General features: G+C 61.6%; 48 protein-coding genes (1 of these 48 running past the window's edge). 23 read left to right on the forward strand and 25 right to left on the reverse strand.

Features of this window, described 5'->3' with window-relative positions:
- Both M5J09_RS13190 and M5J09_RS05040 read left to right on the forward strand, forming a co-directional pair.
- Nucleotides 1–2,792: VaFE repeat-containing surface-anchored protein (locus M5J09_RS13190; RefSeq protein WP_306558077.1), on the forward strand; the 2,792-nt coding region annotated here is incomplete at its 5' end.
- 160 nt (nucleotides 2,793–2,952) lie between these two features.
- Nucleotides 2,953–3,948: a class F sortase gene (locus M5J09_RS05040; RefSeq protein ID WP_257157179.1), complete on the forward strand. Its 996-nt coding sequence runs from the start codon at nucleotides 2,953–2,955 to the stop codon at nucleotides 3,946–3,948.
- 48 nt (nucleotides 3,949–3,996) lie between these two features.
- Here the strand turns inward: M5J09_RS05040 and M5J09_RS05045 are convergent, their stop codons facing one another.
- Together M5J09_RS05045 and M5J09_RS05050 are read right to left on the reverse strand one after the other, a co-directional pair.
- Complete coding sequence (locus tag M5J09_RS05045) at nucleotides 3,997–4,824, reverse strand: PRD domain-containing protein (protein ID WP_257157180.1); 828 nt, start codon at nucleotides 4,822–4,824, stop codon at nucleotides 3,997–3,999.
- 142 nt (nucleotides 4,825–4,966) lie between these two features.
- Nucleotides 4,967–7,096: a glucose PTS transporter subunit IIA gene (locus M5J09_RS05050; protein WP_257157181.1), complete on the reverse strand. Its 2,130-nt coding sequence runs from the start codon at nucleotides 7,094–7,096 to the stop codon at nucleotides 4,967–4,969.
- A gap of 352 nt (nucleotides 7,097–7,448) precedes the next feature.
- Here M5J09_RS05050 and pta point away from each other — a divergent pair, with 352 nt between their 5' ends.
- On the forward strand, nucleotides 7,449–8,804 hold the full coding sequence (gene pta, locus M5J09_RS05055; protein ID WP_257157182.1) for a phosphate acetyltransferase: 1,356 nt from the start codon (nucleotides 7,449–7,451) through the stop codon (nucleotides 8,802–8,804).
- Nucleotides 8,805–10,025: an acetate kinase gene (locus tag M5J09_RS05060; protein ID WP_042532452.1), complete on the forward strand. Its 1,221-nt coding sequence runs from the start codon at nucleotides 8,805–8,807 to the stop codon at nucleotides 10,023–10,025. It begins immediately after the preceding gene.
- A gap of 125 nt (nucleotides 10,026–10,150) precedes the next feature.
- Here M5J09_RS05060 and M5J09_RS05065 read toward each other — a convergent pair whose 3' ends face one another.
- From M5J09_RS05065 to M5J09_RS05075, 3 genes are read right to left on the reverse strand one after another with little or no spacing between them, the layout of a single operon-like run.
- Entirely contained in the window at nucleotides 10,151–12,883 is a 2,733-nt protein-coding gene (locus tag M5J09_RS05065) for a serine/threonine protein kinase (protein ID WP_257157183.1), read from the reverse strand.
- Nucleotides 12,880–13,983, reverse strand: coding sequence for a glutamate ABC transporter substrate-binding protein (locus M5J09_RS05070; RefSeq protein WP_257157184.1), 1,104 nt, complete (start codon nucleotides 13,981–13,983; stop codon nucleotides 12,880–12,882). Before M5J09_RS05070 ends, M5J09_RS05065 begins: the two co-directional genes overlap by 4 nt.
- A complete protein-coding gene (locus M5J09_RS05075) occupies nucleotides 13,983–15,407 on the reverse strand; it encodes a hypothetical protein (protein ID WP_257157185.1) in 1,425 nt (474 codons plus the stop codon). The genes M5J09_RS05070 and M5J09_RS05075 overlap by 1 nt, the downstream gene beginning before the upstream one ends.
- Before the next feature lie 48 nt (nucleotides 15,408–15,455).
- On the opposite strand from M5J09_RS05075, the gene M5J09_RS05080 reads away from it, so the two are divergent.
- The 6 genes from M5J09_RS05080 to M5J09_RS05105 all read left to right on the forward strand — a co-directional run bounded on the left by M5J09_RS05080 (nucleotide 15,456) and on the right by M5J09_RS05105 (nucleotide 20,823).
- A complete protein-coding gene (locus tag M5J09_RS05080) occupies nucleotides 15,456–15,944 on the forward strand; it encodes an NUDIX domain-containing protein (RefSeq protein ID WP_257157186.1) in 489 nt (162 codons plus the stop codon).
- Between the two features lie 39 nt (nucleotides 15,945–15,983).
- Nucleotides 15,984–16,961, forward strand: a complete 978-nt coding sequence (locus tag M5J09_RS05085) for an ABC transporter ATP-binding protein (protein ID WP_144794239.1) — start codon at nucleotides 15,984–15,986, stop codon at nucleotides 16,959–16,961.
- On the forward strand, nucleotides 16,961–17,725 hold the full coding sequence (locus tag M5J09_RS05090) for an ABC transporter permease (protein WP_042532442.1): 765 nt from the start codon (nucleotides 16,961–16,963) through the stop codon (nucleotides 17,723–17,725). Before M5J09_RS05085 ends, M5J09_RS05090 begins: the two co-directional genes overlap by 1 nt.
- On the forward strand, nucleotides 17,722–18,903 hold the full coding sequence (locus tag M5J09_RS05095) for a multidrug effflux MFS transporter (protein ID WP_257157187.1): 1,182 nt from the start codon (nucleotides 17,722–17,724) through the stop codon (nucleotides 18,901–18,903). Before M5J09_RS05090 ends, M5J09_RS05095 begins: the two co-directional genes overlap by 4 nt.
- A 109-nt stretch (nucleotides 18,904–19,012) precedes the next feature.
- Complete coding sequence (locus M5J09_RS05100; RefSeq protein ID WP_257157188.1) at nucleotides 19,013–20,362, forward strand: AAA family ATPase; 1,350 nt, start codon at nucleotides 19,013–19,015, stop codon at nucleotides 20,360–20,362.
- Complete coding sequence (locus M5J09_RS05105; protein WP_257157189.1) at nucleotides 20,362–20,823, forward strand: hypothetical protein; 462 nt, start codon at nucleotides 20,362–20,364, stop codon at nucleotides 20,821–20,823. The genes M5J09_RS05100 and M5J09_RS05105 overlap by 1 nt, the downstream gene beginning before the upstream one ends.
- A gap of 35 nt (nucleotides 20,824–20,858) precedes the next feature.
- Here the strand turns inward: M5J09_RS05105 and cls are convergent, their stop codons facing one another.
- From cls to M5J09_RS05125, 4 genes are read right to left on the reverse strand one after another with little or no spacing between them, the layout of a single operon-like run.
- Complete coding sequence (gene cls / locus M5J09_RS05110; RefSeq protein ID WP_257157190.1) at nucleotides 20,859–22,322, reverse strand: cardiolipin synthase; 1,464 nt, start codon at nucleotides 22,320–22,322, stop codon at nucleotides 20,859–20,861.
- Between the two features lie 6 nt (nucleotides 22,323–22,328).
- Entirely contained in the window at nucleotides 22,329–23,138 is an 810-nt protein-coding gene (locus M5J09_RS05115) for an exodeoxyribonuclease III (protein WP_257157191.1), read from the reverse strand.
- A 5-nt stretch (nucleotides 23,139–23,143) separates the two neighbouring features.
- Nucleotides 23,144–24,142, reverse strand: a complete 999-nt coding sequence (locus M5J09_RS05120; protein WP_257157192.1) for a GNAT family N-acetyltransferase — start codon at nucleotides 24,140–24,142, stop codon at nucleotides 23,144–23,146.
- The gene (locus M5J09_RS05125) at nucleotides 24,142–24,756 is read right to left on the reverse strand and encodes a peptide deformylase (protein ID WP_042533452.1); all 615 of its coding nucleotides are present in this window, start codon (nucleotides 24,754–24,756) and stop codon (nucleotides 24,142–24,144) included. The genes M5J09_RS05120 and M5J09_RS05125 overlap by 1 nt, the downstream gene beginning before the upstream one ends.
- Nucleotides 24,757–24,772: 16 nt before the next feature.
- Between M5J09_RS05125 and M5J09_RS05130 the strand changes: the two genes are divergently transcribed.
- From M5J09_RS05130 to M5J09_RS05140, 3 genes are read left to right on the forward strand one after another with little or no spacing between them, the layout of a single operon-like run.
- Nucleotides 24,773–25,015, forward strand: coding sequence for a DUF3263 domain-containing protein (locus M5J09_RS05130; protein WP_257157193.1), 243 nt, complete (start codon nucleotides 24,773–24,775; stop codon nucleotides 25,013–25,015).
- Between the two features lie 42 nt (nucleotides 25,016–25,057).
- Nucleotides 25,058–25,990, forward strand: a complete 933-nt coding sequence (locus M5J09_RS05135; protein WP_257157194.1) for a LytR C-terminal domain-containing protein — start codon at nucleotides 25,058–25,060, stop codon at nucleotides 25,988–25,990.
- Nucleotides 25,991–26,038: 48 nt separating this feature from the next.
- On the forward strand, nucleotides 26,039–27,175 hold the full coding sequence (locus M5J09_RS05140; RefSeq protein WP_257157195.1) for a glutamate--cysteine ligase: 1,137 nt from the start codon (nucleotides 26,039–26,041) through the stop codon (nucleotides 27,173–27,175).
- A gap of 32 nt (nucleotides 27,176–27,207) precedes the next feature.
- On the opposite strand, the gene M5J09_RS05145 is transcribed toward M5J09_RS05140, so the two are convergent.
- From M5J09_RS05145 to M5J09_RS05180, 8 genes are all read right to left on the reverse strand, one after another.
- Nucleotides 27,208–28,446 carry a glycosyltransferase 87 family protein gene (locus tag M5J09_RS05145; RefSeq protein ID WP_257157196.1) on the reverse strand — a complete coding sequence of 413 codons (1,239 nt, stop codon included), beginning with the start codon at nucleotides 28,444–28,446 and terminating at the stop codon, nucleotides 27,208–27,210.
- An 83-nt stretch (nucleotides 28,447–28,529) separates the two neighbouring features.
- Nucleotides 28,530–28,910 (reverse strand): monovalent cation/H(+) antiporter subunit G, encoded by a 381-nt coding sequence (locus tag M5J09_RS05150; protein WP_257157197.1) that lies wholly within the window; start codon nucleotides 28,908–28,910, stop codon nucleotides 28,530–28,532.
- On the reverse strand, nucleotides 28,907–29,179 hold the full coding sequence (locus tag M5J09_RS05155) for a monovalent cation/H+ antiporter complex subunit F (protein ID WP_239180956.1): 273 nt from the start codon (nucleotides 29,177–29,179) through the stop codon (nucleotides 28,907–28,909). Before M5J09_RS05155 ends, M5J09_RS05150 begins: the two co-directional genes overlap by 4 nt.
- On the reverse strand, nucleotides 29,179–29,697 hold the full coding sequence (locus tag M5J09_RS05160) for a Na+/H+ antiporter subunit E (protein WP_257157198.1): 519 nt from the start codon (nucleotides 29,695–29,697) through the stop codon (nucleotides 29,179–29,181). The genes M5J09_RS05155 and M5J09_RS05160 overlap by 1 nt, the downstream gene beginning before the upstream one ends.
- Nucleotides 29,694–31,490: a Na+/H+ antiporter subunit D gene (locus tag M5J09_RS05165; RefSeq protein WP_042532415.1), complete on the reverse strand. Its 1,797-nt coding sequence runs from the start codon at nucleotides 31,488–31,490 to the stop codon at nucleotides 29,694–29,696. Before M5J09_RS05165 ends, M5J09_RS05160 begins: the two co-directional genes overlap by 4 nt.
- Nucleotides 31,483–31,983 carry a Na(+)/H(+) antiporter subunit C gene (locus tag M5J09_RS05170; protein WP_042532413.1) on the reverse strand — a complete coding sequence of 167 codons (501 nt, stop codon included), beginning with the start codon at nucleotides 31,981–31,983 and terminating at the stop codon, nucleotides 31,483–31,485. The genes M5J09_RS05165 and M5J09_RS05170 overlap by 8 nt, the downstream gene beginning before the upstream one ends.
- Nucleotides 31,983–34,898 carry a Na+/H+ antiporter subunit A gene (locus tag M5J09_RS05175; protein ID WP_042532411.1) on the reverse strand — a complete coding sequence of 972 codons (2,916 nt, stop codon included), beginning with the start codon at nucleotides 34,896–34,898 and terminating at the stop codon, nucleotides 31,983–31,985. The genes M5J09_RS05170 and M5J09_RS05175 overlap by 1 nt, the downstream gene beginning before the upstream one ends.
- Before the next feature lie 227 nt (nucleotides 34,899–35,125).
- A complete protein-coding gene (locus M5J09_RS05180; protein WP_042532409.1) occupies nucleotides 35,126–36,493 on the reverse strand; it encodes a dipeptidase in 1,368 nt (455 codons plus the stop codon).
- Between the two features lie 114 nt (nucleotides 36,494–36,607).
- On the opposite strand from M5J09_RS05180, the gene M5J09_RS05185 reads away from it, so the two are divergent.
- The 5 genes from M5J09_RS05185 to M5J09_RS05210 all read left to right on the forward strand — a co-directional run bounded on the left by M5J09_RS05185 (nucleotide 36,608) and on the right by M5J09_RS05210 (nucleotide 44,466).
- Nucleotides 36,608–38,587 carry an OPT family oligopeptide transporter gene (locus tag M5J09_RS05185; protein ID WP_042532407.1) on the forward strand — a complete coding sequence of 660 codons (1,980 nt, stop codon included), beginning with the start codon at nucleotides 36,608–36,610 and terminating at the stop codon, nucleotides 38,585–38,587.
- Between the two features lie 306 nt (nucleotides 38,588–38,893).
- Nucleotides 38,894–40,543, forward strand: a complete 1,650-nt coding sequence (gene groL / locus M5J09_RS05190; protein ID WP_257157199.1) for a chaperonin GroEL — start codon at nucleotides 38,894–38,896, stop codon at nucleotides 40,541–40,543.
- Nucleotides 40,544–41,028: 485 nt separating this feature from the next.
- Entirely contained in the window at nucleotides 41,029–41,208 is a 180-nt protein-coding gene (locus M5J09_RS05195) for a PorH family porin (protein WP_042532403.1), read from the forward strand.
- Nucleotides 41,209–41,735: 527 nt separating this feature from the next.
- Nucleotides 41,736–42,635, forward strand: coding sequence for a polyphosphate kinase 2 (gene ppk2 / locus M5J09_RS05205; protein WP_257157200.1), 900 nt, complete (start codon nucleotides 41,736–41,738; stop codon nucleotides 42,633–42,635).
- 172 nt (nucleotides 42,636–42,807) lie between these two features.
- Entirely contained in the window at nucleotides 42,808–44,466 is a 1,659-nt protein-coding gene (locus M5J09_RS05210) for a metallophosphoesterase (protein WP_257157201.1), read from the forward strand.
- Nucleotides 44,467–44,473: 7 nt separating this feature from the next.
- On the opposite strand, the gene M5J09_RS05215 is transcribed toward M5J09_RS05210, so the two are convergent.
- From M5J09_RS05215 to M5J09_RS05235, 4 genes are all read right to left on the reverse strand, one after another.
- Nucleotides 44,474–48,421, reverse strand: a complete 3,948-nt coding sequence (locus tag M5J09_RS05215; protein WP_257157202.1) for a Pls/PosA family non-ribosomal peptide synthetase — start codon at nucleotides 48,419–48,421, stop codon at nucleotides 44,474–44,476.
- On the reverse strand, nucleotides 48,422–48,898 hold the full coding sequence (locus tag M5J09_RS05220; RefSeq protein WP_070537357.1) for a MarR family winged helix-turn-helix transcriptional regulator: 477 nt from the start codon (nucleotides 48,896–48,898) through the stop codon (nucleotides 48,422–48,424).
- 61 nt (nucleotides 48,899–48,959) lie between these two features.
- On the reverse strand, nucleotides 48,960–49,289 hold the full coding sequence (locus tag M5J09_RS05225) for a type II toxin-antitoxin system HicB family antitoxin (RefSeq protein ID WP_257157203.1): 330 nt from the start codon (nucleotides 49,287–49,289) through the stop codon (nucleotides 48,960–48,962).
- Between the two features lie 297 nt (nucleotides 49,290–49,586).
- Nucleotides 49,587–49,889, reverse strand: a complete 303-nt coding sequence (locus M5J09_RS05235; protein WP_257157204.1) for a rhodanese-like domain-containing protein — start codon at nucleotides 49,887–49,889, stop codon at nucleotides 49,587–49,589.
- Between the two features lie 94 nt (nucleotides 49,890–49,983).
- Here M5J09_RS05235 and M5J09_RS05240 point away from each other — a divergent pair, with 94 nt between their 5' ends.
- Nucleotides 49,984–50,796 (forward strand): endonuclease domain-containing protein, encoded by an 813-nt coding sequence (locus tag M5J09_RS05240; protein WP_257157205.1) that lies wholly within the window; start codon nucleotides 49,984–49,986, stop codon nucleotides 50,794–50,796.
- Nucleotides 50,797–50,937: 141 nt separating this feature from the next.
- Here M5J09_RS05240 and M5J09_RS05245 read toward each other — a convergent pair whose 3' ends face one another.
- Nucleotides 50,938–51,594, reverse strand: a complete 657-nt coding sequence (locus M5J09_RS05245; RefSeq protein ID WP_257157206.1) for a response regulator transcription factor — start codon at nucleotides 51,592–51,594, stop codon at nucleotides 50,938–50,940.
- The gene (locus M5J09_RS05250) at nucleotides 51,591–52,301 is read right to left on the reverse strand and encodes a sensor histidine kinase (RefSeq protein ID WP_257157207.1); all 711 of its coding nucleotides are present in this window, start codon (nucleotides 52,299–52,301) and stop codon (nucleotides 51,591–51,593) included. Before M5J09_RS05250 ends, M5J09_RS05245 begins: the two co-directional genes overlap by 4 nt.
- 98 nt (nucleotides 52,302–52,399) lie before the next feature.
- Here M5J09_RS05250 and M5J09_RS05255 point away from each other — a divergent pair, with 98 nt between their 5' ends.
- Genes M5J09_RS05255 through M5J09_RS05265 form a run of 3 tightly spaced genes read left to right on the forward strand, consistent with a single transcriptional unit; the run spans nucleotide 52,400 to nucleotide 55,412 of the window.
- Entirely contained in the window at nucleotides 52,400–53,086 is a 687-nt protein-coding gene (locus M5J09_RS05255) for an ABC transporter ATP-binding protein (RefSeq protein WP_144014570.1), read from the forward strand.
- Nucleotides 53,083–54,483 (forward strand): FtsX-like permease family protein, encoded by a 1,401-nt coding sequence (locus tag M5J09_RS05260; protein WP_257157208.1) that lies wholly within the window; start codon nucleotides 53,083–53,085, stop codon nucleotides 54,481–54,483. The genes M5J09_RS05255 and M5J09_RS05260 overlap by 4 nt, the downstream gene beginning before the upstream one ends.
- Entirely contained in the window at nucleotides 54,480–55,412 is a 933-nt protein-coding gene (locus M5J09_RS05265; protein ID WP_257157209.1) for a S41 family peptidase, read from the forward strand. Before M5J09_RS05260 ends, M5J09_RS05265 begins: the two co-directional genes overlap by 4 nt.
- Before the next feature lie 11 nt (nucleotides 55,413–55,423).
- Here the strand turns inward: M5J09_RS05265 and M5J09_RS05270 are convergent, their stop codons facing one another.
- Both M5J09_RS05270 and M5J09_RS05275 read right to left on the reverse strand, forming a co-directional pair.
- On the reverse strand, nucleotides 55,424–56,260 hold the full coding sequence (locus M5J09_RS05270) for an endonuclease domain-containing protein (protein ID WP_257157210.1): 837 nt from the start codon (nucleotides 56,258–56,260) through the stop codon (nucleotides 55,424–55,426).
- A gap of 199 nt (nucleotides 56,261–56,459) precedes the next feature.
- Nucleotides 56,460–56,933, reverse strand: a complete 474-nt coding sequence (locus tag M5J09_RS05275; protein ID WP_257157211.1) for an inorganic diphosphatase — start codon at nucleotides 56,931–56,933, stop codon at nucleotides 56,460–56,462.
- A gap of 69 nt (nucleotides 56,934–57,002) precedes the next feature.
- Between M5J09_RS05275 and dacB the strand changes: the two genes are divergently transcribed.
- A protein-coding gene (gene dacB / locus M5J09_RS05280) for a D-alanyl-D-alanine carboxypeptidase/D-alanyl-D-alanine-endopeptidase (protein ID WP_257157212.1) crosses the window boundary here: on the forward strand, nucleotides 57,003–57,671 show its 5' portion. The gene runs 618 nt beyond the window's last position; the window shows 669 of its 1,287 coding nt (coding positions 1–669); its start codon is at nucleotides 57,003–57,005; the stop codon falls past the right edge of the window.

Consider the following 57,671-nt stretch of genomic DNA (forward strand, 5'->3'; position numbering starts at 1 on the left):
CGTCGATTAAGACTGAGGCTAAGTTTGCTGAGGGTTCGACTCGTGTTGTTAATGGTGCGGTTGTTACTGACACTGTGACCTATGAGGGTCTGGTTGATGGTAAGAATTACCACCTGGATGCGAAATTGATGTCTAAGGACGGCAAGACTGTTCTGGGTACCGGTTCTGCTGATTTTGAGGCGGATTCTTCTAAGGGCTTCACCACGGTTGATATCAAGGTTGATAATGCTGAGCAGCCGGTTGATGCTGCTGTTGCGTTTGAGGAGTTGACCTCTGTGGAGGTTAAGGCCAATGGTGATGAGACTCCGGGTAATGAGACTCCGAATAAGATTGCGGAGCACAAGGATCTCAAGGATCAGGCTCAGACTGTTACCTCTAAGGACGGGGAGACCACGACTCCGACGGAGCCGACTAACCCGACTGAGCCGACTGAGCCGACTGAGCCGACTAACCCGACTGAGCCGACGGAGCCGACTGAGCCGACTAACCCGACTGAGCCGACGAACCCGACTAACCCGACTGAGCCGACTAACCCGACGGAGCCGACTGAGCCGACGAACCCGACTGAGCCGACGGAGCCGACTAAGCCTGAGGTTCCGTCTTCTGAGACGACGACTACTACTGTGACGACGTCGAAGGTTGATGAGCCTCGTGAGCCGAAGATTTCGACGAATGCTGACTTTGCTAACGGCGCAACTGAGGTTGTTGCTGGTGCGCAGGTCAATGACAAGGTGACTTATGAGGGCTTGGTCCCGGGTAAGGAATACACCTTGAAGGCTGAGTTGATTTCCAAGGCTGACGGTGAGTCTGTGCTGGGTGAAGGTGAGAAGACTTTCACGCCTGAGGCTGCTGATGGTGAGGTTGTTGTTGAGATTACGGTCTTCGACAAGGTGAAGGAGCCGGTTGAGGCTGCGGTTGCTTTTGAGAAGCTGTTCTCTAAGCAGGTCAATGAAAATGGCGAGGATGCTCCGAATGAGGAGGGTGACGGTAACCTGATCACCACTCACGAGGACATCAACGACAAGGATCAGACGGTTCCGAAGGATAAGAAGACCACGACTCCGACTGAGCCGACGGAGCCGACTAACCCGACTGAGCCGACGGAGCCGACTGAGCCGACTAACCCGACTGAGCCGACGGAGCCGACTGAGCCGACTAACCCGACTGAGCCGACTAACCCGACTGAGCCGACTAACCCGACTGAGCCGACGGAGCCGACTGAGCCGACTAACCCGACTGAGCCGACGAACCCGACTGAGCCGACTAACCCGACGGAGCCGACGGAGCCGACGAACCCGACTGAGCCGACGGAGCCGACTAAGCCTGAGGTTCCGTCTTCTGAGACGACGACTACTACTGTGACGACGTCGAAGGTTGATGAGCCTCGTGAGCCGAAGATTTCGACGAATGCTGACTTTGCTAACGGCGCAACTGAGGTTGTTGCTGGTGCGCAGGTCAATGACAAGGTGACTTATGAGGGCTTGGTCCCGGGTAAGGAATACACCTTGAAGGCTGAGTTGATTTCCAAGGCTGACGGTGAGTCTGTGCTGGGTGAAGGTGAGAAGACTTTCACGCCTGAGGCTGCTGATGGTGAGGTTGTTGTTGAGATTACGGTCTTCGACAAGGTGAAGGAGCCGGTTGAGGCTGCGGTTGCTTTTGAGAAGCTGTTCTCTAAGCAGGTCAATGAAAATGGCGAGGATGCTCCGAATGAGGAGGGTGACGGTAACCTGATCACCACTCACGAGGACATCAACGACAAGGATCAGACGGTTCCGAAGGATAAGAAGACCACGACTCCGACGGAGCCGACTGAGCCGACTAACCCGACTGAGCCGACGGAGCCGACTGAGCCGACGAACCCGACTGAGCCGACGAACCCGACTGAGCCGACTAACCCGACTGAGCCGACTAACCCGACTGAGCCGACGGAGCCGACTGAGCCGACGGAGCCGACTGAGCCGGGTGAGGAGACCACTCCGAACAAGCCGGGCGATGAGACCACTCCGAACAAGCCGGGCGATGAGCCGGGCGATGAGACCACTCCGAACAAGCCGGGCGATGAGACCACTCCGAACAAGCCGGGTGATGAGCCTGGTGAGGAGACGACCCCGAACAAGCCGGGTGATGAGCCGGGTGAGGAGACGACCCCGAACAAGCCGGGTGATGAGCCGGGTGAGGAGACGACCCCGAATAAGCCGGGTGATGAGCCTGGTGAGGAGACGACCCCGAACAAGCCGGGTGATGAGCCGGGTGAGGAGACCACTCCGAATAAGCCGGGTGATGAGCCTGGTGAGGAGACGACCCCGAACAAGCCGGGTGATGAGCCTGGTGAGGAGACGACCCCGAACAAGCCGGGTGATGAGCCGGGTGAGGAGACCACTCCGAACAAGCCAGGCGATGAGCCTGGTGATGAGGATGGCAGCTCGAAGAAATCTGACCTGCCGTGGTGGTTGCTGCTCATCCCGGGTCTGGGCCTCATCAAGCTCATTATCGATGGTGGTAACGGTGGTAACGGTGGTGACCACGATGGTGGTAAGGGCACCTCTGAGGTCATCGAGGACAACGACCGCGGCGATAACCGCGGCGAGTCCACCGGTGACAACGCTGGTGAGCCGTCCGAGGAGACTGGTGAAAACACTGGTCGCGATGACCGTGAGGTTGTCGTCCTGGACGCTACCCCGCCGGAGGACGCTGGCATGCCGCTGCCGTCCAACGCTGAGCGTGTCGAGATCAAGCACGTACCGTCCGGTGCGACCAAGCTTGAGCCTGGCATGAAGGACTTCATCAAGTAGTCCGCCCACCACGCCGCCCCAGCCCATAATGGGCCGGGGTAGGCTGGGGCCAAACTTGAGATAAGGGAATCCCCTCCAGGGTCAAAACGCTGGAGGGGATTTTTCGTCTATCGTTTAAGAAGAAAAATAAACAACATCTAGTTATTTAGGAGTAGGCGCCATGGCAGGCGAAGAGGATAGGAACGTACACCCGGAAGATCCGGACAGAGTAGGTGACGCGGCAGCGGGACAGCCGGTTGAGCACACGCCGAAGCATCGTGCTGAGGATTCTGCTGAGCCCTCTGTCGAGGCAACTGGCGAGGCTTCCGACGAGAAGCCAGCCGCGCAGCCTGCCGGAGCAAGTACCCCAGTGGGCGGAGATGAGAAGCAGGGCGGCAACAAGAAGCTCCTCATCGCCGCCGTCGCAGCGCTGGCGGTCCTGGTGATCCTGATCCAGCTCATCGTGGGGCTAGGCGGCAAGGATGACGCGGAAGAAGAAGAGGCGGCCGAGGAGACGTCGGTAAGCGCAGAGGCGTCGCCGACGACGACCAACTCTGACCCGTTCGTGGATGACTCCGGTGAGCAGAACCAAGAGATTGATGCTGCCCCGGGTGAATTCCGTGACTTCGGTGCGATGTCGCTGGGCATCAACGAGGAGATCGCAGCGGTTGACCCAATTCAGGTCACTGAGAACGGAATGTTGATTCCGCCGCGTGATGTGTCGCGTTTGGGCTGGTACTCGGCGTCGGCAGTTCCCGGCGAGGCAGGCCCGGTGGGCTCCAGCGTGATTACTGGCCACATCAATTACCAGGGCCAGGGCACCGGCTTTGCCGAGAAATTCACCACCTTGGAACAGGGGCAGGAGTTCACGGTTTACATTGATGGCGAGGAGCGCATGTTCCGAGTGACGGAGGCGCCGTATCGTTTGCCGAAGGGCGCAGGATTCCCAGACGTTGTCAATGACACAGAGGGCGAGAATCGCCTGGTGCTCATTACGTGTGGCGGAAAGTTCGTCGGTGGCCAGCTGGGCTACGAGGACAACATCATTACCGTGGCGGAGCCGGTGGCGCCTGTCGAAGGGGCAGGCGAAGTGCCGGCAGAGGCTCCTGCTGAAGCCCCGGCTGAGGCTCCTGCTGAAGCCCCGGCTGAGGTACCGGCTGAGGTACCGGCGGCCTAATATCGGATCCAGTGCTGTCTAGTTGCGTCTGTGGGGGGCTGACTGCAGCTAGACAGAGGCCTCCTGCAGGCGTGCGATGTGCAGTGTTAGGTAGGAGATCTCATCGGGGGTGAGCGCGTCATCGAGGCGCAGCTCAATGAGATTGGAAACAATCTGGGCCGTCTCGCCCGCCTCGGGGTAGCGGGCCGAAATGGCAGTGGCTACTTGGCGGTCATCGGAATCGAGTTGCTTATGCTCCGCCATGCGCACGAAGAGGTAGCGCAGGTGCGTGATGAAACGGGCGACGGAGATGTCCTCGCTGTTGAGCTCCGTGTCATTGTGGGAACCAATCACGGCCAAAATCTGCTGGATGAGGCCCGTCATGCGGTAGGTGCCCGACAAATCACCGACGGCGAAGCCAGCGTTGACAAGGTGCAAGGTAATAGCCACAGCCTCATCCTGGGCTAGGGGCTTCTGAAGGCCATCGTTAATGGCGGCCAGAAGATGCTGCGCGAGGGCAAAGTCCTCAGCGTAAAGATGGCGGACCTCAGCCTCCAAGGGGTAAGCGATTGCGGTACCCCGAGAGACCGCGCCGTGGATGTGATCCGCAACTGCCACGACGAGCGTGAGCTTGCTGCGCAGGGCCTCCGACATGTCCACGCTGTGCATGGCATCAATGACCAGCTGCACGTACTCGCCGGGGATACCGGCAATCATGGCGGCGAGGTGATCGGGATCGCGGCCAGAATCGGGGACGAAAACCTTGGCCACCTTGTCCGGATCTACTGGTGATCCGGGGTGGGCTTGGAAGCCGATACCGCGGCCAGTGACGATGACCTCCTCCTCACCGCGCCGTGCGAGAACGACGTTGTTGTTAAACACACGCAACAGTTGCACGAGGCACCTTTCTCTTGTGGGAGGACTCTTCTTGTGAAGAAAGGCCGACTGGGCCTGGGGTGGGCCCGAGGATAAGGTTCGATCCGCATATGACAAAGCTGGCCACGATGGCGGAACATCGAGCCAGCTTAGTCGGAGGTTGTTAACGGGTGGTGGTGATAACCGTGTCGCCCGCAGATGCGTGCTTCAGACCAGCCGGGGACACGGCAGCCAAAGCCTTGGTGTTGGTTACAGCTAGGACGATGGTGGTGTCGTAGCCGGCCGCGCGGACCTTGTCGAAGTCAACGGTGGCTAGGAGCTCACCCTTCTTCACGGTGTCGCCCTTCTTGACGGCCGGGGTGAAACCCTCGCCCTTCATCTTTACGGTGTTGATACCGATGTGGACGAGGACCTCCACGCCGTCTGAAGTCTTGATGCCGTAGGCGTGGCCGGATTTCATGGCGCTGACCACGGTGCCGGACACGGGGGAGTAGACGTCATTGTTTTCAGGGACGATGCCCACACCATCACCGAGCGTGCCGGCGGAGAAGACCGGGTCATCGATGTCGGCCATGGCTACAACCTCACCGGCAGCCGGGGAGGCGATGTCGGTGGTCGTACCCGCAGCAGGCTCAGCGGCTTTGGCCGGGGCGTCGCTCTTGGTGGCGGTAGCGGTTGCAGCACCCGCAGCACCAGCACCGGTAGCGCCGGCGGTTTCGGTGGTGGTAGGGGAGGCGTCGGCAAGCGCGGCGTCACTGGCGTCGCCGGCATTGTCGGTGTTAGCTTCACCGCGCTCGGCGGCCTCACGTGCGGCCTTGGCCTCAGCGCGCTCCTCCGGGGTGCGGTAGTCGGTGAAGAAGATGAGCAGGAAGGCCACGACGAACGCCACGGCGATGGAGATGGCGTACTTGGCCATCGGGGTGAAGACCGAAATGGTCAGCAGGGAGGTGAAGACGAAGGCGTCGGTCGTAATGCCGTTCGTGCCCAGGGTCAGCAGAGCCACGGTCAGGCCACCAGCGAAGCAGCCGACCAGCATGCGCGGGTAAATCCTCTTGTAGCGCAGGTGGATACCGTAGAGGGAAGGTTCGGAAACACCGCCGAGCAGGCCCGCCAGGAGGGCCGAGCCAGAGGTCTGGCGCATCACGGTGTCGTGGTCACGGATGGAAATGGCCAGGACACCAGCGGTGGCGCCGAAGCAAGCGAAGTTCCATGCGCCCATCGGGCCCTGGATGAAGTCATAGCCCAAGGTCTGGATGTTGACCAGCATGAGGGCGTTGAGCGGCCAGTGCAGGCCCAGCGGGACCAAGAATGGGTAGAGCATTGGGATGGCCAGGGCGAAGACGAACGGAGCGTTGTCATTCATCCAGGACAGACCGGCGCCAATGCCGTTACCGGCCCACACGCCGAACGGGCCAATGATAAAAGCGGTCAACGGGATGACGAAGAGCAGGGTCAGGAACGGGACGAAGACCATGTGAACTGCGGACGGGATGATCTTCTGGAAACCCTTGTAGAACAGCGCCGCCACGGCCGCCATGATGAGCGGCACGAAGACGTTGCCGCCGTACTCCGGCAGCTGCATGGTCATACCGAAGATGGGGATGGAGCACTGCTCAGCACCCAGAGTGTCGTTGGTGACGCACTGGACCGCAGGGTTGCTCGAAAGGTCCAGGAACTCCGGAGTAAACAGTGCGGCCATGATGGTGGCCGGGACCCACGGGTCGATGCGCAGCTTCTTACCAGCGTTGTAGGCCACCATCACCGGCAGGAAGTAGAACACGGAGCGCCACATGGCATCCACGAAGAACCAAGAGGCCGGCTTGTCCGGGGAGCGGAAGTCCACGACTTCGAAGGCATCCAGCACTGATGCGAAGGCGATAACCAGGGAGGCGCCCAGTAGCACACCCAGGATGGGGCGGAAGGAATCCGAGAGGTACTCGAAGAAGGCGTCGAGCCACGGCACCTTGCCCTTGGACTTGGCGCGGGCGGCGGCCTTGACATCATCGTTGGAGCGGCCGGTGTGCTCACCGCCTTCCTTCATCTGGGGAAGGGCCATGATCTGGTCGTAGACCGTGGCGACGTCGCCGCCGATGACCACCTGGTAGTTGCGGCCGCCCTGGGGCACGGCACCCATGACCTTGGGGATGGCCTCGAGTGCCTCTTTGTCCGCCTTGGAGGAATCGGCGAGCTCGAAGCGGAGGCGCGTGGCACAGTGCGTGAGCGAGGTGATGTTCTCCGCCCCGCCGATGCCATCGAGGATGGCCTCGGCTGCCGAGCGAGTCTGAGTCGACATGAGAGTCCTTTCGTGGGTAAGCGGGCGGGGCCTGAAAACCACAAAAGACCTAGGCCACTATGGTTCATGTCGAACCATCCCCACGCGGCAATGAGTGGGGAGCCTAGGTCTTGCCCGAAGTAACAATCCTGCTTAGGAGCCTACTCCGCACGCATCACGTTAAACAAGTCTGTGTGTAATAGGGCACTTCCTTGTGCGGCAGGGGCGTGTGTGCAGGGAAGATGGTGTGGGGCCGGAAACGTCGGTGCGACGTAACGCGGCATGTTCCCGTACTGTGAAGGTGTCACTGTGTGCCCTGTGTGTGAGCGGGGCTACACGCCTTCCCATGAGAGAAAGGTTGTTCATGCCCACAATGTCCTCACGTAATTCCGCATTCATCAGCGTCATCGGACGCGGCTTCGACGGCTTGGGGGTTGAGGCTGTTGCGCAGGAGCTCGGCGCCACCTTCGCCAAGGTTGATGACCTTGGCACGGAACTGAGCCAGGTCCTCGACAACGTCCCGGAGGGCAACGTAGTCCTTCAGGGCACGGGTGTCATGGACTTTGATGCCAAGGCCGCAGCGGCCTTGGGTCTGCCGTTCGTGCTCATCTCCAACGCGCCTGCCCGCACCGCGGAGCTTGCCCTCGATCACGCACGCTCCGTGGGAGCGACTGTGGTGGACGCGCTGACCGATGTCTCCTCGGTTCCCGGCGCTCTCGCTGCGCTGGAGGAGATTGAACCCCGCATGTGCGCGGAGCTCTTCCAGAAGCAGCTTCTGGACCAAGCCCGCGAGGTGGGCGCGCACATCGTCCTGCCGGAGGGCGAGGATGACCGCATCCTGGAAGCGGCCGGTGAGCTCATCAAGGGCAAGGTGGCGAAGTTGACGATTCTGGGCGATGGGAACGTCGAGAAGCGCGCCCAGGAACTGGGGATCGACCTGTCCGGCGTGGAGATCATCAACCACCTCGAATCCCAGCTGGCGGAAGAATTTGCCGCGGACTTCGCTGAGCTGCGCAAGAAGAAGGGCGTGACCCTGGAGCAGGCGCGCGAGACCATGAAGGACGTGTCCTACTTCGCCACCATGATGGTCCACAAGGGCCTGGCTGATGGCATGGTCTCCGGTGCCGCGCACACCACGGCGCACACCATCAAGCCGTCCTTCCAGATCATTAAGACCAAGCCGGAAGCCTCCGTGGTCTCCTCCATCTTCCTCATGGTCATGCCGGGCCGCCTGTGGGCCTTTGGTGACTGCGCTGTGAACCCGAACCCGACTCCGGAGCAGCTTGGTGAGATCGCCATCGTCTCGGCTCAGACTGCCGCGCAGTTTGGCCTGGACCCGCGCGTGGCCCTGCTGTCCTACTCCACCGGTACCTCCGGTGCTGGCCCAGACGTGGAAAAAGTTACGGCAGCCGTGGAAGCCGCCAAGAACATCGATTCCTCCGTGGCGGTGGACGGTCCGCTGCAGTTCGACGCTGCGTGCGACCCGGGCGTGGCCGCCAAGAAGGCACCGGAGTCCCCGGTCGCTGGTCAGGCTTCCGTCTTCGTCTTCCCGGACCTGGAGGCCGGCAACATCGGCTACAAGACCGCGCAGCGCACCGGCGGCGCCCTAGCAGTCGGCCCAATCTTGCAGGGCCTCAACAAGCCAGTCAACGACCTCTCCCGCGGTGCGACCGTCCCGGACATCATCAACACTGTGGCGATCACCGCTATCCAGGCAGGAGTGAAGTAAATGGCGTACGTACTCGTTCTGAACTCAGGCTCCTCTTCAGTTAAGTTCCAGCTGGTCGATCCGGAAAGCTCCGCTACCGATACCCCGCTGGTCTCCGGCTTGGTGGAGCAGGTTGGTGAGCCGCAGGGTGCGGTGACCGTCAAGACCGGCGGTGAGGAATACAAGGAAGAACTGGAGATTCCCTCCCACTCCTTCGGCCTCGACCGTGCATTTAGCATCATGCACGAGCACGGCGTGGGCCCGACGGATGTCGAGGTCATCGCGGTAGGCCACCGTGTTGTGCACGGCGGCCGCCTGTTCAGTGAGCCGCAGCTCATCGTGGACCAGATTGAGTCCATGATTGAGGACCTCATCCCGCTGGCTCCGCTGCACAACCCGGCCAACCTCGACGGCATTCGTGTGGCCCGCAAGCTGCTGCCGGACATCCCGCACGTCGCGGTTTTTGATACCGCGTTTTTCAACCAGATGCCTCCGGCAGCTGCGCTCTACGCCATCAACAATGAGGTGGCCTCGAAGTATGACGTTCGTCGTTATGGCTTCCACGGAACCTCCCACGAATTTGTTTCGCAGCAGGTTCCAGGCTTGCTGGGGCGCGACCCTGAGCACACGCACCAAATCACCCTCCACCTGGGCAATGGTGCCTCTGCGGCCGCTATCCGCAACGGCCGCCCGATTGACACCTCGATGGGCCTCACCCCGCTGGCTGGTCTGGCCATGGGTACCCGTTCCGGTGACATCGATCCGGGCATCATCTTCCATCTGTCGCGTCAGGCGGGCATGTCGATCGATGAGATTGACAACCTGCTCAACAAGCAGTCTGGTGTGAAGGGCATTGCGGGTGTCAACGACTTCCGCGTGCTGCGTGAGCGCATCAACAACGAGGACCAGGATGCTTGGCTGGCGTACAACATCTACATCCACCAGCTGCGTCGCTTCATCGGTTCCTACATGATTGCGCTGGGCCGCGTGGATGCCATCACCTTCACCGCCGGTGTGGGTGAGAATGACACCGAGGTCCGCCAGGATTCCTTGTACAACCTGGATATGTACGGCATTGACTTTGATAAGGAAGCCAACCTGGTGCGCTCCAAGGAACCGCGCATGATTTCGACCGCCGAGTCCCAGGTCAAGGTTTTCGTCGTGCCGACCAACGAGGAGTTGGCAATTGCGCAGAAGTCTGCGGTCATCGCAGACATGGCACGTGAGGCGGGCCTTTACTAGGTCTTAGCCTGTCCGTGCTTCATCTTTTCAACTGTTCAACACGTTGATTCCGGGCAGACCCCTGAGAGTGGTGTTCTTCTCTCGGGGGTTTCGGCGTGCGTAGGGGAGCTAGAATGCCGTGGGAGCTAGAAAAGGGTGACCGGGCGGACCTTGTTGGCCAGGTCTACGAGGGCGTAGCGGTGGCGCGAGAAGGGCGCCTGGCGGGCAAGAGCCCGCAGAGTATCGGCCAGGCCATAGCGCAGGCCGCGCTGGGTAAAGGGAAACTCGAAAAGGTCGTTGGGGGAAGCCGAAGCGTCAAGGTCGGCATCGCGCAAGAAAGTTAAGGCGGCCGAGATGACGGCAATCTTGATCTGGAGGAACCGCGGTTCGTTCTGCGGAATCTCCTCAAGGCGGCGGGCAGCGCGGCGAATGCGCGACTCGGAGAGATCATGGACAATGAGCTGCAGAATCGTGGTCAGGCGCGCCATGCGGTGATGGCGCGAGGCATTCGGGACCTTGTCCAAGGTGGTCACGGCCAGTTCCACTTGGTGTTCCGCGCGTAGCTGGCGGGCCAAGCCGAAGGCGGAGGAAACCGTCGATGGGTTCGTGGCCCACACGATTCCGTAAAGTCGCATCGAGTTGAAACGCAGGTGCGCTGGCTCCTCGGTGACGTGGTCCCAGATTCCCGGCTGTTCCTCGAAAACCTCGTTGGGTAGATCCGCAAGCGAGGTGGTGAGGTTGGCGCAGGCGCGGGCCACGGAGGCGTCGATAAGCGCTGCTTCTGAGAACCCCAACTGTTGGAGAATCAGTTCATTGACCGCGCCAATGGCCAACTTAGGGGCAGCTTCACCAGGTAAAATGTCGAGGACATGGGCGAAGTGAGCCTGGGCCTCGCGGTACTTGTCCAGCAGCAGCTCCGCCACGCCGGAATACCAGTGGAAACGCCAGTCATTGCCCAGGCGGTCCTTGATGGAGGTCAGCCATTCGCGGGCCTGACCGATATATCCCAGGTCAATCATCGCGCGCACCACGCCGAGGGGAATCTCCGCGGACTCTTCATACTCGGGAGTCTGCATGGCCTGGCGGAGTGTCTCCAGAGCTTCCTGTGGCTCCGTGTAGGAGGAGCCCTGGAGCAGCGAGGCGCCCACATCGGAACGCATGATGAGCGGGGCCGGAAGGGCGGAAACGACCTCGGGGGCGGTGATGCGGACGGTGCGATCGATGCCGTCAATGAGCTGGTCCGTGCGGAAGACCAGGTGCTTGGTGCCGAAGGTTGTACGCTGCGGAGAGAACACCGAGTGCTGGGCCGGGTGCTGGATGCCATCGCGGATGGCGATGACCTCACGGAGCACGCCAAAGAGCTGATTGCGCAGCTCAGACACGGAGTGGAAGCGCTTGTCCGGATCCGAATCCGTAGCGCGCAGCAGGAGGCGGTAGAAGGAGAGATAGCGGCGCAGCAGCGGCTCCTCGGCCGGGGTGGGCAGGCCAGGTTTGTACACGCCGTCCTCGACCGGCAGCTTGAGCACCATGCAGGCCAAGGTGCGGCCGATGGTGTAGATGTCGCTGGCAATGGAGGGCCCCTTGGTGGCGATTTCCGGGGCCTGGAAACCTTGGGTGCCATAGATGTGGCCGAAAGCACCGATGCCGGAGACCGCGCCGAGATCAATGAGCTTGACTTGGTCTTCAGTGACGATGATGTTGGACGGTTTCAAGTCGTTGTAGACCACGCCGCGTGCGTGGAGGTAATCCAAAGCGGGGAGGATCTCCAGGATGTACGCAATCGCAGTATCGACCGGGAAGACGTCATTCTCCTGGTGGTTGCGGCGGTTCTTGAGTGAGGGGCCACCGACGTATTCCATAACGATGAAGCCGCCGGGCACGCGGGCGTCATCGATGAAGTTGAAAATCTTGACGATGTTCGGGTGTGTAATATCCGCCAAGAACTCGCGCTCCGATTCAGCAGTGGCGGTTTGTTCGGCGGAGTTTTCTGACTGCATGCCTTTAAGCACGACGATGCGCCCGGAAACGAAGTGGTCATTGGCCAGGTAAATCCATCCCAGGCCACCGTGGGCAAGGACGCCGAGAATCTCGTACTGCTCCGCCACTATGTCACCGGGCTTAAGCTGCGGCGGGGCAACGCGTGGCGAATCCTCCGGATCAATGAGCGCCTCGCGCGGGTTGCTGGGAACAACGAAGGGCAAGGTGGTCATGCCGTCGGCCACCTCGCGGTCGGTGCGCTTGGTGGTGCGCCGCTGACGGAAGGTGTCGATGGCGCGGCGGCGTGAGGCCTGGGAAGGATCCTCAGTCTTGCGGCGATCACGCAGCTGGCCCAGTTCCTCAATTAGCGCAGCGATGTTGTCGGAATCGACGTAGTCACCGTCGCCGGATGTACCAGAGCGTGGTGCTCGACCAGTGGCCTTACCGCCCGCGCCGGGGTGGGCGGGTGTAGGCAGGACGACGCCGTCTGCATTGCCGTCATCGCCATCGTCCTCATCGTCGGCAAAAGGATCGAAGGGAACGGCCGCGGTGTGGTCGAAAGCTTCGGCAGGGTCTGATGCCCCGGCAGAGCCACCGGCGTCGGCTGCTCCCTGGGCGCTGGATGGGCGGACGGCGGCGACGGTGGCATCTGAGGCTTCTTCTGCAGCCGCAGGGGTGTTGCCTTTGCTAGTCCCTTCACTGTCGACGTCGCTGTCGACGTCGTTGTCGACCTCGTAGTCGTCGTCGGCGAAGGGGTCGAAAGGAACGGCCTCGGTGGCGTCGTTGGTGTCGTCGTAGCGCGAGGCATCACTGGGGGCGGGGTGTGCTGAGGACGCAGCGTCCGGCTCGTGGTCCTCGGGCGTGAGGTGATCGAGCTCGTCTTCGCTGAAGCGGTGCGTCACGGTTGTCCCTCCTTCGTCGTGTCGGCCTTGTTATCGCCCTTGGTGGCGTGGCCCTCACCAGAAGACTCTTCCGAGGAGGTGGACTTTGTGGCAGGCGGTGTCTCGTTGAGATACTTCGGCGCGGGAAGCGAGGGGCGATCCATGTAATCTCCCAACCATGTGTTGAAGAGCCTCAGCCACGTGCCATCGGAGCGGATGCGCTCCAAGGTGGAGTTCACCTGCCGGATGAGGGGGCGGGAGTCATAGGAGGCATCCGGCTTGCGCACGGCCACGCCGTAGCGTTGGGTTTCCAGGGCATCGCCGACGATCTCGGTGTAGGAATCCTGAGCCAGCATGCCTGACAGCAGCGCATCATCGACCACAATGCCATCGGTCTGCCCCAGCTGCAGGGCCATGAGGCAATCGCCCCACGCGTGGGTCTCCAGAATGTCGGAGGACGGGGAATGCTTGCGAATGGCATCCACCATGGTTGAGCCTTTCGCCGCGCAGAGCGTCAGCCCCGCGGCGTCCTCAATGGAATGAATGCCGGAGTTCTTGAGCACGAGCAAGCGGGCATCCGTCTTCATGTACGGGATGGAAAAAGCCACCTCGCGCTGGCGTTCCGGACTAATCGTCATGGTGCGAATGACCATGTCCACCGTGCGATCATTGAGGGCCTTGGCGCGGTCGGAGGCCTCCACGAAGCGGAAATCCACCTTGGACGAGTCACCGAAGATATCGTGGGCGATTTCGCGGGCAATGTCCACTTCAAAGCCGCGCACCTCACCGGTGACGGTATCGCGGTAGCTCAACAGGTTATTGGAGCGATCCACACCCACGATGAGGCGGCCGCGCTTGATAATGTCCGGCACGCGCTCTTCCGGAGTCTTGTCATCCGGACGGTAGGAACCATAGGGCTCCGCATCGTTCGGCTTGGCTGCTTCGCCCACACCGGCCGGTTCGATGATGGCATCCTCCGGCAGCGGTGGGCCGGGGGTGGAATGGATATCCGCGCTCGTGGACAGGACGGGATCTGGCGCCGTGGTGTGGGTAGTCTCGCAGGCGCTCAGCATGAGGGAGAAGGTGGCCAGGAGGGACGCTGACAAGCACAGGCGTTTCATTAGAGGTACTCCTGCAGACGCGGACGAATGCCCAACCACACCGCGATGATGGCGCCGAACGTCGCCAGCGAAACACCCGTGGACACCAGGGTCATGGCGTTAAGGCCCTGCATCAAGTACTGGCGCATGGACTCGCGGGCCTCATCGATGAGGGCGGCCAGTGAATTGTCCACCGCATTGAAAGCGCTGGCGGCGGTAGGGGCGCCATCCGGATCGATGGCGGTGGCTTGGTACACCGCGGCGTCGTAGTCGCCCGTGGAAAGGTCCTCCATGAAGGCCTCGTGCGTGGTGCTCCAATCCTCCACTGCCTGCGTGGCCTGGGGGATGAGGGTGGGATCGGAGCTCTCGTCCAGAGCCTCTTCATAATTCCGCAGGGCCTGGTTGACGGAGTAGACCGTGGAGTTGAAGTGCACGGACATGTCTTGCTGGGAGGATCGTAGGACCAGCGCGAGGGTCTCGGAGGTACGCATCTGCTGGGCCTCAATACGGGACGCAGTGAGCGAGTCCCAGGGGCGCGAAACCGTTTCGAAGCCCTGGTGGCCCGAGGCCCATGTGGCAAAGTTCGCGGCGGAGGCCCATGCCAAGGCGATAAAGAGCAAGCCCGTTGCTACGACGAATCCGCGGTTGAGGCGGCGGCGGGTGAGGCGCCACAGCCACCATTGAGCCAAGCCCAAAAAGATGAGCGCCGCCACCAGTCCGGAGAGCGGGACCCACTGCGGGCGGGTAAGGCGTTGTTGCTGCTGGGTGACCTTTTCCGAAGTCAAGGTGAACAGCTCCGCCGCGGCCGGAAGAATGCGGGTGCGCATCAGCGCAGAGGCATTCGACATGTAGGAATTTGCCACCGCATTGCCCGCGCGGTGGTTGACGCGGGCCTTTTCCACCAGAGCGGTATAGACGGGCAGCTCGCGCTGGATAAACGTGACGAGTTCGCGCACGCGTTCATCCTCGGCAGAAGAGCCCACGACGGACTGTGTGGCGGCGACGGCAGCGGCGTCGATGGCTTCGTTATAGCGCTTGCGGTTGCCCTCCGGCTCCACACCTGCTTGGACAAAGCCGGTGGTGGCAACCGTGTCTGCGAGCGAGAGGTTGGTGTAAAGATGGTGCGCCGCATTCGACATCGGCTCGGTTGAGGTCAACAGCGCGTCGAGGTCGTCATGGCGGGCGGCTGAGGATGAAGACATGGAAAAACCCGCCGCAGCGAGGGCCGCGGTGAGGATGAGCGTGACGGTAAAAAGCTTGCCTGGGGTGGTGGCGGCGAAGCTGTAGAGACGCCTCACCACGCGCGCCGGGCCAGCAAAAGAACTCATGGCTAGCTGCGTGGGACGGCTAAACGCTGGTGCGGCGGGCTCGGTGACGTCATTGAGCCAGTGATCGCCCCACGATTCGGGGGAGTGCTCGCGCAGTTCGGTGGCCGGGCCGGTCATTCCCTTAGGATAGCGCTCTTCACCCGTAAGTGGGTATAGATTGGAGGTATGTGTGCGCGTGTAAACCCAGAACTGTCCGGCGATGGATGGGCCCAAGGTCCGAACGGGGTGCCTGTGTGGGGCAAGTTCGGTGCGGCGGGGCTCTTCCTCGTAGCTGGGGATGAGGTGCTGCTTCAGCACCGTGCCGCGTGGACTAATAATGGCGGGACGTGGGGAATTCCGGGCGGGGCGCGCGATAAGCCGGAAACTCCGGAGCAGGCTGCGCTGCGAGAGACCGAGGAAGAAACCGGCATCGCCGTGGCAGATGTGGAGGTCCTCGAGTCCATCGTGACCTCTGGGCCGTTTGATGGCGGCTGGACCTACACCACGGTGCTGGCGCGAACAGTAACGGGCCAGCGCTTGGAAACGACTCCTAACGAGGAATCCGCTGAACTGCGCTGGGTGCCGTTTGCACAGGTAGACCAGTTGGATCTCATTCCACCTTTTCGGGAGGCATTGCCCGGGCTGGTGGAGCGTTGTGGGGAGCTGAACCGCTAATACAGGCACATGGCAGGAAGCTGTGGCACGCTGTAGTGCATGATTGAAGTAGCCGGACTGACAAAACAGTATAAGTCTGTCCGCGCCGTTGATGACCTCACCTTTCAGGTACAGCCGGGACAGGTGACCGGCTTCTTGGGGCCCAACGGCGCGGGAAAGTCAACGACAATGCGGATGATCCTGGGCCTCGACCGGCCCACGGCGGGCACAGCCTTGGTGCATGGCAAGCCCTACCGAGAGCTCAAGCACCCGCTGCGGGAAGTGGGCGCGCTTCTTGACGCTAAAGCGGTCCACGCCAACCGCTCCGCCGCCAACCACCTCAAGTGGATGGCACAGTCCAACGGTATCCCTACCTCGCGCGTTGATGAGGTGCTGGGGCTCGTGGGGCTTTCCGACGTCGCCGGAAAGAAGGCCGGCGGCTTCTCTCTGGGTATGGGCCAGCGCCTCGGCTTGGCAGCGGCACTCCTGGGTGACCCAGGCGTGCTGATTCTGGATGAGCCGGTCAATGGCTTGGACCCCGAAGGTATCCGCTGGGTGCGCTCGCTCGTGCGCGCGCTTGCTGCAGAGGGACGCACGGTGCTCATTTCTTCCCACCTCCTTTCGGAGATGGCACAGACCGCTGACCACCTCGTGGTGATCGGTCGTGGCCGCCTCATGGCCAACCAGCGCACCTATGACTTTGTCAAGGAAAACTCGACTGCCTCCGTCATCGTTCGCTCAGAACACCTGCGCGAGTTCGGCTCCGTCCTGCGGGAGGCCGGGGTGTTCTTCACCACGTCTGTGGATGAGGAAAACCGACCCACACTGGTTATTCCAGAGCAAACCACGGACTACATTGGCCAGCTGGCCTATTCTACCGGCGTGCCCCTGACGGAGCTCTCGCTGCACAGAGCCTCCCTTGAGGAGGCCTTCATGGCGATGACCAATGATGTGGTGCAGTACCAGGCACAGCCTGGTGGGGCGCAGACAGCCGCGGGTAGCGGTGCCGGCATCAACGCAGAAGGAGCTCAGCACTAATGTTTCTCAACATGCTCAATGCGGAGTGGACCAAACTGCGCACCACTAAATCATTCTTCTGGACCACCGGCCTGATCTTGGTCATTGCGACAGGTTGGACGCTGATTAACTCGCTTAACGCGGGCGAGCCCGTCCTGGGCATAAGCCCCCTACAACCCAATTCTCTTGTAGCTGTGCTGCTGCTTTTGGGCGTACCGATCCTCATGATCCAGGGTGCCATGGTGGTGACCACGGAATACCGCCACAAGACGCAATCGGTGACGTACATGGCCAACCCCAACCGGTGGTTAGTGGCCGTTGCGAAGTTAGTGCTCTATGGCTTCATTGCTGCGCTCATCATGTTTTTCAGTGAGGTGTACATCTTTGTCCTCGCCGATATGACGACCAATCCTGCCGCCGCGGAAGCGTTCCACCCCTTCTCAGAGGACAGCGCTCAGCGCCTGCTGTGGACGGCGCCGCTGGCCGCCTTTGGTGCGGTGATGTTTGTCCAAGGATTGGGCCTTTTGCTGCGGCAGACCGCCGGCACCGTGGCGATTGCCCTCATCCTCTACATGGGCCTGGAAAACGTGGTGCGCATCCTTCCTGTGGTGGGGGATGACATTATCCACTTCATGCCGTTTACCGCCTTCACCAACTGGACCATGGACATGGTGGAGGACAGCGCCCCCTGGGATTCAGTAGGCATGGGCGGAGTGGTCTTCTTCGCTTGGGCCATCATCCTGTGGGGTATCGGCGTGCTGGTTCTGGAGAAACGCGACGCGTGATCCCCTTCCCCCTAGTGGCATCTTTGGCGCTGTTGTCCGCAACGGCGCCTTTTGCAACTGACATGTACCTGCCGGTCATGCCAGCCATCGTCGCTGACCTCGACACCACTCGCTCGATGGTGCAGTTGACCATCTCCGGTTTCTTTATCGGTATGGGTGCCGGCCAGTTGCTGGTGGGTCCGCTCTCTGACGCTTTAGGCCGCAAACCCCTTCTCCTCACCGGGGCCACTGTTGCTCTTGCTGCCTCCGTCGTCTCGGCCATGGCACCGAGCGCTACCGTCCTTGTCGCGGCCCGTGTTTTCCAAGGTCTTGGCGGCGGGGCTTGCGTGGTGCTCGCACGTGCCATTGTCCCGGACCTTGTCCATGGCGCTGCCGCCGCGAAAGCCTATTCGCTGCTCATGGCCTTGCAGGGCATTGCCCCGGCCGTTGCCCCGGTCTTGGGAGGGGTGTTGGCGGAGCCACTGGGATGGCGGGGTATCTTCTGGGGGCTTGCCGGCTTGCATGCTCTACAACTGATTCTGGCCTGGTTCATCGTTCCAGAGACCGTCAGCGCGCGTTGTGGCCCAGAGTCATCTCGGGTGAGCTTGGCTCGCACTGTTGCCGGTAATTATTGGGCTGTCATCACGAATGCCCGGGTATGGGGCTATCTCATCACCATGGCCTTCGGCTTCTGCTCGATGTTTTGCTACATCTGCGCTTCCGCCTTCGTTTTTCAAAACCAATGGGGCTTTTCGCCCTTGGGCTACTCGCTCATCTTCGGCATGAATTCCGTCGGCCTTTTCGCTGCCACTCTGGTGAATTCGCGGGCGATGGACTTGGTGTCACCCGCTGTCATGCTGCGCATTGGTGTCGCTGGCAGTGTGGTGTCCACGCTGCTTCTGCTGCTCACCGTTGTCGTAGGCGCGCCGATCTGGCTGTCCCTCCTGGTGCTGTTTGTCTGCATTGCGCCCACCGGTTTCATCATGGGCAATGCCACCGCCTTGGCCACGGGGCTTATGCGATCGCGTGCTGGTAGCGTGTCTGCCATTATGGGGTTTGGTCAATCCCTGCTGGCCAGCGTGGTCAGCCCGTTCATGGGTCTCGGCTCCAACCCGGCACTGACCATGGCGCTGGGCATGGTGGCGTGCAGCCTTGTGGCTTTATGCGGGCTTTGCATTTCGAGCCGACTCGCTCGTTGATTCTTTGGCTTCGCACAACTGATTCTGGAGGCGAAGAGTTTCTGCGCGCGCAGTACGAGAATCCTTTCGAGGACCATGGTTGCCTGCGCAAATGTGTATCATGAGCGGCATGTCCACTCCCCGCCTTGCCGAGCTGCGACTGCGCAGGTTTAAATCGTTTCACGATGCCGTACTCACACTACATCCGGTGACTTTTCTTACAGGCCTAAACAGCTCCGGTAAGTCGAATGCACTAGACGGCCTCGAGGTTTTGTCGCGGTTATCTTCGGGGACGGAGCTCGTCGATGCTCTTGATGGACGTATGACGCAGGCAGGGCCAATCAGGGGAGGCTCCCGTGGATGTGCACCACATGGCGAAGATAGTTTTGAACTGGGCTGCACTGTCGAAGCCGGAGAAGACATCTTTCGCTATGACGTTGAAATACAGGTGCTTCCGGAACTGCGAGTGCTAAGGGAAAGCCTGGTGGGGCCAGGGTACTCCGTAAAAAATGGGGTTAGAACTGTAGAAGCAGAACTTTTTAAGACCCAACCTGCGGCAGAGAACCTTGCTGGTATCAATACAGAGATTTTCAATGGAAAGCGTGGCGCAAACCCAGCAACACTTATGCGAGACTCCCGCCTAATTCTCGGGCAGATAAAGGCAGTTCTTGCAGGGAAAAACCGCGCGGAGAATTCGGTGTTGAAGGGCGCATCGATTGTGAGTACCACACTTCGGTCTGTGTTTCACCTCGACCCAGTTCCGAGTCTTATGCGCAATTACGTTGCGAAGAAGAACGCTCAGCTCAAACGTAGTGGCGAAAATCTGTCGGCGGTACTGTGGCAATTACGCAGAGATTCGCCTGAGACCTTCCACGATTTAGGGCAGTTGGCGGCACACGTTACCGGCGTGGACTCTACTTTGGATTTCATTGACACTCAGCTGGATGAAGTGATGCTAACTCTCGTCGAGCACTTTGCGGATGGAAGGCACGAAAGCACACCCGCGCGTGAGATGAGTGATGGGCTTCTTCGATTTCTGGCGATTGCAACGGCATTAAAAACAGCTCCTAGGGATTTGGACATCGAACAGCCCCTTTCACGCGGGAATGATGTGGAAAGTGCAGTAGCGCAAATCGTCGTCGAGGAAATGGAAAACGGTCTACACCCATCACAGGCACAACGAGTGATGAATATGCTTGACGAATCAGCACACAAGCATGACTCTCAAGTACTTGTAACAACTCATAGCCCAGCGATTTTGGATCAGATCTCTGGTGAAACTAATGGGCAGGTTGCGGTGTGTTACCGGGATGAGACAACCGGAAATAGTGAACTTACGCCATTGGTGGAACTACCAGATTTCGTGGAGTCCATTTCGAAACACAGTCTGGGCGCTGCTGTGACTGCCGGTGAATTAGTCGATGACACCGACACAAAGGCGAGCTTCGATAACCTGAATAAGCTTTTTGGGATTGGCTGATGCGCGTTTACTTCATCGACACCTCTGTTCTGGATAATCTGCTCGAGATCCCGAAAAAGAGCCAGGATCGAGAACAAGCGAAACACGACTTTGCGAAACGGCAGTCCGAAAACGCTTGGTTCATCTTGCCTATCACCGCTGTCATCGAAACTGGAAATCATATTGCGCAGCTTTCGGATGGTCGGGTAAGACGCGATATTGCGGAAAAGTTTTCGCAGATGCTCGAGCTGACAGCGCAACAGCAAGCCCCGTGGATACTTCATGACTTTCAGTGGAACAAGGAATTTATTTCTGAGCTAATTTCACAACATCGAGCTGGCCAAACGATGGTGGAATTGATGATGCAGCAGGTCGGTGGTGGGGACCTTTGCATTTTGACGGAACGGGAGCTGTACAGGCGCGCTACCGGAATAACCGCAGAGGTGTGGACATATGACACCATGCTCGCCAGTAACACCTAACGCGAGAGTATGAGCACTGGGGACGTGATCGCGCGCTATTGCAGTGCCGAGGTCAGGCGCATGACGTTGTCCACGTAGCGGCGCAGCAACCCGCGCTCATTCCACTCCTCGAGGGTCAACTCGTGGCAGACCTTCTCATAGTTGGTAGCCAGCCGGGTGAAGTCATTGATGAGGTCGCCCTTGGCCACAAGCATGGTGGATTCGTAGTTAAGACCAAAGGAGCGCATGTCCATGTTGGAGGAGCCAAACATGCATAGGGGGTCGCGGTTCGGCAGGTTCGGGTCCGCCAAGATGAACTTGGAGTGCAGCACGAAAGGTTCCGGGAACTGGAAAATACGCACCCCTGCCTCTAGAAGCGCTTGATAGTAGGAGGATTGGGCGTGGTTGACCATGAACTGGTCAGCTTTCTTCGAGACCAGGAGATGGACCTCCACGTCGCGGTAGCAGGCGGTGGTGACGGCTTCGAGCAGGGACTCGTCCGGGATGAAGTACGGTGAGCACATCACCAGCTTTTCCTTGGCATGGTGTACCACAGAGTTGAACATGCGCAGGTTCGGCTCAGTGGTGTAACCGGGTCCGGAGGGGACAAGCTGGAGGTGGTTGGCATCGGGCGTCACGGCATCGTCATAAGGCTGCATGTCCAGGGAAAGCTGTTCCTCGGACTCCAAGTACCAGTCCACCGCGAAGACGGCGGCCAAGGAGGTGACCGCTGGGCCGGTGATTTCCACCATGTAGTCAATCCACGCGCGGTCCTTGGTCTTGTACTGGCGTTTGATCATGTTCATCGAGCCGAGGAAACCCGTGTGACCATCAATGACCACGATCTTGCGGTGGTTGCGCAGATCGGGGCGGCGGAAACGGCCCTTGTGTAGCTGTAGCGGCAGCATGAGGTGCCATTCCACGCCAATCTCCGTCAAGCGCTTGCCCAGGGAAAAGTAGCCCTTGTACTTGTAGCTTCCAATCTGGTCCAGCAACAGCTTGACCTCCACGCCGCGCTCGCGGGCGCGCTTGAGGGACTGGAAGAAGACATCCGTGACCTCGTCCCAGGACTGGATGTAGATCTCAACGAGCACGTATTTCTCGGCGCGATCCACAGCCCGTGCCATGGCCATGATGGCCTCGTTATAGGAAGCATGAAGCCCCTTGTTGTGTCCAATGAGTGCCGGGTGCCCGGTGAGGTTGCGGTTGAGCTGGATAAGTGACTCGATTTCTGGGGACAACCTGCCCTTCGGGTGGTTCGGTGTGGAGGCGGTGACGTCAGCTATCAGCGCGTTGGCCTCTTGCTGGATGCGGTGACGCCGCCGATTGATGTAGGGCGAGCCCATGAGCAAGAACAGGGGCAGGCCCACGATCGGGAGCACAAGAATGGCGAGTAGCCACGCGGTGGAGCTCGACGGGCGGCGGCCTTCGGGGACGACGCCGATGGCGACAATCTTGATGCCATAGTCAAGGATGAGCAACGCCAACTGCCATGCAGAGAGATCGATATTCAGGCTCATATTTATCTACCGCACCGAGTCGAAATCAGGAACGTCGAAATCAGCAATGAGTGGCACATGGTCTGAGGTTTTATCACCCGCACGTTCCACCAGATCCACCTGGGCGCCCTGCACGAGCTCGGCCAAGGGGGCAGAGGCCAGCTGGAAGTCAATCCGCATGCCTTCGTTCTTCTGGAAGCGCATGGATTTGTAATCAAAGTAGGTCCAGCGTTCTTCTTCCGTAAAGCGGCGCGTGACCTCCTCCAGCCCTGCTTCCTCGAGCATCTGGAAGGCCGCGCGCTCCGGTTCAGTGACATGAGTCTTGCCGCGGAAAAGGCTCATGTCCCACACGTCTTCATCGCGTGGGGCAATGTTGAAATCGCCCGTGAGCAGCAGCTTCGACTGTGCGCGGGTCTCCACATAGCGCGCGAGCGCGTAGAGGAACTGCAGCTTGTAGTCGTAGTGCGGGTCAGTAATTTCGCGCCCATTTGGGATGTAGAGCGACCAGATTTCGATCCCGCGGATGCGCGCGGATACCGCTCGGGCCTCGCGCTTTTGTTCCTGTGCCGGGTCCTTGTGAAACCCGGGCTGGCCGGGGAAGAAGGTCTGGACCTCGTCCGGCTCGTCCTTGGACACAATGGCTACGCCATTCCACTGGTTCAGACCGTGGCTGGTGACGTGGTAGCCGGCCTCCTCGAAGGGCGCGCGGGGAAACTTCTCATCCGACACCTTGGTTTCCTGAAGACAGAGCACGTCGATATCGTGCTTGGCCAGCAGATCCACCGCGCGGCCGACGCGGGTGCGGACGGAGTTGATGTTCCACGAAGCGATGCGCATGTGAATCAGGGTACTTGAGCAACGCGGCAGGCGTAACGGTGGCGGTGCTGCTCCAGGAAGCCGAGCTTCTCGTAGAGACCAATCCCGGCTACGTTGTGCGCCACGACCTGCAAGTAGGCCTTCTGTGCGCCGTGCTCCTTGCCCCACGCCAGCATGTGCGCGCCGAGCGCTGTTCCCAGCCCCTTGCGCCGCCAGCCTTCAGCCACCTCAACGGCCGAGTAGCCTAACCACAGCGTGCCATCGCCGGATTCGGTGAGCGTGCCGCGCGTAATGGCAATTGTTTCGCCCGCGTCGGACAGCAGGCGGCCAAAGCCCATCGTGCCGTCAATGTGGCTGCGCAGATACTCCAACGCCAGTGGTGGGAGTGACTGACCGCGGAAATGGTAAAGGCTGAGCCACTCGGGGTCGGGTTGCTTGTCGACGACAAAGTGGACGTCGCTAAGCTCCGGCAACTCCCCGAGCTCCCGCACCATGACCAGGATCTCCGGCTCCAAGGACCATGCCTCGGGCGAAGCCGCGATGAGCTTCTCGGCAGGATTGCCAATGCGTTCCGGGACCGCCAAACGCGTGGGCAGGTCATGGCGGGCATAGAAAGCGTCGATCTCCTCGATGGGCACCGGCATAAAGCCCGCCGACGGCCCCAGGGGAATGGCCGAGTTGGAACGTCCCGTCACACCGTCACCAGCGCGCATGAGCCACTGGCCATCGGCGGTCCACGTGTGCTCCTTGCCAGGGAAGGCGGCGGCGGTGGCGACCTCGACGGCGCGGATATCGGAATTGCGCACCGTGCGCGGCGAGAGGCGCTTAATAATCTTGAGCTGCTCCGGCGGAATCTCCACCGCCTCCAACGAGGACGGGTAGCCACCCATCTCCTGAGGGCGGATGACCAGCGGATCCACGCTCACCACGTGGCCAATGACATCGCTATGCACCCCGCCAAAATCGCGCCGGGCCACAACGCGCTCGCCCACGGAGACGGCGTCGGAGCGGAAAATGCGGGACATTAGTCGTCGTGCCCGAAAGGATCCTCGTCCTCGCCTGGAACCCAGGTCAGGCCCGCTTCGGTCCACCCGTTGCGCTTGATGGTCTTCTTGGCCTGGCGCTTGTAGCGGCCGGTGAGAACGTCGGTGTAGACGAAACCATCGAGGTGGCCGGTCTCGTGCTGCAGCATGCGCGCGAAGAAACCGTAGCCCTCGATGGAGATGTCTTCGCCTTTTTCATTCTTGCCGGTCACGCGCGCCCAGTCGGCACGGCCGGTGGGGAAGCCCTCGCCAGGAACGGAGAGGCAGCCTTCGTCCTCGGTGCCATCATCGGCCGGCATGGTTTCTGGGATTTCGGAGGTCTCCAGAACGGGGTTGATGACGCAGCCGCGGCGCATGCCACCTTCAGGCAGCTCGGTGCCGTCGGGCCCGTCGGTGTCGGGGCAGTGATAGACAAAGAGGCGCTTGTTTACGCCAACTTGGTTGGCGGCCAAACCAACGCCGTGTGCGGCGTCCATGGTTTCGTGCATGTCCGCGATGAGCTCCTGCAACTCGGGGGAGTCAATGGCTTCGGTCACGGGCTCGGTCGGATTGTGGAGGACCGGGTCGCCGTGGATAACGATGGGGCGAATAGTCATGACATACAGTTTAAGCATGCCGTCCCTGTCAGACCTAGACGCCGCCATTTTGGAGTTCGAGTCCCACGCTCCGCGTGATATCAGTGCCAAGGAGGAGGCCATCCGCGCGCAGTTGGATATGTCACCGGTGCGTTATCACCAGCGCCTCAATGTGCTTCTCGACGCCCCAGCGGCCCACGCGTCTCACCCTCTCCTCGTCACGCGCCTTCGCCGGCTTCGGGATGCCCGCGAAGACGTCCGCCGCGCCGCGCCGCGCTAAGCAATCCACGCTACGCGCGTTGCAGATACTAGAGTTTCCTGTGTGACTAATGTGAATCCGGAAAACTCTGCTTCGTCCGTTAACGGCGCGCGCCCCGCCGCCGATTCCACCGACCCCGCTGCAGCTGGCGTCAACCCTGATGCTCGCGCTGGAGACCCAGTTGCCGCACCGGCTACTGCATCGGCTGCCGCGCCAGCTGAGGCACCATCCGCCGAGCCTGTCGCTGCGGGTACTGATGCCGGCGCTGCCGCAGCACCCGCCACTAAGCTGCCCGTCCGTGGCCTCGCCATGGTGCTCATCGCCGTGGCCGTGATGTTGGGCATGTGGGCCCTCTATGCCATGACCTCGGATAACTCCGAGAACGTTGCCGAGGATGGCGGCAATAACGATTCCGCCGTTTCAGGTCCCGCCAACGGCGGCGCCGAAGGCGAGGGGCAGGGCGGCCAGGCGGGCGCCGGCAACAAGGATGCCGACGCGGCGGGCGGCGCGGCTGGCGCCGATGCTGATAAGGACGGCAACGCAGCAGGCAGCGACGCCAAGAAAGACTCCGGCAAGGATGCTGATGCGGCCGGCGGTGACGCCGATGCCGGTCAGGATGCTGCTGCCGAAGGTGACGACGCCGCTGAGCACGACGGTGCCGCGGCAGACCGCGAACAGGCCGATATCCCGGTCAACGTCTACAACAACTCCGGCCGCGCCAACTTTGCCGCCGATGAAGCCGAGCGCCTGAAGTCCCAGAACTTCAAGGTTTCCGAGGTAGGCAACCTGAGCGGCGAGGTTCTCGTTGCACCGCAGACCACCGTCTACTACCCGGAGGGTGACGCCGCCGCGGAGAACCTGGCCAAGGAGCTTGCTGCCCAGTACTACGGCGGTAGCGTCCCAGGCGGTGCCATCGCGCCCTACCCGGCCGAGCTGATCGGTGATTACACCAAGGGTGACGCCGTCGTCGTGGTCCTCGCCGTGCCGCAGGCTTAAGGAATAAAATCTTATTAAATTCATCCGCTCGACAGATAAGATGAATGGGTGAATATTCCGGAAGAGAACTTCGTCCGCTCCCCCGAGCCAACACTTGGGGTTGAGTGGGAGGTAGCCCTCGTAGATCCAGTGACCTGGGATCTCGTGCCGCGTGGCGCGGAGCTCATCGACTCCGTCCGTGCCGCCCACCCTGATATCCACTTGGAGAAAGAGTTTCTCCAGAACACCGTGGAACTGGTCACTGGGGTCTGTCGGACCGTGCCGGAGGCGATGGGGGACTTGGGGGCGTCGCTCAGCGCAGTGCGTGAGGCGGCCACCGCTATGGACGTGCGTCTGTGGGCCTCCGGCGGGCACCCCTTCACCGATTTTCGGAAGAACCCCGTCTCCAACAAGGCAAGCTACTCCGAAATCATCAACCGCACCCAGTACTGGGGGCAGCAGATGCTGCTGTGGGGCACGCACGTGCACGTGGGCATTCGCCACGAAGACCGCGTGTGGCCCATCATCAACGCGTTGATGACGAAGTACCCGCACCTGCTGGCCATCTCTGCGTGCTCCCCGGCATGGGAGGGCCTCGATACCGGCTATGCCTCCAATCGCACGATGCTGTACCAGCAGCTGCCCACTGCCGGCATGCCCTATCAGTTTGAGAACTGGACACAGTGGCAGTCCTACATGCGTGACCAGGCCATTTCGGGTGTTATCAACCACACGGGCTCGATGCATTTCGATATCCGCCCGGCCTCCAAATGGGGCACGATTGAGGTGCGCATCTCTGACGCCACCTCCAACCTGCGCGAGCTCTCCGCCATCGTGGCGCTGACTCACTGTCTGGTGGTGCACTATGACCGCATGCTGGATGCCGGCGACACGCTGCCGACACTCCAGCCATGGCACGTGGCAGAAAACAAGTGGCGCGGCGCGCGCTATGGCATGGACGCGCTGGTCATCACGTCGCGCGAGACCGACGAGCGGTGGGTCAAGGACGAGCTGGCGGATATGCTGGAGGAGCTCGCGCCGCTATCCCAGGAGCTGGGCTGTGCCCGCGAGCTGCAGCTGGTCCAAGAAATCATCGACTCGGGTGCGGGCTACCAGCGGCAGCGCCGCCTTTACGAGGAGACCGGCAGCTGGCAGAAGGTGGTCAAGGCCACCGCAGATGAGATGGAGCAGCTGCTGCCACTTTAAGCCTGAGGTGGACGATATGGGTATCGATATCGCTACTGCTTCGACGCCGGAACTGCCGTTCCAGCCTTGTAGCGCGGGGCGATGAAGCCCCACAGGGCGTAGGCAGCGATGAAGAGCACGCAGGACAGAGTCCACAGCGACGTTGCCCACGGCTGGAAGGACTCGAGGGTGTCGAGGTTCGCGGAGGACATGGTAAACCACACCGGCACCGACATGAACGGCAGCGACACCACGACAAGCGCTGCCAGCGCTGCCAGGCCGGCGAGCTGCTCACCGAACTTGCCGGACACACGCGCGCCCACCGCCTGATTCACCGTCACGAAGACCAAGACCGCAAAGGGGATGGTCCACACGAAGTGGTGGTACCAAGAAAACGGGGACACCAAGCAGGTGCTCAGGCCCGTCAGAGCGAAGGCTGCGGTACGGTTGCCCCGCTTGTAGGCCGTGCGCAGCGCCAGGCAGGTGAGCACGAAAACGGCGAGGACGGCCAGGAGCCACCACATACCACCGTCGATGCCCAGAACGCGGAACATCAGCGAGCGCAGCGACTTCGCACCGGGATTGGCATGCTCGCCCACGCGGGAGGAGTTAAACATGGCATCGGTCCAGAAGTCCAGAGCATCCGGAACGAAGATGAAGCCCAGCACCACCGTCACCAGGAAGGTGACGATGGAGCCGACCGCAGCCCACCAGCGCTTTTCAAAGAGCAGCGCCAAGCCCATGTAGGCCGGAGTGAGCTTGATGCCCGCCGCCAAGCCGGTACCCACGCCGGGGAGGCGGCGCTTCATCGGCAGGAAGTCAAGGGCCACGAGGAGCATGAGGAAGACATTGATCTGTCCGTAGTACAGCGAACCGTGCATCGACTCGTTCGCCGGCGTCAGTGCCGTCAGCAGAACCGCAACGACAATGGCTGCAGGGCTGAGCTTGATGCCGCGCTCGCGGAAAATCATCACCACAATCGCCAGCACTGCCAGGAACATGAGCGCCGGCCAGAGGATGGTCAACGCGCCCTCGCTGAAGAAGGGCAGAACCTGGAAGAGGATGCCGGCGAAGGGTGGGTAGGTGAAGGGGAATTCGTAGATATAGGGGGCGTCGTACAGCAGCCCGCCCGCGTTGAGGTCTGCGCCCGCCATGCGGTAAATGGCCAGGTCAAAGGGGAGGATGTAGGTGAACGCTTTGTGGCCGTCGAATTGGATGATGCGGTAGACCATCACCGCGATGCCCAGCGCCAGGACAGTACACAGTGTGGGGATGCCCTGCAGCTTCTTCACGTGAATTCTCCTCGGCCGATGAAAGGTGTCCCTAGGAGAATATAGTAGGGGTCTTTCATCGAAGGGGAACGAACCACCGTTAACTACTTGCGGCGCATGGAGCGCGTAGCCGGGTGCTCGTTGCGCGACATGGACTCCGCGGGGCCGTAGAGGCCTTCGCGGCGAGCGATACGCGAGGTCCGCTGGGCCGTCACCGGGCTGGTGATCATGGCAAAGAGCACGAGCAGGATGAGAATACCCAAGTCACCGCGCCCAGCCACGCTGAAGTCCTCCGAGCCCGTCACCTTGATGAGCGCGCCCAGGATGGTGAAGATGAGCCCGGTCGTCTGCGGTTTCGAGATGGCATGTACGCGCGCCATGGTGTCGCTGAACCTCGCGACGCCGATCGCTGCCGCCAACGTGAGAATCGAACCGGCGAGGATGAGGATGATTGAGAGGACATCGGCAATCAGTGCGTAACTCATGAATCCCTCTTTCTGAAACGCGTCACGGATACCGTGGAGATGAAACCCAACAGCGCCACGACGAGCATCGCGTTGGATACCGTGGTGTCCAGGCTCCAGCAGATGTAGGTGGCCATGGCGCATTGGAACATGGCCACGAAACCGTCCATGGCCACGAGCCGGTCGAGCGAGTTTGGCCCGACCACGATGCGCCACGTCGTGATGAGGAAGGCCACCACAAGGAAGCCAGCAGCCGCGGTGAGCAGGATGTTATAGAGTCCCGTATCCATTAGAGGTGGCTCCTTTCAAAGATGGCAATCATGTCTGCCTCCAGCTTGCGCACGGCGGCGATTTCGCGCTCGAGGTCTCCTTCGGAGTCGGCGTTGAGCAGGTGGATGGTGAGCATGCGGTTCGCAATATCGATATCGGATACGGTACCGCCCGGCTGCAGGTTGTACAGGCTGACCGCCAGCGCCAGAACGAACTCATTCTCCAAGCGCATCGGGAGCCTGACAATCGCCGTCTTGGGCACCTCCTGCGGGCGCACCGCCAGCCAGCCCACCTTGACGGAAGCTTCCATCAGCTCCACAAACCACTGCACCATGAAGATGAAAAGCTTTCCCCAGCTCACCGAAATCCCCGCCACGGGCATCGCCGGTAGCGGCAGCGCGAAGACGATAAACAGGCTGGCTATCAGCCCGCCCACCAGGTTCGCCACGGTGACTTCACCCATGAGCATGCACCACATGACGATGATCCACACCATGAACCACGGGCGGAAGCGGTGCTTAATTCCGGAGAATCTCATCGCGAAACCTCCTCTTCTTCCTTATCCACGGAGGTGGGCAATGCGGGCGTGGCGCTTGGCGACGTCCTCGTTGTCGGCGCCACCGGCTCCGGATCCGGGAGGGGTTCGCTGCGGTTCTTCCGCGAATCGGCGCCCTCCTCGTAGCGTTCGGCGGGGTCCAAGTGCCGCGTTGGGTCCTCGGCGGAATCCCCCAATACCGCGTAGCGGTAGATGGACTCATCTTGCGCGGACGTCGCCGCGCGGGTGGTGACCCCGGAGATGGGGCCGGCGAGGAAGGTCATCGAGACCGAGGCGATGACGAGCAGGGACGTGGAGGCCAGCATGCCGAAGGGTACGCGGCCGACATCGGCGCGCTCCTCGAATTCGACGTACTCGGTGACCTCCCCGAGCGGGGAGGGCCGCGCCATGGCGAGGTTGCCTTCGGGGGCATCCCTGCGATCACGCAGGAAGCCCTTGGCCCACACGAGGATCATGACGTAGAGGGTCAGCAGCGAAGTGAGGACAGCGCCGCCGATGAGGACCCACGACATCCAGGAACCCTCGTTCGCGCCGGCCTGAATCAACATGATCTTGCCCAGGAAGCCGGAGAAGGGCGGGATGCCGCCCAGGTTCATGGCCGGGATGAAGTACAAAATGGCGATGAGTGGCGCGGAATAAATCAGCGAGCCCAAGCGCCGCAGCGAGGATGTGCCGGCTTGGCGCTCGATGAGGCCTACCACCAGAAAGAGTGCGGTCTGCACCAGAATGTGGTGGACGGCGTAGAAGATGGCGCCCGACAAGCCCTGCGCGGTACCGAGGGCAACGCCGAAGACCATGTAGCCGATGTGGCTGACCAAGGTGAAGGACAGCAAGCGCTTGATATCCGATTGCGCGATGGCGCCCAAGATACCCACGAGCATCGTGGCCAGCGCGACCCACATGAGCAGGCCGTCGAGCCCGCCGCCGGTGAAGATGGAGGTACGCGCGCGGATGATGGCGTAGACGCCGACCTTGGTGAGCAGGCCCGCGAAGACCGCGGTGACGAGCGAGGGCGCGGTGGGGTAGGAGTCCGGCAACCAGGCATCGAGTGGGAAGATGGCTGCCTTGATGCCGAAGGCGATGAGCAACACGGAGAAGACCGCGGTGCGGGTACCGGCTGGGATGTCCTCCATCCGGATGCCGATCTGGGCCATGTTCATCGTGCCCACTGCGGCGTACACATAGGCCAAGGCCAGCACGAAGATGAGCGAGGAAGCCATGGAGACCATGACGTAGCCCACGCCCGCCCGCACGCGCGCAGGCGATGCGCCGAGGGTCAGCAGCACGTAGGAAGACACGAGGAAGATCTCGAAGCCTACGTAGAGGTTGAACAAGTCACCAGCCAGGAAGGACACGTTCACGCCCATGGTCAGCAACATGTAATTAGGCAGGAATACCGCCACCGGTTCGTCCTTGATGCCATCGCGCACGCCCTGTGAGATGGCGTACCACATGACGGAGAACAGGACGACGGAGGAGGTAAAGAGCATGACCGTGGACAAACGGTCCGCCACGAGCGTGATGCCCACCGGGGCGTCCCAGCCGCCCACCTGGAGGGTCTGGATGCCGGTGGTATCCGCGATGAAGATCAGTGCGGCGTTGACCGCGGCCAGCGTGAGGAGGGAGAAGAAGGCGATACGGCGCTGCGCATGAGCATTGCGCGCAAAGAGCATCGCCAACGCGGCCGCCAGTGCGGGGATGATGATCGGAAGGGGGATCAGGAAGCTGACGTAGGGCAGCAGCAGGTCCACCAGGGGTGAGATAGTTTCACTCATCGGTGGCCTCCTTCACGGGAGCCTCGAAGAACTCGGGGCCAAACATATCGCCTTCCTTCGTGGTGCGGCCGGTGGTCGGATCATTGGAGGCGTCGTGGTCGGGGGCGGCCGAGGCATTGCCCGGGCGCGAGGCAATCGCCGCGATGGCGGTGTCCTCGGTGTCATCCTCAATCACGTCCGCGGTGCGGTAGCGGTATTGGCGGTAGGCCAAGGTGAGGATGAAGCCGGTCAGCGCCATTGAAATGACGATCGCGGTGAGGATCATCGCCTGGGCCAGCGGATCGGCGATTTCTTCGCCATAGGGCAGGGAGGTCCGGCCGTCGATAGGCGGCGAGCCCGCCTTGCCGCCGGCCATGAGCACGAAGAGGTTCGCGCCATTGCCCAGCAACAAGATGCCGAGCAGCATCTTGGTCATCGCGCGGTCCAGCAATAAGTACACCCCGGCGCCGCAGAGCACGCCCGCAGCGAGCAGGAGCATGAGGTTGGCATCCATTAGGCGTGTCCTTTCTCTGCGGTGGCAGTTTTTTCTTTCTCTTTTTCTTTCGTGCGGCGTGCCAAGGAGCGGTCGCGGGCGCGTTGCTTACGCATCTCTTCTTCCTCATCGAGCTTGGCGCCCAAGGAGGACAGGACGTAGAGCGTGAGGCCGACGACGATGAGGTAGACGCCGGCGTCGAAAATCAGCGCCGAAGGCAGGGATACATCACCGATGAGTGGCACCCCGACCTTTGTGTACCCGGTGGTCAGCGGCGGGTAGCCCAAGAGCATCGGGGTGATGACTGCGCTGAGGGAGAGCAGCAAGCCGACCGCCATGGTGCGGCCGCCGTCGAGAGGCAGCGCCTCATCGAGCTCCGCGCGCCCGCCGGCCAGGTAGCGCAGAATCAGCGCCAAGGCCGCCACGAGGCCGCCGGCAAAACCGCCGCCGGGGGCGTTGTGGCCGCCGAAGAAGAAGTACAGGGAGAGCACCATCATCGAGGGGAAGAGGATGTGGGTGCTCACGTCCACCATGAGCGAGCGGTTGAGCGCCTTCTCCGATTCCACGCCCGCGGCCAGCCAGCGGCGGCCGGTGACCTGCAAGGTCGGGCGGCGGGAGGAGCGGGTGAAACTCTGCGTGCGGTAGATCAGCGAGGCGATACCCGTCGCCGCGATGATGAGCACCGTGATTTCGCCGAAGGTATCCCACGCGCGCAGGTCCACGAGCAAGACGTTGACCGTGTTGGCGCCGTGGCCGATCTCCTTGGCCAATTCCGGCATGTACTGCGAGATGGGTTCCTCGCGCCGGGCGTTGATGGCGAACATGCCGACCACGGTGACGGCCAGGCCCACGCCCACCGCCAGCCACGCGCGCAGGCGGCCGGATTTGGGGTCCTGCTTCCACTCGGTATTCGCCGGCATGCGGCGCAGCACGAGCATGAAGAGCACCATAATGATGGTCTCCACGAGGAGCTGCGTCAGCGTCAAGTCCGGCGCGCCGTGAAGCGCAAAGATGAAGGACAAGGCGTAGCCCGTCGCGCCCACCAGGATGACGCCGGAGAGGCGGTTATCCAGCACCGTGGCGGCGATGGCGGCGATGATGATGACCACCGCTGCGATGGCCTGCCAGGGGTTCTCGGCCACGATCATGTGCACGTTGGTGAGGTCGCCGCGGATGAGCATGACGATGGGCAGCACCATGAGGGTGGCAAAGATGACCGTGAGGTTGAACTGCAGCGAACCGCGCTGCGTGGAAGCGGTGATGCGCAGGGAGAGTTGGCGCAGGGCGTTGATGACGGCGTCGTAGGAGTCATCGGCCGAGCCCAAGGCCGGGTAGGTGAACTGGGCCTTCGTGAGGGCTTGGCGCTGCCAGTGCAGGAGAGAACCGGCGACGATGATGACCACGGAGAGCAGCAACGGGATGGTGAAGCCATGCCATAGCGCTAGTTCGGACGCGTGCTTCGCGCCAAAGGTGTTGTCCAGGTGCTGCGTGATGCCGTGGGACAAAGGCAGCGGCAGCAGACCAAAGAAGATGGTCAGCAGAGTCAGCACCGTCGGCGGGATCCACAGGAAGGGGCCGATGTGGTGCATATTCGCTACCGCTTCAGAGGGCTCCTCCTGCCCCTTCGAGGAGAACGCGCCCCAGAGGAAGCGCAGCGCATAGGCCATGGTCAGCGCGGAGCCGACGACGACCGTCACGAGCAGCATGTTGCGCGGCATGCCGACCAAGAGCTCCTCGTGCATGATCGCCTCGAGCGTGGCCTCCTTGGACACGAAGCCCAGCAGCGGCGGGATACCGGCCATAGACATCGCGGGGAGGATGGCCAGGATGCACAGCGCGGGTTTCTTCTTGCCCAGGCCTGCCAGCTTGTCGATGTCCCTCGTGCCCGCCGAGTGGTCGATGGCGCCGACGATCATGAAGAGCGCTGCTTTGAAGAGGGAGTGCGCGAAGGTCAGCGCCAGTCCTGCTTGCATGGCCTCGCGGGAGCCGATGGCGATGATGGCGGTGATAAAACCCAGCTGCGAGACGGTACCGTAGGCCAGAACCAGCTTCAGGTCGCGCTGCTTGAGCGCCATCCAGCCACCGAGCAACATGGTGAAAGCACCCAAGGGGATGACCACGAGGTGCCAGGTGGGGATGTCATGTACCGAAGGCGCTAGGCGAGCGACGAGGTAGATGCCGGCCTTCACCATCGCCGCGGAGTGCAGGTAAGCAGAGACCGGGGTCGGCGCGGCCATGGCGCCGGGCAGCCAAAAGTGGGCGGGGGCGATGGCGGATTTGGAGAGCGCACCGCAGAGAATCAGCACGATGGCCACGGTGAGGAAAGGCGTGTTGGCCAGGTCCTCGGTGGCGGCGATATCGCTGAAGGACCACGCGCCGGTCTGGCGGCCGAGGAGGGTAATGCCCACGAGCATGGCCAGGCCGCCGAGGACGGTGACCATGAGTGCCTGCTGCGCTGAGCGCCGGGATGAGGCGCGCTCGCCGTAATAGCTCACGAGGAGGAAGGAGAGCAAGGAGGTGATTTCCCAGAAGACGTAGAGCAGCAGGAAATTATCGGAAATGACCAGGCCGTACATGGCCGTGGCAAAGCCCACCATCTGGCTGCCGAAGAGGGCTAGGCGGCGCCGGGAGTGGTCGAAATAGCCCCAGCAATACAGCAAGACCAGCGCGCCCACGCCCAAAATGATGAGGCTGAACAGCGCGGAAAGCGCGTCCATGCGCAGGTTAATCGTTAGGTGCGCGGCGGGCATCCAGTTGAGGTCGTATGCCAGCTGGTTGCCGTCGCGCAGCGTTCCGGTGGTGAGCTGTTGGAGCACCCAAAAGAAGCCCACCGCGGGCACGACGGCAAGGAGGCCGAAGGCGCGGCGGCCGAGATAGAAAAGGAGGAATGGAGCGGCGATGGTAGTAAGTACCAAGGCGCTGAAGAGAGTGAGCACGAGGTCGCGTGGCGTCCTTTCCTTGTCGGGGACTGGGCAAAACCCACCGCAGCGGCGGGCGTTCACTAATGCTTACGATACAGTCTGAAATCCCAATTTTCACATTTTCGTTTCATACAGTTATATCTGTGTCTCCTGCTGGCGTTCCGCCACGTCGCCACCAACGCATCCAGAAGAAAAGCGAGCCCGCGCCCGGCGGATGGCTCTGTCGGGCGGGATAGTGCCGCTTAAGCGAAACGCTGGAGGAAGAGAGCCTCAGCGATCGCAATGTTCTCAATCTCAGTCGGGTCCACGGACTCGTTGGCGGAGTGGATCGTAGCCTGCGGCTCCTCCACACCAAACAGAGCAATCTCAGCGTTGGGGTGCTTGCCCTGCAACTCCACGGTCAGCGGGATGGAACCGCCCATGCCCTGCGTGATGGCCTCGGAACCGTAGGCCTCACCCAGGCACTGGCCCAGCAACGCTACGGCGGGCTTCTCCGGGTCCGTCTCGAAGCCCAGGTTGGCTTCCAGGATGGTGACCTCGATGTGCGCGCCGAACGGGACGTGCTTCTTGAGGTGCTCTGCTACGGCTTCGGCGGTGGTCTGCGGGTCCATGGTGGCCGGGGTGCGCAGGTTCAGGTTGGCCTCCGCGGTTGCCGGCACCGCGTTGACGGCTTCTGCCACCGGGGTAGAGGTAAAGCCAGTCACGGTGATGGCCGGGCGGGCCCAGATGAGGTCCGCGATGGCGGTGGCGCCTGCAGGGTCGTGGGCGCCCATGACCTCGGTGCCGTCGAGCATCTGCGCGTCGGCGCGGAAGTCCTCCTCGGTGTAGGCGGTGTCCTGGCCGGCGGCGAGGGGCCAGGTGCCGTCACAATCGACGCCGTCGATAGTCGTCCGGCCGTACTCATCCGTCAGGGAGTCCAGCGCGCGCATGAGAGCCTTGACGGCGTCGGGAGCCGCGCCGCCGAACTGGCCGGAGTGCACTGCCGAGTTGAGAGTGGAGACCTTGACGTTGATCTGGGAGCCACCGCGCAGGGAGGTGGTCAACGTCGGCACGCCCGCCTTGGCGTTGCCGGCATCGGCGATCAGGATGGCGTCGGCAGCGAACAGCTCCGGGCGCTCCTCAATGAGTGCGGACAGGCCCTCGCCGCCGCGCTCCTCGGAGCCTTCGATGAGGACGGTGAGGTTGAGGTCGGTGCCGCCATTCGCATCTAGGGCGCGCAGGGCGGCCAGGTGCATGGCCACGTTGCCCTTGCAGTCAGCGGCGCCGCGGCCGTACCAACGGCCATTGCGCTCGGTGAGGGTAAACGGATCCGACTCCCACGCCTCCGGGTTGCCGGCGGGGACAACGTCGTAGTGCGAGTAGAGCAGCACCGTCTTCGCGCCCTCCTTGCCCGGGCGGGTGGCCAGGATGGCGGTGGAGCCGTCGGCAGTAGTGATGGACTGCGGCTCAAGGCCCGCAGTAGACAGGGCGTTGCTGACCCACTCAGCGGCTTTGGCAGTCTGGTCTTCCAAGCCCGGCTCGTTGTGCACGGAGTTGAAGGACACCAGCTCCTTGAGCTGGCTAAAGATGTTCTCGCGGTCGGAAGCGATGAATTCAGAAATGTTGCTCATGGCTTCCAACGTACCCTGTGCGGGCTGGGCGCCGGGCCTACTGGCTAGGTGTAGCGGCCGCGGCATACTAGACTTTCTAAGGTTCACTCCATATTGCATTAGAAAGGACCTGACATGGCGACTACCACCGCCGAAGGTTCCCAGTCCACGCTCCGCGAGCTCACGCTGCGCGGCATCATCATCGGTGGACTCATCACGCTGATTTTTACCGCGGCCAACGTCTATCTGGGCCTCAAGGTGGGCCTGACGTTTGCCACCTCCATCCCGGCCGCGGTGATCTCCATGGCCGTGCTGCGCCGCTTTGCCGGTCACAATGTCAAGGAAAACAACATTGTGCAGACCATCGCGTCGGCCGCCGGCACCCTGTCCGCCATCATCTTCGTGCTTCCGGGCCTGGTGATGGTGGGCTACTGGCAGGGATTCTCCTTCGTCGATACCGCGGCGGTGTGCGCCATCGGCGGTGTGCTGGGCGTGATGTACTCCATCCCGCTGCGCCGCGCCCTGGTGACTGGCTCCGACCTGCCGTACCCGGAGGGCGTGGCCGCGGCCGAGGTCCTCAAGGTGGGCGATAGCTCCGGTGTGGAGGGCGATGTTGCTCACGAGGAAAACGCCAAGGGCCTGCACGTCATCGTCTTCGGCGGCATCCTGTCTGCAGTGATGGCGCTGCTGGGAGCGATGAAGGCGGCGGCGTCGGAAGTCGCGGCGTACTTCAAGCTCGGCTCCGGTGCCACCACCCTGGGCTCCTCGCTGTCCCTGGCGCTCATTGGCGTGGGCCACCTGGTGGGCTTGGCGGTGGGTATCGCCATGCTCGTCGGCGTGGTCATCTCCTACCTGATTCTGCTGCCCATCCTCACCGGCGGTGAGGCTCTGGGAGATCCGGCCACCCTCATGGACACCGTGGATAGCGTGTTCTCCGGCCGCATCCGCTTCATCGGCGTGGGCACCATGGCCATCGCGGCCGTGTGGACGCTCATCAAGATTGCCGGTCCGATTGCGAAGGGCATGGCGGAGTCCTTCGCCTCCTCCCGCCACCGCAAGAGCGGCCAGCAGGTGGACGTGGAGGAGCGCGACATTCCGGCGCCCTACGTCATTGGCACCATCGTTGCCCTCATGATCCCCATCGGCCTGCTGCTGTGGAACTTCGTGCGCGGCACCGATATTCACGAGCACATGGCGGTGCTCATTACCGTGTCTGTACTCTTTACGCTGCTGGTGGGGCTCGTCATCGCCTCGGTGTGCGGCTACATGGCGGGCCTTATCGGTGCGTCGAACTCGCCGATTTCCTCCATTGGCATTATCGCCGTCATCGTCGCCGCGCTCATCATCGCGCTGGTGACTCGCGGCACCGACGCCGAGCCGCTGTCCCTCGTGGCCTACACGCTGTTTACCGCGGCGATTGTTTTCGGCATCGCCACCATCTCTAACGACAACCTCCAGGACCTCAAGACCGGCCAGCTGGTCGGGGCTACGCCCTGGAAGCAGCAGGTCGCGCTCATCATTGGCGTCATCTTCGGTTCCCTGGTTATCCCGCCGATCCTGCAGGTCATGCTCACCGGCTTCGGCTTCCAGGGCATGGAGGGCGCCGGCGAGGATGCCCTGGCCGCCCCGCAGGCAGCGCTCATGTCCTCGGTGGCCTCCGGCATCTTCGATAGCTCTCTGCCGTGGGACCTCATCGGCCTAGGCGCGGCGATTGGCGCCGTCATCATCGTGATCGATGAGTGCCTGCGCAAGTTCACGGACAAGTACTCCCTGTCCCCGCTGGCCGTGGGCATGGGCATGTACCTGCCGGCCGCCATCACCATCGTGGTGCCTATTGGTGCCATCCTGGGCTACGTGTACAACCGCTGGTCGGCCCGCCAGTCCAACCCGCACTTTGTCAAGCGCATGGGCACGCTGCTGGCCACCGGCCTCATCGTGGGTGAGTCCCTCTTTGGCGTGGTCAACGCGGCCATCATCGCGGCCTCTGGCGGCGAGTCCCCGCTGGAAATCTTTGAGGGCGGAACCTCTGCCAAGGTGATCGGCGTCGTGCTCTTCATCGCCGCTATCACGGTGTCCTACAAGTGGACCTCGAAGAAGGCAGTTGCGGAGAAGTAAGGCAACCTCTTCTATTCCCTTAACTCACATACCTACTCACATACCCATGCCGGTTGTTCGGCGGAGGTAGTCGCGGGCGGTGCGGAAGCACCGCCCGTTCGCTTATAGCGTTCGTGTTGAACCTTGCAGTCGACGGGGCTGAGTGCCAGAATGGTCGCTAGCACTTCCACATGGCAAGTGCCAGAAATAAACCGAGTCATCTATGTGGTTGGGGCTGGAGAACACTCGCCAGCCGTGCCGTCGCGGGCGTCCGTCATAGATCAGACGTGAGTGTCGTCCTCAACAAAGCTTAAGGAGCACAAACACATGGCAAAGATCATTGCCTTCGATGAAGAGGCACGTCGCGGCCTCGAGCGTGGTCTCAACACGCTTGCCGACGCCGTCAAGGTCACCCTCGGCCCCAAGGGCCGCAACGTTGTCCTGGAGAAGTCCTGGGGCGCCCCGACCATCACCAACGACGGTGTCTCCATCGCGCGCGAGATCGAGCTCGAGGACCCCTACGAGAAGATCGGCGCTGAGCTGGTTAAGGAAGTAGCCAAGAAGACCGACGACGTCGCCGGTGACGGCACCACCACCGCTACCGTTCTGGCCCAGGCCCTTGTTCGCGAGGGTCTGCGCAACGTCGCTGCTGGCTCCAACCCGATGGGCATCAAGCGCGGCATTGAGACCGCTACCAAGAAGGTTGTGGACTCCCTGCTCTCCTCCGCCAAGGAAGTAGAAACTCAGGAAGAGATCGCCACCACCGCTGGCATCTCCGCCGCTGACCCGGCAATCGGCGAGAAGATCGCTGAAGCTATGTACACCGTGGGTAACGGTTCCGTGAACAAGGATTCCGTTATCACCGTGGAGGAGTCCAACACCTTCGGCGTTGATCTTGAGGTCACCGAAGGTATGCGCTTCGACAAGGGCTACATCTCTGGTTACTTCGCCACCGACATGGAGCGCCAGGAGGCAGTCCTGGAGGATCCGTACATCCTGCTGGTTTCCTCCAAGATCTCCAACATTAAGGACCTCGTCCCGCTGCTGGAGAAGGTCATGCAGACCGGCAAGCCGCTGCTCATCATCGCTGAGGATGTTGAGGGCGAGGCGCTGTCCACCCTCGTCGTGAACAAGATTCGCGGCACCTTCAAGTCCGTTGCTGTGAAGGCTCCGGGCTTCGGTGACCGCCGCAAGGCCACCCTGCAGGACATGGCTATCCTCACCGGCGGCCAGGTCATCTCCGAAGAGGTCGGCCTCTCGCTCGAGACCGCTGAGATCGAGTACCTGGGCCAGGCCCGCAAGGTTGTTGTGACCAAGGACGAGACCACCATCGTTCAGGGCGCTGGCTCCCAGGAGCAGATCGATGGCCGCATCAAGCAGATCCGCGCCGAGATCGACAACTCTGACTCTGACTACGACCGTGAGAAGCTGCAGGAGCGCCTGGCTAAGCTGGCCGGCGGCGTGGCAGTCCTCAAGGTTGGCGCTGCCACCGAGGTAGAGCTTAAGGAGCGCAAGCACCGCATCGAAGATGCCGTGCGTAACGCTAAGGCTGCTGTGGAGGAGGGCATCGTCGCCGGCGGTGGCGTAGCCCTGCTGCAGGCCGCTGAGGTTCTGGATTCCCTGTCTGACCTCACCGGTGACGAGGCTACCGGCGTCAAGATTGTCCGCGAGGCACTGTCTGCACCGCTGAAGCAGATTGCTCAGAACGCTGGCCTAGAGCCGGGCGTCGTTGCCGACAAGGTTTCTTCCCTGCCGGCTGGCCAGGGCCTCAACGCCGCTACCGGCGAGTACGTCGACCTCATGGCCGCGGGTATCAACGACCCGGTCAAGGTCACCCGCTCCGCCCTGCAGAACGCTGCGTCCATCGCTGCACTGTTCCTGACCACTGAGGCAGTGGTGGCTGACAAGCCTGAGCCGGCCGGTGCTGCTGGCGCTGGTATGCCGGATGCTGACGCTATGGGCGGTATGGGCTTCTAATCCCAATGCCTGGGCGCTGTGTCCCAGATGGCTATATCAAAGAGAAAGCTCCTCACGGTTTTCCGTGGGGAGCTTTCTCTGTGTTGAGACACTTTCGTGTCTTTTCTCCACCCTATATGGGGGTATTTTTCCGGAGTGCGCTAGAAAATTTTCCAGATTTTTCAGGTTCTGCGCGCACCTTTCAATCGGAAGGTTACGGGATGGTGTTACGTATTTCGGGCCACATTCTGGATCTGTGTGTCCACTGTTCCGCATTTGCCCAGTTAGTGGGGTTTTCTCAGGTAAGGTGAACATTAGGTTAATTGATAACATCTTCTGAATGCTGGTGTGGGAGTCTAGTTTGGCCGAAAAATTAACACCGCCATCCACTTGCAATGTGGGGGAGCTGTGCCAAAATAGTTTCTTGTGACGCCCGCTGAGGGTGTCTGCAAACCGCAAACCCCCTCCGGGCACTTTCTACCCGGACTTCACAAAAGGAGACCATAATGGATCTTTCTTTCATCGGCGACCAGCTCGGCAACTTCGCTGACTTTGCTGAGGGCATCAAGAAGCTCTTCGGCGGCTTCGCTGGCGCCTTCGACACCATTACTGGTGCTGTTCAGCAGGGTGACTCTTACGAGTTTGCCCCGGACACCTCCAAGCTCGAGGCTCTGTCCTCCAAGTAAGCCTGATGTGCCTTCGGGCGCATTGAGAACACACACTTTTACTTCCAAGGAGATTTACAATGGGTACCCTTTCTTCCACCGGCATCCTCGGCACCATCCTGTCCGTTCTGTACAACCTCGGCGACGCTGCCAAGGGCGCTTCCAAGCTGATCGGCCTGCTCTAAGCAGTACGCTGTTCATACAGAACTAAGCGTTAAACCCCGCTCCCCACGATGGGTGAGCGGGGTTTGTCATGTTTTGCGAGAGGTGCGGCCTTGAAGTCGGCTCTACGGTACGTTTTCGTAAATATGGCAGCGTAAACACCAGAATTTCGGGACTTGTTTGCGAAAACGTACCGCGGCGTTAGTGGCAGGTACGGACCGGTCATTAGAGGCCCTGGATCTTCGGGGCACCATGTGGAAGAAGTGCAGTAGTTGTGGTGGGTTACGTGTGGTGATGCCGCCTTTGTTTCGAGAGTGGGGGTAAATGGGGCCGCTGGGGCAAGGTTTACTCAGCCAGATGTCTGGTTCATAGATAGAATTATGGGCATGGCTGACATTAAAGACGACGAACTCCCCGAGATCGACCTCGCCCAGACCGACGGCTACGTCGTTGACGACTCTGATGAAGACGATCCTGCGCTGATCATGCCGGATGGCTCGCCTGTAGAGACCTGGCGTGAGAACTACCCGTACGAGGAGCGCATGACGCGCGACGAGTATGAGACGATTAAGCGCGCCCTGCAGATCGAGCTGCTGAAATGGCAGAACTGGACCAAGGAAACCGGCCAGCGCCACATCATCATCTTCGAGGGTCGTGACGCTGCCGGCAAGGGCGGCACCATTAAGCGCTTCAACGAGCACCTCAACCCGCGTGGTGCCCGCACCGTGGCGCTGGAAAAGCCCTCTCCGCGTGAGTCCACCTCCTGGTACTTCCAGCGCTACATCGAGCACTTCCCGTCCGGCGGCGAGATCGTCTTCTTCGACCGCTCCTGGTACAACCGCTCCGGTGTTGAGCGCGTCATGGGCTTCTGCACCGAGTCCCAGCATGCAGAGTTCCTCCGTGAGGTTCCGATGCTGGAGAACATGCTCCTGGGTTCCGGTATCTCCCTGACTAAGCTGTGGTTCTCCGTGACCCGCAAGGAGCAGCGCACCCGCTTCGCCATTCGCCAGATCGACCCAGTCCGCCAGTGGAAGCTGTCCCCGATGGACTTGGCCTCCCTGGATAAGTGGGATGACTACACCCGCGCGAAGGAAGAGCAGTTCCGCTACACGGATACCGATGAGTCCCCGTGGATCACCATCAAGTCGAATGACAAGAAGCGTGCCCGCATCAACGCCATGCGCTACGTACTGTCCAAGTTCGAGTACACGAACAAGGACCACGAGCTCGTAGGCCAGGTCGATGAGAAGATTGTGAAGCGCGGTCGTGAGCAGATTGGTGATTAATCACCACGCCTAGTGCGCCTTTTCAGCAATTCAGGCAGAAAAAGGAGGCGGCAGGGAATCCCTGCCGCCTCTGTGCAGTTCTCGGCAGAGAAATGAGTGGGTGTAAGAAAAGGCCCAAAAAGTTCATGTCAGTGTTACCCTGCCGTTGCTCAGGCAGGATAACCATTTCATTATGAAATATCACCTTCTTGCACCTGCTGCGCTCGCCGTCGTGGGTCTGTGCACCATATCGCCGGTAGCGTCTGCCCAGTCATCCTTTAGCACGCTGTCCTCTTCGTCTAGCTTCTCGTCCTCACTCTTTAACTGGAATTCCTCTAGTAGCTCCAAAAAGCCGGAAGATGTCGCTCCGGGGGACGTGGAGGAGGCTGAGACTCCACTGACGCCGACGGGCAACCGAGTCATCTGGCACGAGAGCTTTGATGAGTTGGAGAATCCCGCCCGCTTTACGCACCGTATGCCGGAGGGGTGGTCCTCCTCCGTCGACGGCGTAAACTCTGGTGAAGCTCGGTGGAAGGGCTGGACTGCGTCAACGATCCGAGACTGGACGTGGGCTGCTCAGACGGACATGCGTCATTGGTTTACTCAAGCCCACGACAATCTAGTCATTATTGACAGCAAGCAGCAGCGCCTCAATGACACCGATGCCATGACCGCACAGTTGACGTCCCCGAGCATTCCTGTGGCGGGCCAAGGTGACATCAACCTCGAGTTTGATCATCATTACCGCCAAGGAAAAGAAGGCCAAAACGCTATGGTGCAGGTCTCCTTTGACGGGGCCGCAGCGCAGACTCTTGCCACGTTTGATCGCGATGTCTTCTCCAAACATGAGTCGCTGCCTATTGAGGTTCCCGTAGGCGCGCAGTCCATGCAAGTCACGTTCACTTACGCCAACGGCAACGATGACTGGTGGTGGGCTGTCGATAATGTAGGCGTTGTCAAACGTCTGCCAGAGGTTACTGGCAAGCCACAGGCCATTGTCGATGTATTATCCGATGTCCAAGGCGACCCCGAAGACTATAAAGAAGCAATTGGGCTGCTCAACGCAATGGACGACACAGCCGGTGCGTTGGTCCTCAATGGTGACATTGTGGATGATGGTTCCCAAGGGCAGTGGGACACGTTCTTGCAGGCACAGAAGGACGCACCTCATGCTGCGGGAACGCAGCTGTGGACTATCGGCAACCACGAGATGTACGGTCCTGAAGGCTCAGAGACTTATCTGAAGCGCTTCCTCACCTACGCAGGCCAGGACAAACCATGGAATGAGATTGTGGTCGACGGTGTGCCGCTCATCTCTGTCAATACGGAATACTATTCCGACATTGACCGTGGCGGAAAGGAACCGTTCCAGAGACTGAGCAAGGAACAATTGGACTGGCTCGATGAGCGTTTGAACTATTGGGATGAAAAGGGAACTCCGGCGTTGGTATTTAGCCACCCTCTGCTGCCGCAGACCGTGTCCATGTCCCATTCGGCCTGGTATCAGAACGACTTTGAGGACCTTGAAGCCCTGTCCAATGTAGTGAATAAGTACACCAACATTGTGTGGTTTAGCAGCCACAGTCATTCTTCCCTTCGGCAGAATAACTGGTGGGGTGTGCGCCGTTACGACGGCACTGGCGAACCCGGGCGCACCGGATTCCCCGTGGTAAACACTGGCGCAATTCTCAATGAGTACCTGCCGGATGGCGATCATGACGAAAAGGTTGTCAAGGAAAAGGAAGAGGCCTCCAGCGGACTGCGGGTCAAGGTGTTCTCTGACCGCGTCCGCGTGGAGGCCTGGGATTTCAAAGCCAACGAGATTATTGATGTCGTTGACTTTGCCCGTTAATTAGTCCCTACTTCTTCCATGGCTCAATCGGGTTGCCTTGCCACTCGGAATTGCGCGGGACTTGGTCGCCGCGCATGACGAGGGAGCCCGGGCCCACCGTGGCGGTGGAGCCGATGACGGAGGCCGGCAACGCGACGGAGTGCGCGGCGAGGGTGGCGCCGGCGTCGATAGTCACGGTGTCCAGGCTCATGACGCGGTCCTGGAACAGGTGGGTCTGCACCACGGTGCCCGGGCCCACGGAGGCACCAGCACCGACGGAGCACAGATCCGTCTCGGGGAACCAGTAGGAGTCAATCCACGCGCCGTGGCCAATCTTGACGCCGAGTGCGCGCAGGCCCTGGTTGATTTCACCGGCACCGTAGGTGTGGGTGAAGAACCACGGTGCAGCGACGGCCTCAACGAAGGTGTCCTGCAGCTCGTTGAGCCACACAAACGCCGACCAGAGGGGGTGGTCACCCGGGGTCTGCGTGCCGACGCAGATCCACTTCACGGCCACGGTCACCGTCATCGCGATGGCACCGGCCACCATGAGGATGAGTCCGCCGAGAGCCCAGGCGAGCGCGATACCAAAGGTGCTAGCCAGGGCGTAGAGCGCAGCCATTGTGCCAGCCAGCAGCATGGCTGACGTCATCGGTGCCAGCAGACGCATGGTTTCAATCGCGCCACGCGCAGCCTTGACCTTGAAGCCCGGGTTGTAGGTGAGGGACTCGCCCTCCACGCCCTCGACGTGGGCCTCAACGCGGCGCATACGCTCCGGCGGGGAACCCCACCAGTTCGCGCCAGACTTGGTCTTCTTCGGCGTCGAGGAAAGCACGGCCACCAGCGAGTTCTTGGACAGCTTGCGGCCTGGGCCGGTGATACCGGAGTTGCCCACGAAGGAGCGCTTGCCCACCTTGGTCTCACCGGTCAGCATCCAACCGCCGCCGAGCTCGTAGCCACCAATCATGGTGTCATCCGCCAGGAAGGCGCCGTCCTTGACCTCGGTGAGCTTGGGCACCATAACGGCCGTGGAAATCTCCACGTCCTTGCCAATCGTGGCGCCCAGCGAGCGCAGCCAGGTCGGGGTCAACTGGGAAGCGTACAGCGGGAAGAGCTGCGTGCGGGCCTCATCCATGAGGCGCTCCACAGCCCACAGGCGCCAGCCCTTGGCCGAGCGCACCGGTGCCACGCCCGGCGTGAGACCAAGCGAGAGCACGCGGACACCGAGCCACGTCTGCACCATGAAGGTGAAGAATGCAGCCAAGGCGCCCAGCGGCGCGAAGAACAGCGAGCCGATGAAGGCAGAGCCATCCGTCAGGGCAATGAGGCCGACGACGACAGCCGCACCCACCGCCAGCGCCACGATGGGCTGCAGGGCGAGCAGGATGGAGGTAGCGCCATAAATGGCCACCCACCACGGGCGGCGCTTCGGGGCATGGGACGGGAAGCGATGCTTGGAGCGGCCCACCTTCTTGGCGGGCGAGCCGGACCAGCGCTGGCCGTCCTTGATCTTCTTGCGGCCAGTCACGGTGGAACCGGCCTCGACGTGGGCGTCCTTGCCCACGACGGTGCCTGGCAGCAGGGTCGAGCGCGCGCCCACGCGAGCACCTTCCTTGACTTCAATGGCGCCGACGCGCAGGATGTCGCCGTCGAGCCAGTAGCCGGTGAGGTCCACCTCTGGTTCGATGGCCGCATGCTTGCCCAAGGTGAGCAAGCCCGTTACTGGCGGCAGGGAGTGCAGGTCCACGCCGCGACCAATCTTGACACCAAGGGCGCGGGCATAGTTGTTGACCCAGGTAGCGCCCGCAATGGAGCGTGAACCGGAGGCATCTGCCCAGCGTTCCGCGGCCCAAATGCGCAGGTGCGTGGAGCCGCCGCGCGGGTACTCACCGGGCTTGATGCCTGCGGTGATCACACGTGCGCCGAAACCGCCGATGGGGATGCGCCCCACCGGGGTGACGAAGATGATGAGAAGCACGGCCACGAGCCACCACGGGGTGGTCATGGCCCAGTCCAGGCCCAGCAGGTTCGCCACGTTGGAGCCCAGCAACAGCCAGGACAGCCACGTCGTAGCGGCGAGCGTCATGACGGGGATCTGAATGAGTGTCTGCGCAATGCGCGTGCCTGCGCCTACCGGCTTGACCTCACGGGCGGGCCCGGCATCCTCAACGGATTCGGCGCCGGCGAGCTGCTCCGCCAGGGAACCTAGGCGCGGGTGGTCATAGAGATCACGCACGGCCACAGTGGGGAAGCGCTCGCGGATGCGGCCGACGAGCGTCGCCGCGGCCAGCGAGGTGCCGCCGAGGGAGAAGAAATCAGCATTGACATCCTCGACGGACACACCGAGGGTGTCCACCCACAGCTCGGCCAGCCACTGCTCGGTCGGGGTGAGGCCCGCAGCCTCCACGCCCACTCCAGGCAGCGGCCATGGCAGGGCCTTCTTATCCACCTTGCCGGAGGTGCGAATCGGCAGCTCATCCATCACGCAAATGCGCGGAACGAGGGCGGCCGGCATGGTTTCCGCTAGGCGCTCGTGCGCCGCTTCGTGGTCGAAGCCTAGGTCCGGGTCATCCAGTGAGACGTAGCCGACGAGCACGGACTCGCCGCCGGGCGTCTTCTGCACGGCCACAGCAGAGTTGTACACGTTCGGCAGGGCGGCCACGTTGGCCTCCACCTCACCAAGCTCGATGCGGCGGCCACCAATCTTGACCTGGTCATCGACGCGGCCCACGAAGTACAGACCGTCCTCTTCCAAACGCACGTGGTCACCGGTGCGGTAGGCGCGCTCCCAGCCCATGGACTCCAGCGGCGCATATTTCTCCGCATCCTTCACGGGGTCCAGGTAGGCAGCAAGGCCTACACCACCAATGACGAGTTCGCCCACCTCACCGATGTTCACGGGGGCGCCGTGCTTATCGACGACCACCAGGTCCCAACCATTCAGCGGCAAACCAATCGATACCGGCTGGCCGGGCATCATGCGCTGTGCGCAGGCCACGACGGTGGCTTCGGTGGGGCCGTAGGTGTTCCACATTTCGCGTTCGTCGGTGGCCAGGCGGTCAGTGAGCTCCTGGGAACAGGCCTCGCCGCCGACGATGAGGAGGCGGATGTTATCCAGAGCCTCGGCGGGCCACAGGCCAGCCAACGTTGGCACGGTGGAGACCACCGTGATGTCACGGCGGATGAGCCACGGGCCTAGGTCCATGCCGGAGCGCACGAGGGAGCGTGGGGCCGGGACCAGGCACGCACCGTGGCCCCACGCCAGCCACATTTCTTCGCAGGAGGCGTCGAAAGCCACGGACAGGCCGGCCAGGACGCGGTCATCCGGGCCGAGTGGGCCCTGCGGGCTATCAACCAGGAAGAGGGCGGCTTCGGCGTCGACGAAGGCGGCCGCGGAGCGGTGGCTCACGGCCACGCCCTTGGGCTTGCCGGTCGAACCGGAGGTGAAGATAATCCACGCGGTGTCCTCTGGGCGCGGCTCATCAAAGGCCACGTTGTCAGCGTCGGAGCCCGTGTCGGTGCCCGTGTTTCCGCCGCGCTCGCGCAGCATGCGGAAGCCCTCGTCGGTGAACACACCGTCGATGTCAGCCTCGCCGAAGACCATCTCGGCGCGCTCGTCCGGGTCGTCGGCGTCAACAGGCACGTAGGCGGCACCGGCGGCGAGCGTGGCCAGGATGGCCAGGTAGAGCTCGCGCTTGCCGGAGGTCATGCGAATACCGATGCGGTCCCCGCGGCGCACGCCGTTAGCGTGGAGCTCGGAGGCCCAGGCGGAGACGTCGGCAAGCAGCTCAGCGTAGGTGAGGATCTCACCGTCATCGAGGGCTGCAGCGTCCGGGTACAGCTCCGCGGAGGTGCGCACGATGTCCCACAAGGTGCGGGACGGCGCAGCCTCGGAACCAAGGAGGTACTGCTCAGGAACGCGGGGTTCCTCGGTCTTGAGGGCGTGGCGGCCCTGGCTAGTATCGGATTCCTCCATTTAGGCATCACCACCTTCGCCATCGCCGGGGGCGTCTGCCGCGATGATGGCCTTTGCCAACTTGCGCAGGTGCTTGAGCTGCTTGTTCGTGGACTCGTCAAGGGCAGCGTCCTCTGCCTCGGCGACGAGCGCGGCGAGCTCCTTGTGGGCTTTCACGCCCTTCTTGGTGGCGGCAATGATCTGGCGGCGGCGGTCCTTGGCATCGCGCTCACGCTTGACCCAGTTGCGGGACTCCAGCGAGTCGAGGAGGCGCACCATGTCGGAGGCGTCGATGGCCAAGGTCTCAGACAGCGCGGACTGGGAGGACGCAGCGTCTGCGACAAGGCAGGTGAGCACCCAGTACTCGCGCAGCGTGGTCTGCTGGGTCTGCAGCGCGGCCTCGACGCCATCGCGGGTGCGGCGGCGGAGGCGCTCCAACTGGAAGGAGGGGGACTCCAACAGAGCGGTAGGAATAGTAACAGAATTTGATGAAGACATGCCGATGATATTAGTCCGCCTACCGTCTGAATCCTAAATCATGGGCCGTGCCCCACTAGTTTTATGCTGAGGCTAACTTCTGGACGATGAGAGTGTTGAGAGATACGCCCTCTCGTTCGGCTTCGATGGTGAGGTTTCGGTGTAGCGATTGAGGGATGCGAAGGTTGAACTTCCCTGAAAAGCTGCGCTGGCCAAACGGCTCTGGGGCTTGCTCATTGTTGCGGTGCATATCTTCTAGCGCTTCCTCGACGACACTGCGCAGCTCGGATTCTGCGGTGGCTGCAGAGGCGTCGAGCCATGACAGGGAAGGGAACTCTAGAACGGTGGCAACGAATTCTCCGTCTTCTTCGGACCAGGCGGTTTGGTAGGTGTATTTATCTGCGAGGTTCATGAAGTGCTCCTAATTGAGGCGATCGATGGCGTCTAGGACTTGACGGACTTGAAAGGGCTTGGCTTTTCCATCGCGGCCTTCCTGGATGTTTACTCGGGGGTCGCCCTGCCACGGGGTTTTGTAAACGATGTGTGACGTGCCTCTTCGTTTTCGGCCGGCGCTTTCTTGGCGTTCGAAGTAGAAATCACACACAAGCTGCAGTTCTGAGAAGCGGACATTATTTCGTGATGTCCGCATCTTCGTGAGGATCTTTTGTATCTTGGATACCACACTTGAATGGTACCGAAAATAGTACCACTACTGGTTGGGGTGAACCATGGGGCAGCCCTGAGCCTTCCACGCATCCGTGCCGCCGTCGACATTGATGACGTCCCAGCCCTTCGCGTGTTCAAGGTACTGGCACACCTGCATGCTGCGACCGCCCAGGTGGCAGATGACGTAGATGTCTCGGTCCGGGTCAATCTCATCGAGGCGGTCAACGAGCTCACCCATGGGGATGTGGGTCGCGCCTTGAGCGTGTTCGGTGTTCCACTCGTGGTCCTCGCGGACATCGATGAGCTGGGCGTTCTCGGGAACTTCAGTGGGTTGTACATTCTGCATGCGCCCTAGCTTACGTTGCTGCGGTTGCCGGGTTCTCTGGGGCAGTTTATGGTGAGCAGCAATGGGGGAGGGGCTTTTCATCGGAGGGGATTACATGGAGAAAATTGTTGGCCGTGCCGGGGCGCTAGCGGCGGCCAAGGGGGAGGCAATAAAAATCACGCGGGGGCTCTACCTGCCAAGCGAGCCAACGCCGGTGGAATTGGCCAAGGTAGTCAGTGAACACTGGCCGGACTGCGCACTCGATGGTTACTCCGCAGCGATGATTTTTCTCGGGCGAAAACCAGGATTTCCGTTGCAGCTCATCCGGGAGAAAGGTTTAGAAGATACTCGCTACTACCGGTGCCGTCGCGCGCGGCCGAAGGGCGTCTTTCCCTACGACGGCATCAACGTATGCAATCCGCTGCAGGCGGTGGAAGCTATGGAAGAGAAGCACGCCGTGATGTTTCTGGAGAAGTACCTTGCCGGCGGCGATGCGGAAGGGCGGCTAAAGCTACTGGCCATGGACTTTCGGCGGTTCCCACAGCACACCCGGCGCGTGTTGGACAAGACTGTGATCGGTGCGGATAGCGTTCCAGAGCGGGCACTTACCCGCGCGTTGGAGCCCTATTTCGTGGTTCGCAATAACGTTAAAATCGGGCCGTATCGGTGGGACTTGTTCTTGGAGAAACATCGCATTGCCATTGAGGTTGACGGCTACGCCTATCACAGAGGAGAAAACCGCCGCCAATTCGAGCTTGACCGCCAGAAACTCAATGACGTTGTCCATCGTGGGTATACCCCTCTGCATTTCACTGCAACCACGATCGAGCACCATCTGGACAAGGTGGTAGAGCAGGTGCGCGGGGTGGCGCGAGGGACTAGACCGTATCTGGACCCGCCGTGGATGTGGCACCGGATGTTCGTGTGAGGGTCGATGTCGTTCACGGTAAATAGCGCCGGAAAACGGCGAGTTTTTGTGCTCTATTTACCGTGAGCGTAGCGCGGAAGTCCGGCGGCGGTTCTCGTGCGGTGCTTGGGGCAGAATTTCAGGGGAGGGCAAACACAGGCCTCAGCGGTGCGCTGAGAGGTACTCCAGGATTGCCTTGACGCGGCGGTTGTCCTCGCTGGGATCTAAACGGAGCTTGGTGAAGATGTTGGACACGTGCTTGGCCACTGCGGCAGAAGAAAGGACGAGCTCGGCGGCGATGTCTTTGTTGGATTTGCCGCGGGACATTAACTCGAGGACCTCGCGCTCGCGTGGGGTGAGCTCACCCAGGCCGCTGCGCCCCGAGCTCATTAAAGCTTGGGCCACGGTGGGGTCAATGACGGTGCCGCCCTGGGCCACCACGTCCAAGCTGGAGAGGAAGTCGCGCACTTCGGAGACACGGTCCTTCAGAAGGTAGCCGGTGCCGGCATCGGGGGAGTCGAAGAGCTTCACCGCGTACGCCGGTGCCACATACTGGGAGAGCACCATGACGGGCAGACCCGGGTACGCGTTTCTTAAGTTCACGGCTGCCTTCAGCCCATCATCGCCCATTCCGGGCGGCATGCGTACGTCGGTGATGACGATGTCCGGAAGGTCCTCGCGGAGTTGGTCCACCATCGCTTCCAAGGCCGGGGCGGAGTCCGCCTGGCCCACAATCGCATGCCCGCGGCGTTCCAATAGGCCGGCGAGGCCTTCACGAAGAATGGCGGAGTCATCCGCCACGACGATTCTCAAACTCATGCTTGAACTCCTGATTGTCCGCGGTCGAGAAGAAGGGGGATAGAGCCCGCTACACGGGTCGGGCCACCGGGTGGTGAGGACAGCGTCATATCCCCACCGAAGGCAGCGAGGCGCTCGGCCATTCCCGCCAGACCATGCCCCGGCACCACCCGCGCACCGCCGGGACCCTCATCCACCACGGCAATCTTTAAGGAGGCATCCGCGGTCACTAAAACGGAGACCGGCGCGCCGGGTGCATATTTCGCCGCATTCGTCAGCGCTTCCGTGCCGAAGAAGTAGCCGCAGGCTAGCACCGAGGCGGAAAGCTCGGGCAGCGGGTGCGGGGCGAAGACGCTGACGTGGGGGCCGTGGGAAGAGGCGGCGTCGGCAAGCGCGGCCACCAAACCGTGATCCTGCAGCACCTGGGGGTGGATACCATGCACCGTGGCGCGCAGGGAGTGCAGGCCGCGGTCCACGTCCTGCTTGGCGGCGGTGAGGAGCTCGGAGAGGGGGGAGGGGGCGTCGAGAAGCGCTTCGCCCAGCTTCATGCTCGCGGCCACGAGGTATTGCTGCGCGCCGTCGTGCAGGTCGCGCTCGATGCGGGCGCGCTCCACCTCATAGGCATCCGCGATGGCGCGACGCGAGGCCGTGAGCTGCGCAATCTGCCGCGCCTGTTGCTGTTCGTGGCTGGTGGGTTGGGGTTTTCTTCGGAACACGGTGCTAAGCATATCGGGCGGTGGCCGCGCGAGGGGTAGTGCTGGCACTACCTTAAAAAGCAACGCTAGGACTGTTCTGAACGCGGGCTCGAGACGGTGAAATGAGAGACATGGCACAAACACTTTCCCTGACAGACATCACCAAGGATTTCGGCGGCGGCCCGGTGCTCGCCGGAATCTCCCTCGACATCGCGCCGGGCGAGCTCGTGGCCGTCATGGGCCCGTCCGGTTCCGGCAAGTCCACCTTGTTGCACTGCATGTCCGGCGTGCTCACCCCCACGCACGGCAGCGTGCGCTATGGGGAGGAGGAGCTCTCCGCGCTTGGCGACGCCCCCCGTTCCCGCACTCGTCTCCGCAACTTCGGCTTCGTCTTCCAAGACGGCCAGCTCCTGCCGGAGCTGAGCAACGTCGACAACGTGGCGCTGCCGGGCATGCTCAACGGCATGGGGCGGCATGCGGCCCGGAAGCGGGCGATGGAGCTGCTGGACCAACTGGGCCTGGGCGATTTGGCGGACCGCCGCCCGGCGCAGGTTTCCGGCGGCCAGGCCCAGCGCGTCACCATTGCGCGTGCGCTGGTGGCCAACCCGGGCGTGGTCTTCGCCGACGAGCCCACCGGTGCTTTGGATCAGTCCACGGGTCATGAGGTGATGCAGATGCTCACCACCATTGTGCGCCAATCCGGGGCCAGCCTGGTCATGGTCACGCACGACCCGAAGGTGGCTGACTGGATGCAGCGCCGCGTGGAGATTCGCGATGGCATCATCCACGATGACCGCCGCCTCGGGGTGATTCGATGAACACCGCAACCTTGGTCTTTGACCTGCAGCGCGAATCGATACGCGCGCGCTCGGGCACTGGAATCGTCTCGGTTCTAGCTATTGTGAGCCTGACTATCGGCTCCGCCATCGCCTTCCTCGTCGCGGGCGGCACCTGGATGTTCTGGCAGCGCGCCCACCATGTCGAGGAGGCCGCCCCGGCTTTGAAGGAGGCGTTTGGTAACGAGATGGAGGGCTTCCTTTATCCGTGGTTCGCCCTGGCTCTCTTGGCCTGCGCGTTTATTCTTCCGGCGCTGTTTAATCTCACCGCGCAGGCAGCCGTCCTCGGTGCTTCCGGCAGGGAGCAGCGCCTGGCCACCCTGCGCCTATTGGGGCTGAGCGCCCGGCAGGTGGAGCGCATGGCCATTGTGGAAACCGGCCTCCAGGCGGTGCTAGGAATTGTGCTCGGCGGGCTGATTAGCCTGCTCATTGCGCCGGTCTTTACCCAGCTGGATTTCCAGATGCGGCCCATTGCCCTGACTGAGCTCCTGCTTCCCTGGTGGGGCTACCTGGCCGTGGCCGGCGTGCTTTTCCTGCTGGCCATCGGCGCAGCACTGGCCGGAATGCGCCGGGTGCGCGTGAGCCCGCTGGGAGTGGCCAAGCGTCAGATGCCCGCAGCCTATCGCTGGTGGCGCGCCATCGTATTCCTCATCATCGTGGCAATTGGTGGTGCGTTCCTTTCCGGCAAGGGGGGCTCACTCACCGCGATGGTCATCGTGGTCATGTTTGGCATGCTGATGAGCATCAACCTCATCGCGCCTTTCATCCTGCAGCTCGGTGCACACGTCATGTCCCTCTTCCCCGGAACTGCGCATTTCGTGGCCTGCCAGCGAGTGGCTGGCAATGCGCGCCCGGCATGGAAACGGAGTGCGGCCATCGGCTTCTTCGGTTATTTGGCGGGCTTCCTCGTCGCCGCGCCCTTGGGCTCCGATGCCCTGGCTCTCGTCCTGAAGGAAGACCCCGGAATGAACGTGGTGTTCAAAGACATCTCCACCGGTGTCGTGTTAACCCTCATCTTTGGATTCACGCTGACCACCATGTCCATCATCCTGGGGCAGGTCTCCGGCATCTTTGAAGACAAGGAGCTCATCCGCTCCCTGGATCTCATGGGCGTGCCGCGTGGCTTCCAGTTCCGTTCCGGGGCGCTGACCGTCATGGGGCCGGTCGTGGCCTTGAGCTTCTTCGGTTTCCTCTTCGGCGGGGGAATTGCTTCCCTGATGTTCTTCTCCAGCGTCGATCAGAGCAACGTTGATGTTCTTGGCCGTCTGCTCATGGCCTTCGGATTCCTAGCCGTAGGTTGGCTTGTCACACTTCTCGCCATTGTCCTTGTTGAACCCCTGCGCGGCTACGTGCTGCGAACCGGAGGGAGAAAAGAATGAAAACTGTACTGAAAATCTTCGGCGGACTCTTCGTCGTTGCCCTCATCGCGGTGCTCGCGGCCGTGTATTTCTTTGGCCCATCCTACGGCGGGGCGCTGTTGGGCAAACCCGTATTCCTCTTCAACGCCAGCGAGAAGCGCATCAACACCGCGATGGTGGACACCGCAGCTTTCACCGGCATTTACGGCGAAAGCGAAGAATTCCAGCGCGCCCGCGAGGCCTTCGAGGAGGAACCGACCAACGCGGAGCTCCTCGATGCCGCCATTGACGCTGCCGGCGGCAAACACTCCAAGGTCTTTAGCGCCGAAAAAGAAAAGGCTATCGAGAGAACCGATCCCTCCGTTGACTACGACGACGGCATCCTGCGCGCCACCGTCCCGTCCATCGGCCGCCACGATGACGGCCAGGCTTACGCGGATACCCTGGCCACAGGGTTGACCGCGCACCCGGAGGCCTGCGCCGCCGTGGTGGACCTGCGCGGCAACGATGGCGGCGACATGGGACCCATGTACGCGGGCTTGAGCCCCCTGCTGCCGGACGGCCCCGCTTTGTCCTTCGTCTCCCGCATGGGCACGACGGATGTCACCATCGACGGCAACTCCGTCACCGGTGGCGGCACACCCACCACCACGTCCGGCGGCAAGCTCGAGGTCCCCGTCGCCGTGCTTACCGACGGTGTCACCGCCTCCTCCGCAGAAGCGACCCTCCTGGCCTTCCGTGGCCTGGACAACGTGCGTACCTTTGGCGAACCGACGGCCGGATTTGCCTCCGCCAACACCGTTATTGACTACCCGGATGGGCGCTCACTCATGCTCACCACGGCCAAGGACAAGGCCCGCACCGGCGAAGAATTCGCCGAGGACCCCATCGCTCCCGACGCGCCAGAGTCCGAGCTCGACGGCTGGCTGGCCACTCGCTGCGGCTCCTAAGTACGTTGCGGCTAGCTAGCCCACCGCTCGCGCTCCCAGCGCCAGTAGTGGTGCCACCTCCACGGCGGCTCCACGAACTCGCCCCGTCCGCGCACCACCGCGAGTACCTGCCGGACAGCGACCTCGCGGTGGTGCTCGATGGTAGCGGCGGTGAAATGTAAGGGCTGGTAGCCGCGCTGGACGGCATCGTTAAGCTTCTGGCGGTCAATCTCGAAGCGCTGCCGGTTCTCACCCTTGTGGTAGGCGTATCCGTCCACCTCGATGGCCACCTTGTAGTCCTCTAGCACCAGATCCCAACGATAAGGCCCAATCTTGAGGTTGTTCCGCACCTTAACGTGCGGCTCGAGGGCCCGGGTGAGGTCGCGCTCCGGCTTACTATCAGCGCCGACGATGGCTTTCTCCAGCACCTCACGTGTATGCCTGGGCAGGCGGCGAAAATCTAGCTGCTCGGTTTCAATGCGCGAGGGCCCATGCACTCCAGCAAAGAACGCCTCAATAAAGGCCACTGCATCCCCGTGGTCCATGGTCTCAATGATTTGCAGCGGGCTGCACACATTCACTCCGTCCATGCTGCCGAGTGCTTTCGGGCGCGCCCGCCGGCTGCGAAAATACGTGCTTGATGCCATTGTTCCCGCGCGAAGGAAGTGAAGCGGAAAGGTTAATTCTTGTCCAAGGTACAGCTGGGCGGCGGAGTATCCGTCTAGAGCCGAGTCCGGCCAGCGGCGCGATGCCAATTGCGCGAGTTCACGCGGCGTTGGCTCCGTAGCCAAGTACAGCCCCCGACAAATCTTGATGGCTTGTCCGTTAGCGGCGCGGCGTGATCCCGCGCGACCCTCGAAAATTTCCATGTTCCCACCCCGATGAGTACGTTTCTGACAAATAAGACCCCATAAACCGCTATTTTCGGCCCCCTATTTGATCGAATCGTACGTCATGAACGAAGCGCTGTCGCGATGACAAAGAAAAAGACGTTTCGATCAAATAAGGCTTCTCAACCCCCCGATTTCAGAGCCTTATTTGATCGAAACGTACTTTGAGCACGAAGGCTTACTTGAAGCGAGCCTTGGCGTCTTCGAGGATCTTCTCTGCCTCAGCCTTGTCGCCCCAGCCAGAGCCGGTAACTTCCTTGTTCGGCTCCAGGTCTTTGTAGCGGGTGAAGAAGTGCTCGATCTCGTCCTTGATGTGCTGCTCCACATCGTTGATGTCCTGGTAGCGCTCCCAGCGCGGGTCATCAACAACGGCGAGGAGCTTGTCATCGCCGCCGGCCTCATCGGTCATCTTGAACACGCCGACGATGCGAGCCTCAACCACGACACCCGGGAAGACCGGCTCCGGGAGAATGACCAGTGCGTCGAGCGGGTCGCCGTCTTCGCCCAGGGTGTGGTCGATGAAGCCGTAGTCAGCCGGGTAGGCCATCGGGGTGAACAGGTAGCGGTCGAGGTGGACCTTGCCGGTCTCGTGGTCGATCTCGTACTTGTTGCGGGAGCCCTTGGGGATCTCGATGGTTACTTCAACGCTCACGGCTGATTCCTCCATAACGTATAGGTTGATATGTGCTCCGCTTAGTCTACCGCGCTAGTGTAAAGGGCGATGAAAGCGAAGCATGTCTGGTGGAGTACTGCGGCCCTCGTCACGGCAGGAGTCGTCGGGGCGACGGCCGCGTTGGGAGTGCAGATCCAGCGCACCTACGATCACTTGGATCACGGCGAGCCCTATACGCCGGCGGCTGCCGAGACCTTGGTGCAGCCAGTCGAAGCAGAGCAGGTTGATGCCGCGGCGTTGAAGAAACGCCTCGATGAGCTGGGCGCGAGCAAGGACTTAGGGACCTTCGGCGCGCAGGTCATCGACACCGCAACCCATGAGGTCGTGTGGGAACGCGAGCCGAGCAAGCCGCTGACCCCAGCCTCCTCGACAAAGGTGCTCACCGTCGCTGCGGCCACGCTTGCTCTCGACGAAGAGGAGCGCATCACCACCGAAGTTCTTAAAGGAGAGAAGGACGGCGAGGTGGTCATCAAGGCCGCCGGCGATGTCTGGCTCACGGAGGAGCGCCTCGATGAGCTGGCGGAGCAGATTAAGCAGAAGATGGGAACCGTCTCCCGCGTCTCCATCGATACCTCCGCCTGGGCTGGCCCCGACCAAGCCCCCGGATGGGATGATGACAACATCGACGGCGGCTATGTCGCTCCCATCCAGCCTGCCATGCTCTATGGCGGCCGCATCGAGGAGAAGACCGGCGATGTCCCGCGCTCTCACGAGCCG

This window comes from Corynebacterium sp. BF-R-2 (assembly GCF_024586525.1).
GTDB lineage: Bacteria > Actinomycetota > Actinomycetes > Mycobacteriales > Mycobacteriaceae > Corynebacterium > Corynebacterium singulare.

Excerpts from the sequence above, each read along its gene's own strand:
- M5J09_RS05125 (WP_042533452.1), bottom strand. The coding sequence starts at position 24,756 with ATGACTATTCGCCCCATCGTTATCCACGGCGACCCGGTCCTCCACAAT.
- M5J09_RS05240 (WP_257157205.1), top strand. The coding sequence starts at position 49,984 with ATGGAGAAAATTGTTGGCCGTGCCGGGGCGCTAGCGGCGGCCAAGGGG.
- pta (WP_257157182.1), top strand. The coding sequence starts at position 7,449 with ATGTCCTCACGTAATTCCGCATTCATCAGCGTCATCGGACGCGGCTTC.
- M5J09_RS05075 (WP_257157185.1), bottom strand. The coding sequence starts at position 15,407 with ATGACCGGCCCGGCCACCGAACTGCGCGAGCACTCCCCCGAATCGTGG.
- M5J09_RS05160 (WP_257157198.1), bottom strand. The coding sequence starts at position 29,697 with ATGAGATTCTCCGGAATTAAGCACCGCTTCCGCCCGTGGTTCATGGTG.
- M5J09_RS05150 (WP_257157197.1), bottom strand. The coding sequence starts at position 28,910 with ATGAGTTACGCACTGATTGCCGATGTCCTCTCAATCATCCTCATCCTC.
- M5J09_RS05245 (WP_257157206.1), bottom strand. The coding sequence starts at position 51,594 with ATGAGTTTGAGAATCGTCGTGGCGGATGACTCCGCCATTCTTCGTGAA.
- M5J09_RS05050 (WP_257157181.1), bottom strand. The coding sequence starts at position 7,096 with ATGTCGACTCAGACTCGCTCGGCAGCCGAGGCCATCCTCGATGGCATC.
- M5J09_RS05115 (WP_257157191.1), bottom strand. The coding sequence starts at position 23,138 with ATGCGCATCGCTTCGTGGAACATCAACTCCGTCCGCACCCGCGTCGGC.
- ppk2 (WP_257157200.1), top strand. The coding sequence starts at position 41,736 with ATGGCTGACATTAAAGACGACGAACTCCCCGAGATCGACCTCGCCCAG.
- M5J09_RS05090 (WP_042532442.1), top strand. The coding sequence starts at position 16,961 with ATGTTTCTCAACATGCTCAATGCGGAGTGGACCAAACTGCGCACCACT.
- M5J09_RS05130 (WP_257157193.1), top strand. The coding sequence starts at position 24,773 with ATGCCGTCCCTGTCAGACCTAGACGCCGCCATTTTGGAGTTCGAGTCC.
- M5J09_RS05220 (WP_070537357.1), bottom strand. The coding sequence starts at position 48,898 with ATGTCTTCATCAAATTCTGTTACTATTCCTACCGCTCTGTTGGAGTCC.
- M5J09_RS05270 (WP_257157210.1), bottom strand. The coding sequence starts at position 56,260 with ATGGAAATTTTCGAGGGTCGCGCGGGATCACGCCGCGCCGCTAACGGA.
- M5J09_RS05210 (WP_257157201.1), top strand. The coding sequence starts at position 42,808 with ATGAAATATCACCTTCTTGCACCTGCTGCGCTCGCCGTCGTGGGTCTG.
- M5J09_RS05060 (WP_042532452.1), top strand. The coding sequence starts at position 8,805 with ATGGCGTACGTACTCGTTCTGAACTCAGGCTCCTCTTCAGTTAAGTTC.
- M5J09_RS05215 (WP_257157202.1), bottom strand. The coding sequence starts at position 48,421 with ATGGAGGAATCCGATACTAGCCAGGGCCGCCACGCCCTCAAGACCGAG.
- groL (WP_257157199.1), top strand. The coding sequence starts at position 38,894 with ATGGCAAAGATCATTGCCTTCGATGAAGAGGCACGTCGCGGCCTCGAG.
- M5J09_RS05120 (WP_257157192.1), bottom strand. The coding sequence starts at position 24,142 with ATGTCCCGCATTTTCCGCTCCGACGCCGTCTCCGTGGGCGAGCGCGTT.
- M5J09_RS05250 (WP_257157207.1), bottom strand. The coding sequence starts at position 52,301 with ATGCTTAGCACCGTGTTCCGAAGAAAACCCCAACCCACCAGCCACGAA.
- M5J09_RS05165 (WP_042532415.1), bottom strand. The coding sequence starts at position 31,490 with ATGAGTGAAACTATCTCACCCCTGGTGGACCTGCTGCTGCCCTACGTC.
- M5J09_RS05070 (WP_257157184.1), bottom strand. The coding sequence starts at position 13,983 with ATGAAACGCCTGTGCTTGTCAGCGTCCCTCCTGGCCACCTTCTCCCTC.
- M5J09_RS05170 (WP_042532413.1), bottom strand. The coding sequence starts at position 31,983 with ATGGATGCCAACCTCATGCTCCTGCTCGCTGCGGGCGTGCTCTGCGGC.
- M5J09_RS05180 (WP_042532409.1), bottom strand. The coding sequence starts at position 36,493 with ATGAGCAACATTTCTGAATTCATCGCTTCCGACCGCGAGAACATCTTT.
- M5J09_RS05105 (WP_257157189.1), top strand. The coding sequence starts at position 20,362 with ATGCGCGTTTACTTCATCGACACCTCTGTTCTGGATAATCTGCTCGAG.
- cls (WP_257157190.1), bottom strand. The coding sequence starts at position 22,322 with ATGAGCCTGAATATCGATCTCTCTGCATGGCAGTTGGCGTTGCTCATC.
- M5J09_RS05255 (WP_144014570.1), top strand. The coding sequence starts at position 52,400 with ATGGCACAAACACTTTCCCTGACAGACATCACCAAGGATTTCGGCGGC.
- M5J09_RS05260 (WP_257157208.1), top strand. The coding sequence starts at position 53,083 with ATGAACACCGCAACCTTGGTCTTTGACCTGCAGCGCGAATCGATACGC.
- M5J09_RS05155 (WP_239180956.1), bottom strand. The coding sequence starts at position 29,179 with ATGGATACGGGACTCTATAACATCCTGCTCACCGCGGCTGCTGGCTTC.
- M5J09_RS05195 (WP_042532403.1), top strand. The coding sequence starts at position 41,029 with ATGGATCTTTCTTTCATCGGCGACCAGCTCGGCAACTTCGCTGACTTT.
- M5J09_RS05265 (WP_257157209.1), top strand. The coding sequence starts at position 54,480 with ATGAAAACTGTACTGAAAATCTTCGGCGGACTCTTCGTCGTTGCCCTC.
- M5J09_RS05185 (WP_042532407.1), top strand. The coding sequence starts at position 36,608 with ATGGCGACTACCACCGCCGAAGGTTCCCAGTCCACGCTCCGCGAGCTC.
- M5J09_RS05085 (WP_144794239.1), top strand. The coding sequence starts at position 15,984 with ATGATTGAAGTAGCCGGACTGACAAAACAGTATAAGTCTGTCCGCGCC.
- M5J09_RS05100 (WP_257157188.1), top strand. The coding sequence starts at position 19,013 with ATGTCCACTCCCCGCCTTGCCGAGCTGCGACTGCGCAGGTTTAAATCG.
- M5J09_RS05235 (WP_257157204.1), bottom strand. The coding sequence starts at position 49,889 with ATGCAGAATGTACAACCCACTGAAGTTCCCGAGAACGCCCAGCTCATC.
- M5J09_RS05040 (WP_257157179.1), top strand. The coding sequence starts at position 2,953 with ATGGCAGGCGAAGAGGATAGGAACGTACACCCGGAAGATCCGGACAGA.
- M5J09_RS05225 (WP_257157203.1), bottom strand. The coding sequence starts at position 49,289 with ATGAACCTCGCAGATAAATACACCTACCAAACCGCCTGGTCCGAAGAA.
- M5J09_RS05080 (WP_257157186.1), top strand. The coding sequence starts at position 15,456 with ATGTGTGCGCGTGTAAACCCAGAACTGTCCGGCGATGGATGGGCCCAA.